A 56,108-nucleotide genomic window follows, 5' to 3' on the forward strand; every position below is an offset into this window, starting at 1 on the left:
TCGCCGGCCGCAGGGTGGTTCGAGGGGCGACCATCCGGCGATCATCGTGCTCGACGCTCCCCGGGCAGACACCGTGTTCACCTCCTCGGCCGGGGTTGGCGATCGCGCCCACCGCCGGCCCCGGCCGGCGAGACGAACCGTGACCCGACGCGAGTGCCGCCTGGCAAGCCAGCCCCGACCACCGAACACCGGAACCCCACCGGCTGGCTCCCAGGGGTGTGACCGGGCCGCGGAGACACCCCTGGAAACCAGCCGCCCGGGCCGCGCGCCGCCCGGGCCGCGCGCCGCCCGGGCCGCGTGCCGCGAGCCGTGCGCCGCGAGCTGCAAACCGCGCGAGCTGCGGACCTCCGGTCGTGCCGTGCCGCTGTCGCGCCGCGCTATTCCGCGCCGAACCGGGCCATGTCGAGCCCGGCCGGGTCTGGCTGGGTCAGGTCAGGTGGCGGGTGAAGAAGTGGGTGGCGTCCTCGGTCTCCGCGCGCGGAACCTCCCCGTGATCACCCGGGTTCGCGTGCAGGGTCTTCTCCGCAGAGCCCAGCGCGTCGAACAACGCCAGCGCCTCCTCCCGAGGCACCAACCGGTCATGCCACTGCACCAGGAACTGCACCGGCACAGCAACCCGCCCCGCCACCTCAGCCAACCCGCCCAAACCAGCCACCCCAGGCGCGCCACCCGCGCCCGGCGCGCCGACCGCTCCGGGCGCGCCACCCGCGCCACCCGCGCCACCCGCGCCGCCTGGGATCGGGACCCCGGCCAGGCCGAGGACCGCTGCCCGCACCCGGCTGTCGGCGGCCACGAACGGCAGGCCCAGACCGCACCCCATCGACACCCCGCGGTACCCGACCGGGCCTTCCCCGACGTACCGGAGAAGCTCGGTGACCACCGCCTGCCATTCCGGCACCGACTGTCGTGCCAGCTCGGCGTGCAGGGCCGCGAAGCGCGCCGCGACGTCCTCACCCGCCTGCATCGCGGCCCGGTTCTCCGCGGCGACCCGGACGAAGTCGGCGCTCTTCGGACGGTCGCCGTGATGCGGGGCGTCGACCGCGACCACCGCGAACCCGGCGGCCACGAACCGCCGCGCGGGACCGGTCACGCCCGGAGCCAGCTTGTGCTGGCCACCGCCGTGTCCGAGGACGATCAGCGGCCAGGGCCCGGGTACGTGCCCCGGAGTCCACAGCACACCGGGGATGTCGTAGAGAGTGAACGATGCGCCGTCGGCGGACATCGGGGAGGTGAAACGCATGGCTGAGCCTTTCGGGTGCCTTGCGAGCGCTCCCTAGGCCGTGCGGGAGAGGGAGGCCCGAGCAGTCACAACGTTGATCGGTCTCACCTCCTCGTTCCGCAGTGGTGCACAGCGCGCCGAAGTTATCACACCACAGGGCGGTCCTTCCTCGGGAGCGCGGCGACGATCGTGTCGTAGGAGGCGTCGACGGCTTCCAGGAGCTCGTCGTCCGGGATGGCGCCGGTCAGCCGCAGCGTGTTCCACCCGTGCCGGCCGATGTAGGCGCTCGCCGTGGCGTCCTCCGGGAACCGGGTCAGCCACTCGTCGGCCTGGTCGCGCCCCTTGCCGCACTTCACCCCGACGGTCGTGCCGGTGCTGCCGAGGAACGCGAAGATCTTCGGGCCGACCTTGACCACGGTGTCGTTCTCCCACGGCTGGTCCGGCCAGGCGCCGGGCTTGGCGAGACAGTGCTTCAGCAGTTCATCCCCGTCCATGGTTCCGGCTTACGCCATCCGGGCGGCCGAGGCAACCCGACCAACCTCGCAAAAGGTCGAAAACCTAACAAGAAATACTTTACCGTTGGTTTCATGAGCAGTGACCGCCCGATCTTCGTCGTCGGTTGCCCACGCTCCGGCACCACGATGCTGCAGCTCATGCTGCACGCGCACCCGCGGATCGCGTTGCCGCCGGAGAGCCGGTTCCTGCTCACCGCGTACCGGCGGCGGCACGAGTTCGGCGACCTGCGCGATCCGGCCCGGCACGCCGCCCTGGCGCGGTCGATCGTGAACTCGCCGCAGTTCGAGGACCTCGGCCTGGACCGGGCGGAGACGATCGCGGCGATCACCGCGGCGCCGCCGACGCTCGGGTCCGCGGTGGGCACGGTTTTTCAGCGGTACGCGGAGCGGTTCGGCAAACCGCGCTGGGGCGACAAACGTCCCGCCTACCTGCGGCACCTGCCGGTGATCCGGCGGCTCTTCCCGGACGCCCAGATCATCACGATCATGCGCGACGGCCGGGACTGTGTGGCCTCGCTGAAGGACACCCCGTGGCCGCCGCACGACCTGGCCACGATGATCGACCACTGGGCCCGGTCGGCCGACGCCGCGCTGACCGCCGCCCGCCGTTACCCGGCCGACGTGCACCACCAGATCCGGTACGAGGACCTGGTCGCCGACCCGGAGCACCACCTGCGCGCGATCTGCCGGTTCCTCGGCGAGGAGTACGACCCGGCCATGACCCACCCGTGCGAGCAGGCCCGCGAGGTGGTCCCGGAGTACAAGACCTGGCACAGCCTGACCCGCGAGCAGGTCACCGCGGCCCGGGTGAGCAGCTGGCAGACCCGGCTCGACGAGGCCGAGGTGCGCCGCTGCGAGGCGGTCTTCGGCGACCGGCTGGCCCGGTTCGGCTACCAGGCGAGTGCGGTCCCGCGATCCACCCCGGCGGTCCGCGCCACCCGGGCCTGGCTCGGGCTGCGGCACCGGCTGACCCCGGCCCGGATGGTCGCCGAGGACTGCTGGGGCGCGCTGCGGTCCGGCAGCCGCGGCCCGGCCCTGGCCGCCCGCCTCACCACCGCCGAACGCGCCTACGACCGATCCTGACCGCCGGTCGTCCGGCTCACCACTGCCGGACGCGCCCGCGTCCGATCCTGATCGCCGAGGCACCCGCCGAAATCCGGTTGCCGGGCGGGGCCGGGTCGTGGAGGGTCACCGGGTGACCGACGCGCCGGAAGTGTCCCGATCATCGCTGCCGATCCGCCCGCCGATCCCGGCCGAGCTGGTGGAACGGCTGATCGCCGAGCAGTTCCCGCGCTGGGCCGCGCTGCCGGTCCGCCCGATCGCGACGCCGGGCTGGGACAACCGGACGTTCCGGCTGGGCGACGACATGCTGGTGCGGCTGCCGAGCGCCGCCGAATACGCCGGCGCGGTCGCCAAGGAGCAGCGCTGGCTGCCGGTGCTCGCCGGACATCTGCCGCTGCCGATCCCGGTCCCCCTCGCCGAGGGTGCGCCGGGTGAGATCTTCGCGCACCCGTGGTCGGTCTACCGCTGGCTCGACGGTGAGCCGGCCACCACCGCGCCGATCGCGGATCCGGTCGCGTTCGCTGTCGCGCTCGCCGACTTCCTGCTGGCGCTGGCCGCCGTCGACCCGGCCGGTGGCCCGCCGCCGGGCCTGCACAACTGGTACCGCGGCGGTCCACTGTCGACCTACGACGGCCAGATGCGCGCGGCCGCCGCCGAGCTCCCGGACCGCGACGCGCTCCTGGCGATCTGGACCGAAGCCCGGGCTGCGGCGTGGTCCGGCAAGCCGGTCTGGTTTCATGGCGATGTCGCCTCGGGAAACCTTCTGGTACGCGGCGGAGCACTCGCGGCAGTGATCGATTTCGGTACGTGCGGCGTCGGCGACCCGGCGTGCGACCTCGCCGTGGCGTGGACGCTGCTCACCCCGCCCGCCCGCCGGGCGTTCCGCGCCCGCCTGGCCGTCGACGACGCCACGTGGTCCCGGGGCCGCGGCTGGGCCCTGTGGAAAGCAGCCATCCTGTGTGCCGACGGCGGCCCGGACGCCCCGGCGGCCCGCCAGGTCCTCACCCAGCTCCACGCCGAGAGCCGCTAGAGGCCGCCGGCGGCCAGGCCGGCTGTCAGGGGTGTCTCAAGGGCTCGGAGGCACCCCCGAGAGCCAGCCGGCGGCCGTTGGCCGCTCACGGTCCTGGCTGGTTGCCGGGGGTGTCTCAGCAGCTTGGAGGCACCCCTGAGAGCCAGCCGGCGGCCGTTGCCGCTGGCGGTCCTGGCTGGTTGTCAGGGGTGTCTCCGGGGGTTCGAGGCACCCCTGAGGGCCAGCCGAGGTCGGGGGGCGCGCTGCGGTCCGGAGTGGCAGCGGTCGTGCGCGGTGAGCCGCGCGGACCAGCGCGCGCGGCGGATGCCCCGGGTGCTGCGGTGTCGCGGTCGCCTCACGGGCGGGACTCGGCTCGTAGCCTGCGGACGGGCGCTGGAGTAGTCGTACCGGAAAAGGGTTAAGCGGCACCCGTGTAGGCGGCGAACGTGGCGGCGGCCCGCTTCTCGGCCGTGACGGGATCGGTGCCGGCGGCGACGTCGGCGGCCGCCCACGCGTCGCTGCTCTCCTTCATGAACCGCTTGCCGTCGGCGGAGGCCATCCAGGCCATGATCGCCTCGGTGTCGCGCGGCGCGTCCGGGGCGGCGAGGTGCAGGGCCAGGCCGAGCAGGCCGGAGTCCCAGCCGACGCCGACCGCGCCCGGGCCGAACTGGTCCCAGTGGTCGTCGACGTGCGCGGTGTGCTCGAGCTCGAAGCGGCTGCGGCCGTCGCCCTCCGCGGTCAGCCGGACCTCGACCCAGCTGACCTGGCCGCCGAACTCCCAGGTCGCGGCGAACGAGTGCGGCTGCTCGCAGCGGGTGATGGTGCCACCGGCGTTGCCCTCGAACTGGAACGTGCCGCCCTCGTGCAGCTCGCCGGAGATCGGCAGGAACCAGCGTGCGATCCGGTCGGCCCGGGTGACCACCTCCCACAGGTCGGCGAGGTCGGTGTCGTAGGCCTGGCTGATGGTCAGCACGCGGGCGTCGCCGGCCTCGAGGGTCCGGTCGCCGAGGGTGCGCCGGACGCTGCTGATCTGCTCGGTCACGTTGATCATCAAGTGCTCCTGAAATCGTCGGATGCGGCCAGGCGCCGCTCTCGCTTGCCGCGGGCCACCTCGGTGGCCATCGCGGCCAGGTGCGGCGCCCAGAAGCGGCGGAACCGGCTCAGCCACTCGTCGGCCTCGCGCAGCGCGGTGTCGTCGACGGCGTAGAGCCGGCGGGACCCGGAGGGTCGGACGGTGGCGAAGCCGTTGTCACGCAGCACCTTCAGGTGTTGCGAGACCGCCGGCTGGGAGATGCCGAACTCGGCGTGGATCACCGTGGTGATGGCGCCGGAGGACTGCTCGCCGTCGGCGAGCAGCTCCAGGATCCGGCGCCGGACCGGATCGCCGAGGACATCGAACGCGTGCACGAGGCCACCTTATCAGGAGCGGCTTATATAAGGGAAAGGTTAAAGCGGGCCGGGGGTAGGGCCCCGGCCCGCTTCAGATGACCCACACGCAGGGGAGCGCGGGTCAGAAGTCGTCGGCGGTGCGGATCCTCGACCGGATCAGCTGGCCCGACTCGGTCAGCACGCCGGTGCCGGAGAACGTCCCGGCCGAGCAGGCGCCCGGCTTGAGGATCGAGCTGCCCTCGCTCTTGTCGGCGAAGTTCCAGTTGGCGTAGCTGATCTTCAGCTTGTCCAGCAGGTCGATCCAGGTGTTGGTGCTGGCCGTGTCGACGGCGCCGTCACCGCTCGCGCTGACCGTGCCGAACTCGGTGACGAACAGCGGCAGCGACGCGGCCGCCTTGGTCACCTCGGCGCGGTAGTTGTCCTGGTGGGAGGCGGCGTAGAAGTGGAACGCGTACATGATGTTGGAGGCGTTCACCGGGTTGCTGACGATCTCGGCGGACGAGGCGCCGTCCGAGACGCCCAGCGAGGACCAGCCGCGGGTGCCGACCACCACGACGCCGTCCGGGTCGTTCGCCCGGATCACCGGGATGACCTGCTCGGCGTAGTTCTTGATGGTGGCCCAGCTGACGCCGTTCGGCTCGTTGGCGATCTCGTAGATCACGTTCTTCTTGCCGGCGTTGCGGGCGGCGACCTTGGCGAAGAACTCCTTGGCCCGGGTGAGGTTGAAGCTCGGGTCGCCGGGGTTGAGGATGTGGAAGTCGATCAGGGCGTACATGCCACGGGCCTCGGCCATGTCGACCAGGCTGTTCACCTTGGTGGTGAGGCCGGTCGGGTCGGACTCGTAGCCGCCCTCCTGGACGTACATGGCGATCCGGAACAGGTCGGCGTTCCAGTCGGTGGCCAGCGCGTCCAGGGCCGAGCCGGTGTAGCAGCTCGGGAACCAGTGGATGCCGTGGCTGCTCACGCCGCGCAGCTGGATCTTCTTGCCGGACTCGTTGCAGAGGTTCGTGCCGCAGACCTTGACCTGGCCGTTGAGGGCGAGCGGGGTGCTGCCCGCCTTCGTCGGCGTCGGTGATGCGGTGACGGTGGGGGAAGCCGTCGTCGGCTTGGGGGCGGCCGACGAGGTCGTCGGGGCCACGGTCGGAGCACTTGTCGTGGGTGCGGTGGTCGCTGCCTTGGTCGGCGAGCTGGTCGCCGACGGGGTGCCGGTCAGGCCGGTGCAGGCCTGGCCGTTGACCGTGCAGGAGGTCGGGCGGCCGGTGCCGTTGACGATGAAGCCGAAGCTGGTGGAGGCGCCGCCGGCGATCGAGGCGTTCCAACCGGCCGGAGTGAACGTGAACTTCTGGCCGGCAGCGGCTAGAGTCGCGTTCCAGGACTGGCCGACCGTCGACCCGGCCGGGAGCGTGAGCTCGACCTTCCAGGTGGAGATCTTCGCCGACGCCGGGTTGCTGACCGAGACCTCACCCTGGTACCCCGAGTTCCACGAGTTCGTCACCGTGAACGAGGCGGCCTCCGCGCTGGCCGGCAGCGCGAAGAACGCCACCGTCGACACGGTGGCCACGGCGAGAGCCGAGGCCAGGACGAGCTTGAGTGTGCGTTTCAACGCGGTGTCACCTTCGGGGGGAGGGGAGTTTGGGAGCGCTCCCATGGGGGTGACGACTGTAACCCGCCCCTAGGTCCGTGTAAACACCGGGTCAGGATCAATCACAACGCCATGGCCTGCGCGGCCGTGGCTGACGCGGTGCCGCGGGCACGGCCGCGGCCGCGTCGGCGAGCGCCGCCGCGGCCACCGTGGCGTCCTTCAGATCCGCCGGGTCCCGGCTCGCCTGATGGCGCAGCAGCAGCGCCTGCCACTGCCGCCGCCAGGCGCGTACGGCCAACTCGGTGCCGGGTTCGGCGACGAGCACCATGCAGCCGGCCGCGTCCACCAGTGCGTCCCAGTCATCCAGGTCTCCGGAGCCCTCGGCCCGCTCCTGGAGCAGGTCGAACAGCACTCCCCACCCGATGACGAGGTCGGGATGGCCCGCCGGGGCCCCGAACAGCAGCCGGTAGATCTCGTCAATGGCGTGCTGGAGGCCGCGGGGGTGACCCGCGTCCGCCGTGTACGCCACGACGAGGGCCGTGTGAATGAACTCCTCGTCGCCCATAGCCAAACGGTAGACGTGGATACGCCCGGGTCAAGCCCTATGTAGATTCATTCGGTGGCAACCGGAACCGGTCTCAGGGTGAGACGTACCGCGGTGCCGGGCGCCAGCGCGGGCAATTCCGCGCCGGACACCTGGGCCACCACCAGCAGATCACCGACGGTGACCGTGGCCCGGCTGGTCGGGCCGAGGAAGCTGGTCGTCAGCACCCGCCCGGACCCGTCCGGATCTGGGGTGACACCGATCGACTCGGGCCGGACCAGCGCCGTCGCGGCCCCGGCGGCCCGCGGCGCGACGAGCGGGAGCCGGTCGCCGAGCACCTCGATCACGTCACCCTCGACCACGCCGGGCAGCCGGTTGCTGAGCCCGACGAAATCGGCCACGAACGCCGTGGCCGGGCGCAGATAGACCTCGGCGGGTGGCGCCAACTGCTCCAACCGGCCGGCCTTCATCACGCCGACCCGGTCGGCGACCGCGAGGGCCTCCTCCTGGTCGTGGGTGACGAACAGCGTGGTGGTGCCGACCTCGGTCTGGATCCGGCGGATCTCGTCGCGCAGCTGCACCCGCACCTTGGCGTCCAGCGCGGAGAGCGGCTCGTCGAGCAGCAGCACCGTCGGCTCGATGGCCAGGGCCCGGGCCAGCGCGACCCGCTGCTGCTGGCCGCCGGAGAGCTGGTTCGGGAACCGGGTCGCGAACGAGCCGAGCCCGACCAGGTCGAGCATCTCGGCGGCCCGGCCGGCGGCCTTCTTCCGGCCGCGCAGGCGCAGCCCGAACTCGACGTTCTGCAGCGCGTCCAGGTGCGGGAACAGGCTGTACGCCTGGAACACCATGCCCATGTCGCGCCGGCTGGCCGGCAGCCGGGTGACGTCCTTGCCGTCGACCAGCACCTGACCGGCGTCGGCGTCCTCGAGGCCGGCCAGCACCCGCAGCGCGGTGGTCTTGCCGCACCCGGACGGGCCGAGCAGGGCGATGAACTCGCCCGGCGCGATCTCCAGGTCCAGGTCGTCGAGGGCGTGGATCGCGCCGAACGTGCGCCGCAGCCCCTTGAGATGTACGGCTACGCCGCTCATGTTTTCCTCTTCCGGGAATCGCCGAACAGGGAGAGCAGCAGGAGCAGCACGAACGCCAGCAGCAGCGCGGTCAGCGAGACCGCGACCGACATGGTGGCGCTGCTCTTGCCCAGGAACTCGATCGCCACCTGCAGGTTGGTGCGGTGCAGCAGCGAGGCGATGGTGAACTCGCCGAGCACCAGCGCCACGGTCAGGAACGCCGCCGAGAGCACCGCCGAGCGGATGTTCGGCAGCACCACCCGCCACATCACGGTGAACCAGCCCGCGCCCAGCCCGCGCGCGGCCTCGGCCAGGGTCTTCACGTCGATCGCGGACAGGCCGGCGTCGATCGCGCGGTACGCGTACGGCAGCACCAGCACGGTGTACGCGAAGACCAGGGTCAGCGACGAGCCACCGAGGAAGTAGGTGACCCACGCGTACACCGGGGCCAGCCCGACGACCAGCACGATGGCCGGGATGGTCAGCGGCAGCAGGCAGAGGAACTCGACGAGCGGGCGCAGCCGGGGCAGCCGCAGCCGGACCCAGATCGCGGTCGGCACCAGCAGCACCAGCATCAGCAGCGCGGTCAGCCCGGCCTGCTCCAGCGACGCGACGATGCCGGCCGCCAGGTCGGGGTACGTCTCGTTCAGCTTCGGCCAGTCCACCAGCAGCGACCAGGTGCCCGCCGTACGGGTGCTGAACTCCAGCATCGCGGCCATCGGCAGGAGGAAGAAGACGCCGAGCAGGATCAGCACGGTCCAGCGGAAGGCCCGCTGCTTGCGGGCGCGGCGGGCGATCACCCCAGCCATCGGGCCGTCCTTCTCTGCAGCAGGGAGTAGAGCGTCATCACCACGGCCACCACGACCACCATGCCGAGCGCCATGGCCTTGCCGAGGTTCGCCTGGCCCAGCACCACTTCGCTGGTCAGCGCGCCGCGGATCTGCAGCGGGATGATCGGGTTGCCCTGGCTGACCAGGGCGGCGGCGGTCGCGTACGCGGAGAAGGCGTTGGCGAACAGCAGCAGCGCCGAACCGAGGAAGGCCGGTGCGAGCAGCGGGCCGGCCACCCGGGTCCAGTACTGCCAGGTGGTGCCGCCGAGGTTCTCGGTCGCCTCGCGCCACTGCGGGCGGATGCCGTCCAGCGCGGGCAGGAACACGATCACCATGAGCGGGATCTGGAAGTACGTGTAGACCAGGGTCAGGCCGGGGAGCTCGAACAGCCACACCCCGTTCGCGTAGATGTCGACGCCGGCGTGCTCCTGCAGCCACACGGTGACGAAACCGGAGATGCCGATCGTCGCCAGGAACGCGAACGCCAGGGTCACGCCGCCGAACTGGGCGAGCACCCCGGACGCCGCGGTCACCGTCCGGCGCAGCAGGCCACCGGGCTTCGCCGTGCTCAGGGCGTACGCGAGAAGGGCGCCGAACACCGCGCCGAACAGTGCGCTGAGCGCGGACAGCAGCACGCTGCGGCCGAAGGCCGCGAGGATGTACTCGTCACCGAGTGCGCGGACGTTGTCCAGGGTGAAGCCGTGGCCCCCGTCGCCGGTGAACGCCCCGATCGCCACCACCAGGGTGGGGATGATCAGGAAGATCGCCACGTAGACGAGGAACGGGACGGCGCCCAGCAGGGCGGCGCCCCGCAGGCGTGGCCGGACGGCCACACGCTGCGGAACGGCTCCGGCTACCTCAGCCAATGGCCTTGGCCCAGTTCGCGGAGAGGTATTCCTTCGCCTTGGCGGTCTGCGTCTCGGTCGGGAAGACCGGGGTGCCGGTGACCTGCGGCAGCGCGGCGTACGCGGTCTTGTCGACGGTGCCGGCCTTCACCATGGCCTCGGCGCGCACCGGGCGGGCGCCGCCCTTGAGCCACAGGTTCTGGCCCTCGTCGGAGTAGAGGAACTCCTCCCACAGCCGCGCGGCGGCCGGGTGCGGGGCGTCCTTGCTGATCGCCTGCACGTAGTACGAGCCGAGCACCGCGTTGTCCGGGACGAACACCTTCCAGGTGGCCAGCTTCGGGGTCTCCGCGGCGTTCAGGTAGTCCCAGTCGAAGACCACGGGTGTCTGACCGGATTCGATCGTCGCCGAGGTCGGGTCGACCGGCAGGAAGTTGCCGGCCTTCTTGAGCTGGCCGAAGAAGTCCACGCCGGGCTTGATGTCCTCGGCGGTGCCGCCCTGCGCGATCGAGACCATCTGCACGCCACCGAACGCGGCGCCGGCCTGGGTCGGGTCGCCGTTCAGCGCGACCTTGCCCTTGTACTCGGCCTTGAGCAGGTCGGCGACGCTGGTCGGCGCGGGGACCTTGGCGCTGTCGTAACCGATCGACATGTACCCGCCGTAGTCGTTCACCCAGAGGCCGTTCGCCTCCTTCTGCGAGTCCGCGACGTCGGCGAACGTGCTCACCTTGTACGGGGCGAACTTGCCGGTGTTCGCGCCGGCCACCGCGCCGCCGAGGTCGAACACGTCGGGCGCGGTGTCCTGGCCCTTGAGCTGGTCGGCCGCGTTGATCTCGTCCTGGCTGTTGCCGTCCGGCTGCGCCGAGTTGACCTTGATGCCGTACTTGGTGCCGAACGCCTTGATGATCTCGCCGTAGTTCGCCCAGTTCGGCGGCAGCGCGATCACGTTCAGCGCGCCTTCCTTCTTGGCCGCGGTGACCAGGGCATCCATGCCGCCCAGGTCGGCCGCGCTGGTCGCGGTGCCCGCGCCGGCCTTGGTCTCGTCAGCCTTCTCGGGGGGAGAGCAGGCCGTGACCGCGGTTATCGTGACGGCCGCCAGCGTGACGGCGACCGAACGGTTGAGCGTGCGCACTGTAGTTCCTCCTTCTGCGGCGCCGTGACCGGCGCGCGCTGGTGGATCATGGAAGTGCTGGGTGGAGGCCAGGCGTACGGCAGGAGGACCGGCGGCGACATCTTCGCTGCTCCGAGGGTCTCCTTGACGGACCTCACACTCTCGATGGTGGTCTCTGCACCCTCGCACGTTGATGGGGTGATCGAAAGCGGTCTTTTGATTACGATTCCCGGGATCGATCGCCTTCGCCGCGGATGACACGGGGAAACATAGAGATGAACGAGCACGACGAGGTCGACCCCTTTGCCGAGTTGCGCGACTGGGGAAAGAAGACCGAACGCAAGGTCCGCCGGGAGCGCCAGGTCCGCGGTGCGGGCAAGAGCCTTCGGTACGTCGTGATGGCCGGTGTGGCCGGCGTGATGATCGCCGCGACGGTCCCGGTGGTGCGGGCGCTGTGGCCCGCCGTCTCCGCCTCCGCCGATGACACCCCGGCCGCGGCCGCGTCTTCGGACACTAGTCCTTTCACCGGCACCGCGGCCGCGAACTATCCGATCGGCGAGGCCGGGATCGTGCTCCCCGAGGTCAAGGCGGTCACCGGGTTCAGCGCCACCGAGGTGCGCACGGCGCTCAACACCGTGCGGGCCGCGCTGGTGGCCGGGCGGCTCGACGAGGACACCCTGGTCCGGCACCGCAAGGACGAGTTCCTCGGCCTGCTCGCCCCGAACGACCGGACCTCCGTCGCCAAGTGGTTCGGCAGCGCCTCGTTCGGCACCGTGGTGACCTGGATCGATCCCGCCGTCACGCTGGACCCGGCGAACCGGCCCCGGGTGAGCGGCCGGGTGACGTACAAGTCGGTGGTCGACGACGGCATCCGCACGATCCGGGTGACCACCAACTTCGTCTGGGTCTACGCGTTCCAGGGCGAGTTCGCGTTCCGGCCGCTCGCCGTCGAGCACGAGCAGGTCGACTGGGAGTTCCCCGACGAGGACAAGGTGCGGCCGGGTGACCGGGGGATGTGGATCGGGGCGAACACGTCGTACCACGCCTGGATCGACTTTGCCGCGGCGAAGAAGGGCCTGCTGGCGCCGACGCCGAAGGATGCGGGCGCGGGGCTGCCGAACGCCGAGGACCAGGAGTCGCTGGCGAAGCCGGAGCACCCGCTGGACATCCGTGACAACTGCACCTGACCGTTTCCGTCCGCGCTGCGGCAGAATGGTAAAGGTGAGTGACAGTGCAGAGTGGACGGACGTCCGGCGGGGCGACTCCGGTGACGTCCCGTCCGTGATGGCGCTGCTCGACGGTGCGGTCCGGTGGCTCGACGCCAACGGGCGGCCCGGCCAGTGGGGCACCGAGCCGCTCTCCGCGAGCGGCCGGCTGACCACGCTCATCGCCGGGATCGCCGCCGACGGCGGGCTGCACCTCGCGGTGCGCGGCGACCGGGTGGTCGGTGCGCTCGGGGTCGGTCAGCCGCCGGCGTACGTGGCCCCGGCAGCCGAGCCCGAGCTGTACATCGTGCTGCTCGTGACGGATCGGGAGGCCGCCGGTCAGGGGCTCGGGCGGCGGCTGCTGGCCTACGCCCGGCGGCTCGCGGTCGCGTCCGGGGCGGGTGTCATGCGGGTCGACTGTTACGCCGGGGACGACCGGGCGCTGGTCCGGTACTACGAGAGCCAGGGCTTCACGGCCACCCAGGAGTTCACCGTGCCGCAGGCCGGCGGCGACTCGTGGCCGGGTCAGGTGTTGGAGCAACAGCTCGGCTGAGGCTCTCAACCCTCCAGGATCTTCTTGAGTACGGACAGGTCCCTGGCGACCGCGGCGGCGTCCCGGTCGTACTCGTCGTCGGTCATGCCCGGTGCCCGGCGCACCGTGAACACGATCTCCGCGCGGTCGCCGTCGGCGATCACCCGGACCGGCATGTAGACGATCTCGCCGGTCGGCAGGTGCACCTCGTGGTCGAGCACCCCGAGGTCGTTGCGCGCGACGAAGACCACCTCGGCGGTGCCACCGCCGTCCGGGACGTCGACGAGCCAGCGACCCTCCGCACGGCGGATCGAGGCGCCCAGGCCGGCGGCCCAGTGCGCGAGGTTGGCGGGGTCGGCGGCGTACTCGTACACCACCCGGGCGGGGCGGTCGATGTGCTCGGTCACGTGTCGTGAGTCGATAGCCATCCCGCCATGGTGCCACTGACCAGGCGGCGCTTCGGAACCGATCACTACGGCATCACCGGCGCGCAGAACCCGCCCGGCGCGATCCCGGACGCCTGCGCGAAGAGATACGTGATCAGGTGCGGCCGCGGCGGCCGCGCCGGACCCCACGGGCTTCCGGCAGGGTGGCGACCAGGTGGTCCGGCCAGATCACCCGTACCGTGCCGGTGGCCTCCCACTCGACGCTCAGCTCGTCGAGCGTCCGGACCGCCTCGTGCACGTGATCGTCGCTCCACGGGAACGGCTCGGTGGCCAGATCGCGCCAGGCGGTGCGGACCAGGAGGTGGGCCTGCTCGGCGGCGTCCTCCTCGACCGCGCGATGCACGACACCGGCCAGCACCTCGGCCCTGGTCAGGGTCTCGCGGTGGGCGTCGAGCAGGAGCTTGCTGCGCGCCGCGGCGTCGTGCCGGGGCTTGCCGCCGATCACCCGCATATTGCCGAACACCCCGCCGGCCGCGATCGCGCCGAACACGCCACCGGACATCTCCAGGGCCCGCTCGGTGGCGAAGTGCGCCAGGTCGTGGGGGACGCGGTGCTTGCGGTCGTACCCGGGCAGCACCAACGACACGCCGTCGGCGCGATGCACGGTGACGACTGTCGATCCGGTGGGTCCGTGAACGAACACGACCTGCATAAGGTCATCCTCACACCGATACCGCCCGGAGGACAGCGACCAATGGTGATCGACATCCACCGGGTGGCCTAGATTGGCGGGCATGGTGAAGCAGTGTCCGCAGTGCGGACTCCCGGGTGTGCCACTGACGCGCGGGAAGCCGTCGCCGGCGGCGCTGGCCGCGAGTGAGGACGGCCGGCTGTCGCTCGGCGGCTGCCGGGTGGCACCAGGCCAGCCGAACTGGCGCTGCCCGTCCGATCACGAGTGGCGCGACGAGGACATGCCGGCGTGGAGCGCGGCGGTCGAGGAGGCGATCACCCCCTACCGCTGAGGCTCCCCCTCACCGGAGCGGCGCGGTGCCGACCGCCAGCAGATGCCCGCTGGCCGCGACGAGATCGGGCTCGGCACTGTAGACCCGCGCCACCTGCAACGCCGCCTCGAAGATCTTCTCGGCGTGCGGCCCGTGCTGCGCCGCCTCGGCCGCCGGCCACCCCGGCCCCTCGACACCGTGGATCACGACGTCCGCCAGCCCGGCCTCCCGGCACTCCGCGGTCAGCTCGGCGACCCGATGGAAATAGGCCTGAGTGAACCCGGTCGAGCCGTCGTTGACACCGTCAGTGAGGAGCCGCCGTGACTCCGCGACCATCCGCTCGTCGAACCGCGCGCTGGCCACGAAGTCGATCGGCCCCGCGAACCTGCTGATCACCGCGGCGGCGATCGGCCCGCCGGGCCGGGTGACCCGGATCGCCTCCCGGAGCGCCCGCACCCGATCACCGCGTTCCTGCAGGTGATAGAGGGGTCCGAGCAACAACGTGGCATCCTGCGAACCGTCCGCCTCGGGTAGTTCCCGCGCGTCCCCGACCACCGCGTCGATCGGCGGCTGGCCCTCCCGGGCCTGCTTCACGTGCAACGGCACCAGATCGACGAGCCGCACCTGATAACCGTCCGTGAGCAGCTCGCGGGCATAGGCCCCGGGCCCGCCGCCGACGTCGAGCACCCGCGCCGGCGCCGCGGGCAGCAGCTCGCGGAGCAGTTCGAGGGTCCGGATCCGCTCGAGCCGGCACTGCGGCCGCCGATCCAGCCGGGCCGCCTCGTCGTAGCGCTGCTCATAGAAGGTCACGATCTCACCGGTCACCTGGTCCATACCGGAATCCTCGTGCGCCCCGCCCCACCCGGCGACCGATTTTCACCCCGAAGATCAAGATCATGATGTCGTGCGTCCGCTGGTGTACAGACCGCCGCTCCCGCCGGGACCCTTCCGGTCTTTGCTGGCCGCTGGCGCGCCCAAAACGCAAACCCCTCCAGGGCGACGTCCGCCGCCGGTCCCGGCCACCCCAAACCCCACCCCCATGAGCGGCACCCCCGGGTGCCAGTTGGTGTGGCCCGGCTGGTCATGAGAGGTGCCTCCCACCCCCGAACACACCCCTGGCGACCAGCCGGTGTGCTCCGGCTGGTTGTGGGGGGTGTCTCGCGGCCCCGGACACACCGCTGGGGGCCAGCCGGACGGACGGGAGCGTGCCTGCCGTTCTGGCTGCGGGGCACGGCTGGTGGTGGCGGTTGTCTCGGGTCCGGGAGGCGGCTGTCAGCGCCAGCTGGGGCGAGGGCGTGCGCTGGGGTTCGGTTCGGGTGGTCGTGGGTTCGGCTGGTGCTGAGGGGTGTGTCGGGTGCTGGGAGGCACCCCTGAGAGGCAGCTGGGGTCCGGGGGTGCGGCGGCCGCGGTGGGCGCGGGGTGAAGGGGGTGCTGGGGGTGGGGGTCAGGCGGGCTGGGGGAGGGCCAGGCGGGCTTCGAGGTCGGCTTCGGCGGCTAGGAGGGTTCGGGGTGGGGTTGCGCCGAACGCGCCGCCGGGGCGGCGGTAGACCGGGCAGGGGATGACCTCGAAGGTCTTCTCGCCGGCGTGGATCCGGAGGAACCAGCGGTGGGCGGCGGCGTCCCGTTCCAGGCCGGTGATCTCGGCGAGCGGGATCCGGTAGGTGCGGGTGATCCAGTGCTGGGTGACCGCCTCGTCGTCGATCACCGTGCGCCAGCGGAAGCTCAGCAGCGGGAACGCGACCACGACCACGTAGAACAGCAGGGCGACCGCGGCCTTGCAGACCGTCGCGACGCTCAGCTCGTGGAGCAGGGTCACCAGGCCTGCGCCGACGGCGCCGGTCAGGGCCGCCACGATCAGCCCGGCGGCGAACAGCCACGGCACGTGCCGGTAGACCCGGGCTTCATTCATCGACATGCGCACATCCTGCCGCAGCCCCGCCGGCGCGGCGCCCCCGCCCACGCTCGCTGAGGAAAGCCACGAAGGGAAGGGCCCCCGCCCGCTAGGTGAGCGGGCGGGGGCCGGGGAGGAACGGGTCAGCGGACCAGGTGGTCGCCTCGGTAGGGGAGAGCGGGCCGGGCCGGGGCGCGGAGGCTGCCGTCCGGGTAGAAGCCGGTCTTGGTGCGGGCCAGGGTCAGGACCGCGTGGGCCGCGCCGTCGCCCAACTCGGACAACGCCTTGGCGTTCAGGTTGTTGATGTCGTCGCAGGCCTGGTGGTAGCAGGCGTCGTACGGCGCACCAGCGGTGCCGCCGTAGACAGCGGCCTGCTCCGGGGTCTTGACGCCCTCGGCGCCGCTGAACAGGCCACCGGCCGGGATGCCGGCGTCGATGAACGGGCCGTAGTCGCTGCGGCCGTCGAACGCGGTCGGGTCGGTGGCCAGGCCCTGCGCGGTGAAGTAGTTCGTGAACAGCGACTCGATCTGGTCGGAACCGGTCGGGCCGGACGTCCCGGTGGCCGAGCCGTCGCCGTCGTAGACGAAGCGGACGTAGTTCGGCGAGCCGACCATGTCGAAGTTCAGGTTGGCGAAGATGTGGGTCAGGTCGGTGTCGCTGAGGTTGGCCACGTAGTGGGTGGAACCGAGCAGCCCGCCCTCCTCGGCGCCCCAGAACGCGAAGCGCACCTGCTGCCGCGGCGTGATCTTCAGCTTGGCCAGCTGGACGGCGATCTCCAGGATGGTGGCCGAGCCGCTGCCGTTGTCGTTGATGCCCGGTCCGGGCACCACCGAGTCGAGGTGGGCGCCGACCACCAGGACGCGGTCCGGGTTGCCCGCGGGGCTGTCCGCGATGATGTTGCTGGTGGTGGCGTTCGGGTTGACCTCGGTGCTGGTCACCACCCGGAGCGTGACGTCGCCGGCCGACGCGGCGGCGTCGAGCGCGCTGCCGTCGGCGAACGACAGCCCGACCACCGGGATGGCGGCCGGCCCGCCGAGCGTGCCGTGGAACAGCTCGGTCCGGCCCTCCTGGCCCTCGTTGAAGATGATCGCCGCGTCGTACCCGGCGGCCGCCGCGTTCGCGGCCTTCACCGCGAAGTCGCAGCCACCACGCTGGATCAGCGCGATCTCCGGCGCGGTCGCCGACGCCGGGGTGAAGTCGGTCGCCGAGCAGCCGGCGGTGGAGCTGGGCGTGGCGGTCGGCGGCAGCACGTTGTCCAGCGCCGGCACCACCCGCCCGGTGATGTCACCGCTGGCCGAGTAGTCGTACGTGGTGGTCGCGTAGGCGGGTCCGGCCGGCGACACGCGGAGCAGCTGGGCGGGCGCGAGTTCCCGGTAGAACGCGAAGGTGAACTTCTGCTCCTTGACCTTGTACCCGGCGCTCTTCAGCACCCCGGTGACGTACGCGGCGCTGGCCGCGAAGCCCGGCGTGCCGGAGGCCCGGGTCCCGCCGTTCTGGGTGGCGATCCGCTGGAGCACACGTTCGTGTCCGAGGATGCCGGCGACGGTGACCGCGTCCCGCAACTTCTTGGTGCTGATCTCGTCCACCGCGGACGCCGGCTGCGGAGCCAGCGCCACGATCAGGGCGGCGACAAGGGGAACGGCGAGTGTGCGTGTACGCAACGAACTTCCTCCTCCGTGAGACCGGCGGGCCGGCCAGGACGAGGCGGCGCGCCGGGTGCGACGGCCGTGCGCCGCAGCCGGGGCACCGGCCGCCTGCCCACGACATCGAGGGTGATCAGCGTCCGCAGATTAACCGAGATGAATACGCTCGGGGAAGCATGGTCGTGTCACTCTGGGGAAAGTCGGATAGCGGAGGAAACACCATGTCTGAGGCGAACACCCCGCGTCCGCGCGGCGAGATCTTCGAGTACGCGGGAGCCACCGTCGAGCTCGTCGACGCGAACACCGTCCTGGCCGCGGCCCGGGTCAACCCGGTCGAGCTGGCCCGCCGAGGTGACTGGCCGGCCCCGGTGCAGCGCGTCGACGTGACGGTGTCGAGCGTGGACGTCACCAGAGGCGTGGACGTCACCGAGGGCGCGGACAGCACCGGAGGCGCGGGCGAGAAAGCGCACGTGTTCGTCGCGCGGATCCGGGCCGGCGCCGAGGAGATGACCACCGAGCGGATGCGCCGGATGGTGCTCGGCAACGACCCGATCGGCCTGCTGCTGTCCAAGCGGATCGCCGACGGGGACCCGATGGCCACCCGTTTCGTGGATGGCGTGGGGACGGCCGCTGCCGCGGCGTACAAGAAACTGGGTTTTGACCGGACCGCGAACCCGGCGGCGAACCGCGGATCGGGAGTCTTCGCGGACGCCGGGGTGGGTCTGGTGGCCGAGGTGGCCTACGAGGCGGACGGCGACGTGGTCCGGCTGCGGGCCGAGGTGCCGCGCGACGAGGTGACCGCGACCCACCTGCGGGCCTTCGTGACGCTGACCCTGCAGGCGGTGACCGAGCTGGCCGGTCCGGACGCGCTGCGCGGCAGACGGTACGTGTTCAGCCGGGAGGCCACCCCGGCGCCGGCCCCGGTCACCACCCAGCAGGTCACCCTGGACATGGTCGGCGGGCTCGCGGACGTGGTCGGCGAGCTGCGGCAGATCGCGGTGTCGTTCCGGCACCCGGAGGCGATGGCCCGCTGGGGCGCGCGCCGTCCGCAGGGCCTGCTGATGTACGGACCGCCCGGCACCGGCAAGACCATGCTCTCGCGCGCCCTGGCCAACGAGATCGGCGCCGACTTCCGGGAGATCCGCACCCCGGAGATCCTGGACAAGTGGCTCGGCGGCTCGGAGCGCAACATCAAGCAGATCTTCCGGGACGCCCGGCGCTACCGGGTGCCGACGCTGATGCTGTTCGACGAGTTCGACTCGATCGTGAGCTACGCCGGTGGCGGCGGGGACGCGGCCAGTCAGGCGCTCAACGCGGTCGCCGGGATCTTCAAGCAGGAGATGAACGACCTGATCGAGGCGAACCCGAACGTGATCGTGGTGGCCACCACGAACTTCCCGGAGCGGGTCGACGAATCACTGATCCGTTCCGGTCGCTTCGACATCAAGATCAGCGTGCCGAGGCCGGACGAGGTGAGCCGCACCGAGATCTTCCGGAAGATGATCCAGGGCCTGGTCGCGGCGCACGAGACCGAGGGGTTCCGGATGTTCGCCGACGATCTCGACCTGCCCGCGCTCGGCGTGGCCAGCACCGGGATGACCGGCGCGGACATCAAGGAGGTGCTGCGCCGGGTGCAGATGACCAAGGCGATGCAGGACGCCCGCACCGGCGGCCGGGCCGACCCGATCACCCAGGCCGAGCTGCTCGGCGCGGTCCGGGCGCTACGCGGCCGAGGATAAAGGGCGCTACGCGGCAGATGACAGAGCGGCGGGCGCGAACGGGTCGACCACGGGGCGGCCGAAGTGGTAGCCCTGCGCCCGCCGATACCCGAGCCGGTACAGCTCCGCGGCCTGCTCGGGCGTCTCCACGCCCTCGGCCACGGCGATCAGCCCGAGGCCGCCGGTCAGCTGGATCAGCGACGCGGCGATCACCGCGTGCCGGTCCGAAACGGTCACGTTCTCCACGAACGACTTGTCCACCTTGAGGATCTTCACCGGTACGGCCTGCAGGATGCCGAGCGACGAGTGCCCGGTCCCGAAGTCGTCGAGCGCGATCGCGATCCCGAGCGCGTTCAGCTCGTGCACCGCTCGCACCGCGACCCCGCCGCCGAACACCGCGGTCTCGGTGATCTCGACGACCAGGTGGTGCGGGTCCATCCCGGTCTCGGCGAGCACCGCCGCGACCGCGTCGACGAAGCCCGGCTCGGCCAGCTGCCGGGCCGACACGTTCACCCCGATGTGCTCGGGCGCGACGCCCCGGGCCTGCCAGGTGCGGTACTGCTCGCAGGCGGTGCGCAGGATCCACATGCCGAGCTCGATGATCAGGCCGTTGCGTTCGGCGACCGGGATGAACTCGACCGGGCTGACGAACCCGCGTTCCGGGTGCTGCCAGCGGATCAGGCTCTCCACCGCCTGCGGGGCGCCGCCGGGCAGCTCGACGATCGGCTGGTAGACCAGGTGGAGCTGGCCGGCGTCCATCCCGACCCGCAGGTCGGCGCCGAGCCGGGCCTCCTCGCCGGCCTGGGTGTCCAGCTCGAGGACGTACCAGCGGTGGTGCCGGCCACCGGCCGCCTTGGCGGCGTACATGGCCAGGTCGGCGCGGCGCAGCACCTCGACCGGGTCGATCAGGAAGTCCGCGTCGGCGATCCCGATGCTCGCGCCGACCAGCAGGTCCTGGCCGCCGACGTGGATCGGCAGGCGGATCACCGTGTGCAGGCGTTCGGCCAGCTCGTCGCAGGACTGCGTGGCGCAGCCCGGCAGCAGGACGGCGAACTCGTCGCCGCCCATCCGTGCCACCATGGCGCCGTCCGGCATCGCGTCGGACAGCCGGTGTGCGATCACCACGAGCAGGTCGTCGCCGACCGCGTGCCCGAACCGGTCGTTCACCGACTTGAACCCGTTCAGGTCGAGCAGCAGCACGTGCGGTGAGCCGGCCGCGAGCGCGGTGCTCAGGCTCCGCTCGAACCCGCGCCGGTTGGACAGCCCGGTCAGCTCGTCGTGCATGGCCAGGTCCTCGAGCTTGCCGGCCTGCCGCTGCACCTGCTTCACGAAACCCCAGTTGCGCGCGATCACCAGCAGGAACAGGGTGACCGCGCCGACGCCGATGCCGCCCCAGGCGATGTTGCCCGGGTCCTTGACGCCCTGCAGGAAGAGCAGGCCGGGCGCGAGCAGCGAGCACGCGGCCAGCACGGCGAGCCGGCGGCCGCCGATGCCGTACGGGTCGATCCCGGCGGCGGTCGGGCGCTGGCGCATGCTCGGGTGCAGCGCGGCGGCGCCCCAGCAGGCGTACGCGAGAAGGAACCCGGAGTCCACGAACCCGCCGGTGTACTCGGCGGTCGTCGACATCGTGGTGTAGAACAGGTCCCCGGTCAGCATCAGGATCGTGCCGATGCCCAGCAGCCGCAGGCTCGGGGTGCGGTTCTCCGGCCGGGTGAACATCCGGGCCACCGCGGCGGTGAGCATCACGTCGCACATCGGGTACCCGATGGTGACCATCCGCTCCAGGGCCGGGGTGCTGCTCTCGGCGAGGGTCGGCCCGACCACGAAGACCCAGTAGATCAGCCCGATCCCTGTGGAGATCACGGCCGCGTCGATCAGCCCGCCGCGGTCCCGGTCGCCGTTGCCGCGGCTGAGCCGGATCATGCCCGGGACCAGCAGGAACGGGTACGCGCACAGGTAGAGCAGGTCGGCCCAGGACGGGTACGGGTACTCGCCGAGGCGCAGCTCGGTCACGTCGTACGTGATGTCGCCGGAGACCAGCATCGCCATCCCGGCGGCGAACATCAGCCACGGGCCGCGGTGCTCCGGCCGGTTCCGCAGGATCCCTACGACCATCATCAGCACCGACGTGGTGCCGACCGTGTTGACGTAGATCTTGGTCGGCAGGGTGTCGTCGGGCAGCAGCGGGAAACACAGAGCGGCGACGGCCGCCAGCATCAGCCACCCCGCCCAGAGCTGCACCCGTCCGTTACGCACATCCTCCGATCGGCCCGCGCGCCGCCGGGTTGAGGCCGGGCCGGTTGTCAGGCGGGAGCGGCCCGGTCGACGATCGCCGCGGTGTCCGTTCCGGCGGGCAGGGTGCCGAACGTGTGACCCCAGTCCCCGCCCAGGCGGCTGGCGCAGAACGCGTCCGCGACCGGGGCCGGTGCGTGCCGGACCAGCAGGGAACCCTGCAGGACCAGGGCCATCCGCTCGACGAGCCGTCTCGCCCGTACCTCTAGATCTTGGTGATCCGCGAGGTGACCGCGCAGCTCGCGCACCGCATGGTCGAGGCGCCGATCGGCGCCCGCCGCGGCGTCGGTCTCGGCGAAGAACGCCGCCAGGCTCTCCGGCGACCGGGCCATCCCGCGCAGCACGTCGAGGGCCTGCACGTTCCCGGAACCTTCCCAGATCGAGTTGAGCGGGGCGTCGCGGTAGAGCCGGGGCAGGCCGGAGTCCTCGACGTAGCCGTTGCCGCCCAGGCACTCGAGGGCCTCACCGACCACGGCCGGCTGCCGCTTGCACACCCAGAACTTGCCGACCGGGATGGCCAGCCGGCGGAACGCCTGCTCACCCCGGTCGCCGCGGACCGCCCGGTCGAGCGACCCGGCCAGCCGCACGGCCAGCGCGGTCGCCGCCTCCGACTCGATGGCCAGGTCGGCGAGCACGTTGCGCATGGCCGGCTTGCCGATCAGCGGGCCGCCGAACGCGGACCGGTGCTTCGCGTGGTGGATCGCCTGGGACACCGCGGCGCGCATGCCGGACGCGGAACCGATCACGCAGTCCAGCCGGGTCGTCGACACCATCTCGAGGATCGTGCGGACGCCCTGGCCCTCGTCGCCGACCAGCCAGGCGACGGTGCCGTCGAACTCCGGCTCGCTGGAGGCGTTGCTGCGGTTGCCGAGCTTGTCCTTGAGCCGCTGGATGCGGAACACGTTGCGGGTGCCGTCCGGGAGGACCCGGGGGACCAGGAAGCAGGACAGGCCGCCCGGGGCCTGGGCGAGGACCAGGAACAGGTCGCACATCGGTGCGCTGGTGAACCACTTGTGGCCGGTGAGGCGCCATTGATTTTCTTTGAGAACCGCGGTCGTGGTGTTCGCCCGGACGTCCGAGCCGCCCTGCTTCTCCGTCATGCCCATGCCGGCGAGCAGGCCGCGCTTCCCCGCCGGGGTGCGCAGCCCCGGGTCGTAGGAGCGGCTGGTCAGCAGCGGCTCATAGATCGCTTGCAGAGCCGGGTTGTTCCGGAGGGCCGGGATCACCGCGTACGTCATCGAGATCGGGCAGCCGTGCCCGGCCTCCGGCTGGGTCCAGACGTAGAATCCGGCCGCGCGGGCCACGTGCGCGCCCGGCCGCGGGTCGGCCCACGCGGCGCCGGCCAGTCCCTCGGCCACCGCGACGTCCATCAGCCGGTGCCAGGACGGGTGGAACTCGACCTCGTCGGTGCGGTGGCCGTACCGGTCGTGGGTGAGCAGGCGTGGCTCGTGCCGGTTCGCCTCGTCAGCCCAGCGCCGGGTTTCCTCGCTGCCCGCGCGCAGGCCGAGTTTGTGCAGGTCCGCGGCGTACCAGTCGGCACCCTCGCGGGTCAGCGCCTCGGTGAGGGCGGCGTCGGCGGCGACGTCGTGGCCGACGAGCGGCGGCGGCTGATTGAACACCTCGTGGGTCACGTCCGCACCCTACTACTCGGTAACCGCAAACCTCGGGGCCCGGAATTGCCTACCGTGGTCTCGTGGCCCCCTTCCAGCAGTTCGTCGGCTGGTGGCGCGTACCCGGGCGGCTGCCGATGTTCGGCCTGGTGGTGCTGATCCTGGTGTGCACGTACCCGCCGCTCTGGATCATCACGCTGCGGGCGTTCGACAACCTGGAGCAGCGGGAGAACATCAGCGAGGCCGAGGAGCTGCGGGTCTCGCTCGGCGCGCAGCTGCAGCGGCTCAGCGACTTCGGGATGACCAACGCGATCTGGACCGGCTCCCGCGACGACATCCGCGCCGGGGACCAGGCGAGCTTCCGGGCGCACCTGCCGGCCGAGGTGCTCGGCCGGAACTACGGGATCACCGCGGTCGCCGGGGTCGATGCCGCGGGCCGGGTCCGGGTGGGTGGCAGCATCTCCGGTACGACCTACCAGCCGCTCCCGGCCGCCCTGCGGGACCCGGCGACGATGCTCGGGCTGTTCACCGCCGGGGCCGGCCCGGGTGACGCCAAGTGCGGCCTGACCAGCGCCACCGGCACCCCCACCGAGTTCTGCGGCTTCGTCTCCTACCCCGACCAGGGCGCCGGCGGCACGTCGGCCGGCGCGCTGCTGCTGTTCCGGGCGCTGGACGCGGCCGGGCTGGCCGAGCTCTCCGCGCAGACCGCCGACGTCCTGCGCCTGCGGGCCGCGCCGCGCGAGGGCCGGGACCACCCGTCGCTGCCCGGCCGGTGGGGCGAGATCGCGGTGCGCACCGCGGTGGCCGGCGACAAGGTGGCGGTGGACTGCACCATCGTCGGCGTGGACGGTGTGCCGATCACCCTCGAGGTGCTCGTCGACCGGCCGATCCGCGCCCTCGCCGAGCAGACCCTGCTGCTGATCGGGCTGATCCTGGTGTCCGCCATGGTGATCCTCAAACTGGCCGCCGAGTTCACCGTCCGCAACGGGATCGGCGTGCACGTCCGCCCGCTGCAGCGCGCCGTCGAGCGGATCATGAAGTCCCGGGACCTGGAGGTCCGGGTGCCGCCGTCGGAGAACCGGGACATCGGGGCACTCAGCGACTCGATCAACGACATGCTCGCGGCGCTGGAACGCGGGGAGCGTGAGCTGGCCGAGTCACAGGCGCGCCAGGGGCGGGAGCGGGCCGAGCAGCGCGCCGCCCAGGAGCAGGAGCGCGAGGAGACGCTGCGGCAGGCGCAATCCGATGCGGACCAGGTGATCGGGAGTGTGGCGGAGCAGCTCACCACCGCGGTGCGGGAGGTGGACGCGGTGCGGGCCTCGGTGCACGACATCAACGCCGGGGCGGCCACCGCGTACACCGCCACCGAGCAGATGGCCGAGCACGCCACCCACGCCGACACGGCGGCCGAGGCGCTCAGCGTCAGCCTGCCGGCGACCAGCGAGATGGTGAAGCTGATCGCGTCGATCGCCGGGGAGACCCGGATGCTGGCGCTGAACGCCACGATCGAGGCGGCCCGGGCCGGCGAGGCGGGTCAGGGGTTCGCGGTGGTCGCCGAGGAGGTGCGCAAGCTCGCCGACAACACCGCGGAGAGCACCGAGCGGATCACCGCCACGCTGGGCGCGCTCACCGCGTCGGCCACCGAGGTGTCCCTGGCCGTCGCCACCATGACCGACACGATCGAGAGTGTGCGGTCGGCGATCGGGCAGGTCCGTACGGTCGCCGACGGCCAGCAGCACACCATCAGCGGCCTGGTCGACCAGGTGCAGCACGCGATCGGCCAGATCGAGAACCTTCAGCAGGGCTGATTGTTGTTCACGCCCAGGCACGGGCTGTGCCCGATGGCGTCGTTGACCCGCTCGCTGATCTGCCGCAGTTGCTTGTACTGCGCCTGGGTGAGCGGGTCGATCAGCACCCGGCGGACGTCGGCGACGTGCCCGGGTGCGGTGGCCACCACCTTGTCCCAGCCGGCGTCGGTGAGCACGGCCAGGGTGTAGCGGCCGTCGGTCGGGTCGGGGATGCGGTAGAGCCAGCCCTTGGACTCCAGCCGGCGGGCGGTGTGCGAGAGCCGGGACAGCGAGCACGCGCTGAACTCGGCCAGGTCGCTCATCCTGGTCCGCCGGTCCGGCCGCATCGAGAGGCCGGCGAGCACCTGGTATTCGAAGAAGGAGACGCCGGCCTTGTGCTGCAGGTCGGCGTCGAGCGACGCCTGGAGCCGGGTGATCATCTTGATCATGGCGAGCCAGGTGGCCTGTTCGTCGGCCTCCAGCCAGCGCGGCTCCTCGGTGTTCATGAGGGAAACCTTAGCCTGCGCACCCCGCCGGGCCAGTGATCTGAACGACTTGAATCGTCAACCCATTCGACTTGACGCTTCAAGTCATGACGGCCTACCTTGAGTTGACGGTTCAAGTCCGACAGCTACGGGAGCAGTACCGATGAGCATTCTTCGTATCGACGCCAGCATCCTCGGCCCGAACTCCGCGAGCAGCGCGCTCGCCGACATCGCCGAGGCAGCCTGGCTCGAGACCGCGCCGGACGCCAAGTTCGTGCGCCGCCACATCGGCAACGAGCCGGTCCCGGCGACCGCGTGGCAGCTCGCCGTGTCGTCCGGCTACGTCGCCGAGGCCGACCGCCCCGACGCCATGAACGAGGCCGTGGCCCTGGCCCAGTCCCTCGCCGCCGAGCTGCGTGACGCCGACGGCGCCATCCTGGCCCTGCCGTTCTACAACTTCGGTGTCTCCCAGCACGTCAAGGCGTGGTTCGACCTGGCCATCGCCGGTGGCGAGCAGGGCGAGAAGCTGCTCGACGGCAAGCCGGTCATCGTGATCACCACCCGCGGCGGCGCGTACGGCCCGGGCACCCCGCGTGAGGGCTGGGACCACAACACCGACTTCCTGAAGCGCATCGTCGGCGACATCTGGGGCGCCGACCTCGTCGTGATCGAGCGCGAGTTCACCCTGGTCGGGGTCAACCCGGCGCTGGACGCGTTCACCGAGACCGCGACCGCCATGAAGGAGGCCGCGCACACCGCCGCCGCCGAGGCCGGCCGCACGCTCGCCGCTCGCTGACCTTCCTCACGGGCCGGCGGCTCATACCCGCGCATCACGGCGCGATTCGTGGGTATAAGCCGCCGATGCCACGTGAACGCGAGATCGCCCTCGGAGTACGGACGACAGCGGCGGCCGGCGCGGCGGTGGCGCTGCTCGTCCCGTTCGGCGGGCTCGCGGCGCTGGTCGCGGGCCGGGCCGACGAGCTGCACGGCCTCGACGCCCGGGTCACCGACCGGCTGCACGACCTGGCGCTGGGTCACCCGGACTGGGTCGACCCGATGGTCTGGTGGAGCCTGATCTTCCACCCGAACACCTGGCGGATCGCGGCCGTGGTGCTCGCCGTCTGGCTGTTCCGCCGCCGGGAGACCGCGCTCGCCTGGTGGGTGGCGGCGAGCGTGGCCGCCGGGGGAGCGCTCGGCGGCGTCCTCAAGCTGCTCTTCGGACGGCACCGGCCCGACCTGCTCGAGCCGGTCGCCCGGGCCACCGGGTACTCCTTCCCGTCCGGGCACGCGCTCACCAACGCGCTCGGCGCCGCGGTGTTGCTGCTGGTCCTGCTGCCCCGGGTGCGCGGGCGCGGGAAGCGGGCCGCGCTGTGGGTGGCGGCGGCCGGGATCCCGGTGGTCACGGCGTACACCCGGGTGGCGCTCGGGGTGCACTGGACCAGTGACGTGCTGGCCGGGCTGCTGCTCGGGGTGGCGGTGCCGGCGATCACCGTGGCCGTGTTCCAGGGCAGGCGTGTCCCGGATCGCTCGACGGGGTAGAAAGCGGCCGTGTCCACATTCGTCGTGCAAGCGTTCAAGCGGATCGTGCTGCCGGTCGCGGCGATCCTGGTCCTGATGATCGGGCTGGGACTGCTGCTCACCCACGTACTCCCGCACACCTGGCCGTTCACGGTCGAGGACGGTGTCAACCGGTCGTTCGAGGCCGGTCGGACCCACGTCCGTACCCAGATCTCCGCGGTCTTCAGCGGTGTCGGCAACACCTCGTCGGTGATCGCGATGACCGCGCTGATGGCGCTGGTGTTCCGCCTGACCCTGCACCGCTGGCGGGAATCGATCTTCCTGTGTCTCGCGGTGACCGCGCAGGCGCTGGTCTTCTTCTTCACCACCCTCGCGATCGACCGTCCGCGCCCGGACGTCGAGCGCCTCGACCCGTCCCCGCCGACCTCGAGCTTCCCGTCCGGGCACACCTCGGCGTCGTTCGCGCTCTACGTCGGACTCGCGATCGTGCTGGCCTCCCTCGCCCGCCCGAGCTGGCTGAAAGCCCTGTGCTGGCTGCTCGTGCTGATGCCGGTCGCGGTCGCGACGGCCCGGATGTACCGCGGCATGCACCACCCCAGCGACGTGATCTCCGCGTTCCTGAACGCGTCCCTGTGCCTGCTCGTGATGAGCCGCGCGGTGCTGTCCCCCCGCGAACCCTGGAAGATCTCTAAAGTGTCCTCATGGTCCCCTTCGACTTCCCGGGCGAACCGTCACCCCACGGGTACAGCAACGTCGTGACCATCGGCGCGGGCAGCCGCCTGGTCTGGACGTCAGGCCAGGTGGCAGCCGGCCCGGACGGCACGATCCCGACCGGCTGGGCCGAACAGACCCGCCAGGTGTTCCGCAACCTCGGCACCGCCCTGGAGTCCGCCGGCGCCACCTGGCCGGACGTGGTCAAACTGACCTTCTACGTGGTCGGCACCGACGAACTCCCCACCGTCCGCACCGTCCGCGACGAATTCGTCACCGTCACGTCCCCGCCCACCAGCACGCTGATCCGCGTCGCCGGCCTGGCCCGCCCCGAGTTTCTGATCGAGGTCGAGGCGGTCGCCGCTCTGTGACACCCCATTTTGTACGCATACCGAGCGCCCCGCCGCAGGCTACTAGCCACGCCCCGGGCTGATCCCGCGCCACGCCCGCCCTGCTCCCGGCCGCCCCGCGCCCCAGCTCGCTGGCTGGTTTCGCGATGCCCGCCGCACTCCCGGCCGCGGCGCGCCCCAGGCTTCGGCTGGTGCTGAGGGGTGCCTCCGCGGCGCGGAGGCACCCCTCAGCACCAGCCGGTCTCGCTCGCCCGTTCGCTTCCGGCCGGTGGGTGGCCGGGGGTGGCCGCCCAGCAGGGCGGGCGGTGGGTTGCGGTCCGCCGCGCCGACTGATGCCGCTGCGGCGCACGACCGTCCCGCAGCGTGGTCAGTCGTCCCGGTGCATCGTCGACCTCCCGCTCGGCTGGTGCCGGCGGTCCTCAAGGCGGGTGCATAAGGGCGCTGAGGGCCAGCCGGGGCCTGGAGTCGCGGACGGTCGATAGGGGAGGGAGCTGGGGGCGATCTCTTCCCGACGGGCGCGGCTCGGCGGGCTGTTCGTGGGGTCGGTGGGCCCACGGTTTGCCGCATCGTCTCCTGATGGTGCTTCGGCGCGCGCCGACGCTATCTGTCGGATCGAGGGGAGTGGAGGGCTGTCCCGTGGGCTGGCGGGAAGAGGACGGTGACCAGGGCGGCCAGGGCGAGGAGCAGCAGCGCCGCGGTGAAGGCGGCGGTCTGCCGCTCGGTGTCGACCTCGAGGGTGGAGGGATCCCAGGGCGGTTCCCAGGCCCGGGTCCAGGCCGGCCCCCGGAACGGATCCCAGGACGGCCAGCCGCGGAGCGCCGGCTGATCCGCGGTGCTGGTCGCGGACAGTTCGACCACCAGCTCGTCGCCGGCGGTCTGCGCGGAGAAGGTGCTGGTGGTCTGCGCGGCGACGGCGCTGGTGGTCCGTGTGTAGAGGTCGCCGGGGATCTGTGCGGAGAGGTCGCCGGGGGTCTGCGTGGAGAAGATGACGTAGGCGCGCTCGGCCGGGTCGCTGTAGTAGAGGTCCGAGGAGAGGGCCCGGACCTCCGCCGGTCGGCTGATGGTGGTCATGAACCAGGTGCTTCCCGTGGCGACGACGGCGAGCACCGCCGCGCCGGCCAGCAGCCAGCGGGCCGCGCGGGTCGCGCTGAACAGCAGCGCGACGGCCAGCGCGAAACCACCCGCGGTGAGCAGCCAATCCCGTAGTGGGGCGAGCGGCCCGTCGCCGCCCAGGATGTCCGCCGGCCAGCCGCGGCCGCCGCTGTCCGCGTCGACCAGCGAGGCGTCCAGGGTGAGAAGGGCGAGACCGCTGATCGCCCACTGTTGCGGCCGGGTCCAGGTCGTCTGACCGATGGCGTACGCCAGGAGCACCGCGACCGCGAGCGTCCCGCAGTACCGGAACGGCGCCCGCCCGAGCAGCAGCAGCCCGGCGACCAGCACCCCGGTGAGGGCCACCAGCCAGCGCGCCGCCCAGTTCTGTGTCCGCATCCCGGGCATTCTGCCTAAATCGGGCCGGGTGTGGCACCAGCCGATCAGCCGGAAGCGACGGCGAAACTGGCCGTCAGGCTCGGCACACTCGTGGAGGCGGCCGGGCTGACCGGAACCGACGGGCTGGCCGACGCCGACGCCGACGCCGACACCGACGCCGACACCGAGGGCGAGGGCGACGGGGAGGGCGAGGGGGACGTGGTGAACTGGATCGGGGACATCCCCGGCACCCCGCCCGGAATAGTCGTCGGGCCGGTCGAGACGGCCGCGGGCTCGGTGGTCTCCGGGTCGGGGTCCGGGCCGGTGGCGCGGTGGGCGGTGACCCCGCACCCGGCCGTGGCCAGCACGGCGCCGGCGACGGCGGCCAGGACGATCCGGCGATGTCTCATGCGGTGAGCCTTCCAGCGGGGGACGGCCTGTCAGGTCGGCCGGTGCGCGCCGGGGCTGAGACAACGCCCGGGTGCGGTGCGGGAGCATGGACGGATGACGAAGCTGAGTGGGCGGGAGATCGCCGAGCGGGCCCCGGACGGCTGGGTCTTCCTGCTGGGCGGGTTGCAGACGCGGCTGCGGACCGGTGACTTCGCGACCGGGCTGGCGCTGGTCACCGCGATCGGCGCGGCCGCCGAGGCGATGGATCACCACCCCGACCTCGACCTGCGGTACGGTCACGTCGACGTCCGCACCTGGAGTCACGACGTGGGGGCGGTGACCGTACGGGATCTGCGCCTCGCCCGTACCATCTCGGATCTGGCGGAAGAAGCCGGAGTGGCAGCGGACCGCACCGGGATCGCCCGCCTGGAGATGGGCCTGGACACACCGGCGGCCGCCGGGATCATCGGGTTCTGGGCGGCCGTGCTCGGTACGGAGCACCGGGACCACGACCGGGCCGACGAGGTGCGCGACCCGGCCGGGCTGGTGCCGGCGATCTGGTTCCAGCGGTCCGGGAGCGAGGAACCGCGGCAGCGCTGGCACCCGGACCTGTGGGTCGACCCGGCCGAGGTGCAGCCGCGGATCGACGCGGCGCTCGCGGCCGGCGGGACGCTGGTCAGTGACGCGGAGGCGCCGAGTTTCTGGGTGCTCGCCGACCCCGAGGGCAACCGGGTCTGCCTCTGCACCTGGCAGGACCGGGACTGAGCCGCGGCGGTCTCCGGACCGCGCCGGCCGTCAGCCATGACGTGCCGGCTCAGGAGGCGCTGGACCGCGCCAGTTCCGGCTCGGCGAGCCGGCCGCGGGCGTGCCGGCCGGTGACCTCCGCGACCCGGCGGCCCAGTGCCTCGGCGGTGCGCAGGTCGCTGGTGTGCGGCCCGAACTCGGGGCCCTGATCGTTGTTGGACTGCGCCATCGCACCGAGCCAGCTGCCGAGCCGGTTGATGTCGTCGATCGAGCCGGCCGACGTGTTCCAGCCGGAGAACGCGGCCAGACCGACCCAGACCATGCCGTGCTGGGCGGCGAACAGGGCGATCTCGGTGAGGGTGTTCAGCTTGTCGCCGCTCATCGAACCGCTGTTGGTGAAGCCTGCCGCGATCTTGTCGCGCCACCGCAGGTTGTCCGCCCAGCGGGCGCTGGTGGCCTCGACGAAGCCGCGGAACACCGAGCTCGCGCCGCTCATGTAGGTCGGCGACCCGAAGATGATCGCGTCCGCGGCGTCGAGGGTCAGCCACGTCTCGTCGGTCAGATCCGGGATGGAGATCAGGTCCACCTGGGTGCCGGCAACTTCCTGAGCACCGGCGGCGACCGCCTCGGCCTGCTTCGCCGTGTGCCCGTAGCCGCTGTGGAAGAGGACCGCGACTCGAACCTGCATGTGAACTCCCAGTTGATCTCTTTTGCAAAAGCTTTTGAGAATGCTTTCCGGAAAGAGACCCTAGCGAGTCGGGTCCGCCGCCGCAATCCCGTGGCGCGATCGGAGCGGCGGGGACACGTAGTGTCACCTTGTTAACGAATGGTTACGAATTGCCCGGGGCCTCGATGCCGGCCGAGGATTCATGACGGTCCAGTCCAGGGCGCTTATGGCGTACTGCCATAGACTGTGAGGGCGGAAGGGCCGAACGCCGGTCAGGCAAATCGCCTCTGCTGTGAATCACGCAGAGTGCGCAGCCGATGCTGATTCGGCAGTGTGGAAGGTGGGCGATGAAGCGCGATGAGGTCGACGACATCCTCGACGCCTGGCGCGTGGAGCTGCCCGACCTCCCCAGCGAGCCGTTGGAAATCGTGAAGCGGATCGCCCGGCTGTCCGGAGTTCTGGACGCGGCCACGGCCGACGAGTTGCAACTGCTCGGACTCACCCGCGCGGAGTACGACGTGCTGGCGACCCTGCGCCGTTCCGGGCCGCCGTTCCGGATGCGTCCCGGCACGCTGACCAGCTCTTTACTGCTCTCGTCCGGCGGGACCAGCAACGTCATCCGCCGACTCGCCGAGGCCGGTTACGTGGCCCGCCGCGCCGCCGAGCAGGATGGCCGCGGCGCGCTGGTGGAGCTCACCGACGAGGGCGTGCGGATCGCCGAGAAGGCGGTGCGGGCGGCGACCGGCGCCCAGGCCGCCGTCCTGGACCGGATTCCGGCCGAGGTCTCCGCGGTGCTGGTCCAGACTCTGCGGACCTCGCTCGACGCGATCCGGGGCGAGGCGCCCCGGCGGGCCCTGCGCTGACGCGACGCCGGTGCCGGGGCGGAACGTGATCGAGCCGGCGTCCCGTTCCCGGGGCGCCGGCTCGATGCCGTCATGACTCGATGTTGCGGTGAAGCGGGGCAGGTCGGAGGGCTGCCCCGCTTCACCTCACCGCTCAGGCCGCGACAGTGGCCTGAGCGACGACCGGGGTGACCGATCCCGCCGACAGGTGCCGTAGGTATGCCGGCAGGGTCAGGAACTCCGGGCACGTCCTCTCGGTGAGCAGCACCGTGAGCAGCGTCCGGGCCTGGCCGAAGCGCCGGGCGGCGTCCTCGTCCAGGGCGCCGGTCTCGCTGAGCACGGTCAGCTCCTCCCGCAACATCCGGGTGACCAGGGTGGCCGTGACCGGCACGCCGTAGTCGGTGGGGGTGCCCGTCGAGATCCACTGCCAGAGCTGGGTCCGGCAGATCTCGGCGGTGGCGGCGTCCTCCATCAGGCCGCCGAGCGCGACCGCGCCGCGCCCGTCCAGCCAGGAGGCGATGTAGCGGAGCGCGACGCTGACGTTGGTCCGCAGCGCCACCTCGCTGACCGTCACGCCGATCGACTTGATGTCGAGCAGCTCGGCCGCGCCGACCTTCACGTCGTCGCGCTTGCGCACGATCTGGTGCGGCTCGGCGCCGAGCCACTGGTCGAACACCTCACGGCACGTCTCGACCAGGCCCGGGTGCGCCACCCAGGAGCCGTCGAAGCCGTCGCCGACCTCACGACGCTTGTCCTGGCGCACCTGGTTGAGGGCCCGCTTCGCGGCGACCGGGTCCCGGCTGGGCACGACTGCGGCCATCCCGCCGATCGCGTGGGCGCCGCGCCGGTGGCACGTCTTGACCAGCAGCTCGGTGTAGGCCCGCATGAACGGCGCGGTCATGGTGACCTGGGACCGCTCGGGCAGGACCACGTCCGGCCGGTTCTTGATCATGCTGAACAGGTAGTCCCAGCGGCCGGCGTTGAGACCCGCCGAGTGCTCGCGCAGCTCGTACAGGATCTCGTCCATCTCGAACGCCGCGTTGATCGTCTCGATCAGGACGGTGGCCCGGATCGTGCCGCGCGGGATGCCGAGCAGGTCCTGGGCGAAGACGAAGACGTCGTTCCAGAGGCGGGCCTCCAGGTGCGACTCCAGCTTCGGCAGGTAGAAGTACGGCCCGCTGCCCCGGTCGATCTGCTTGCGCCCGCAGTGGAACAGGTACAGGCCGAAGTCGAACAGCGACGCGGAGACCGCGCGGCCGCCGATCCGCAGGTGACACTCCGGCAGGTGCCAGCCGCGCGGCCGGACCATGACGGTCGGCAGGTGCGCACCGACCTGGTAGAGCCGGCCGTCCGGCGCGGTGTAGCTGAGCCGGGAGTCCAGCGCGTCCTTCAGGTTGACCTGGCCGAGGATGACGTTCTCCCAGGTGGGGGACGTCGAGTCCTCGAAGTCGGCCATCCAGACCTTGGCGCCGGAGTTGAGCGCGTTGATGGTCATCTTGCGCTCGGGCGGGCCGGTGATCTCGACGCGCCGGTCGCGCAGGTCGGCGGCCGGCGCCGCGACCTGCCAGGACGTGTCGTCCCGGATGTGCTGAGTCGAGGGCAGGAAGTCCAGGTCGGTGGTGCGGGTGGCCCGGCGGCGCCGGCGGCGCTCCAGCAGCTGCACCCGGCGGGCGCCGAACTCGCGGTCCAGCGCCACCACGAACGCGATCGCCTCGGGGGTCAGAATCTCGGAGTATCGGTCTGCGGTGGTTCCGGTGATGGTGATTTCTTCGGCACCCATGATCAGATCTCCCTGCCCTACTCGTTAAATCAGAACTGCTCGGCCTCGGTGGAACCGGACAGGGCGGTGGTGGACGACTCGGGGTTCAGGGCGGTGGAGACGGCGTCGAAGTAGCCGGTGCCGACCTCGGCCTGGTGCTTGGTCGCGGTGTAGCCGTCGGACTCGGCCGCGAACTCGGCCTCCTGCAGCTTCACGTACGCGGTCATGCCGGTCTGGGCGTAGCCGCGGGCCAGCTCGTACATCGAGTGGTTCAGCGCGTGGAACCCGGCCAGGGTGACGAACTGGAACTTGTAGCCCATCGCGCCGAGCTCCTTCTGGAAGCGCGCGATGGTGTCGTCGTCCAGGTTCTTCTTCCAGTTGAACGACGGCGAGCAGTTGTACGAGAGCAGCTTGCCCGGGTGCTTGGCGTGCACGGCCTCGGCGAACTTGCGGGCGAAGTCGAGGTCCGGCTTCCCGGTCTCGACCCACAGCATGTCGGCGTAGTCGGCGTAGGCCACACCGCGGGCGATCGCGGCGTCGTCGCCCGGGTTGACCCGGAAGAAGCCCTCGGCGGTGCGCTCACCGGTCAGGAACGGCTGGTCGCGCTCGTCCACGTCGGTGGTGAGCAGGTCCGCCGCGAGGGCGTCGGTACGGGCGATGACCAGCGTCGGCACGCCGGCCACGTCGGCCGCGAGGCGGGCCGCGTTGAGCGTGCGGATGTGCTGCTGGGTCGGGATGAGCACCTTGCCGCCCAGGTGGCCGCACTTCTTCTCGCTGGCCAGCTGGTCCTCCCAGTGCACACCCGCGGCGCCGGCCGCGATCATGCCCTTCATCAGCTCGAACGCGTTGAGCGGCCCGCCGAAGCCGGCCTCCGCGTCGGCGACGATCGGGGCGAACCAGTCACGCTCGTACTTGCCGTTCGAGGTGTCGATCTGGTCGGCGCGGATCAGCGCGTTGTTGATCCGGCGGACCACCGCGGGCACCGAGTTCGCCGGGTAGAGCGACTGGTCCGGGTAGGTGTGGCCGGACAGGTTCGCGTCCGCCGCGACCTGCCAGCCGGACAGGTAGATCGCCTTCAGGCCGGCGCGCACCATCTGGGTCGCCTGGCCGCCGCTCAGCGCGCCGAGCGCGTTGATGTAGTCCTCGGTGTTGAGCAGCTCCCAGAGCTTCTCGGCGCCCCGCTCGGCGAGCGTGTGCCGCTCCTGGAGGGTTCCCCGCAGCTTCACGACGTCCTGCGCGGTGTAGTCGCGCTTCACGCCGGCCCATCGGGGGTCGCTGGCCCATGCCTGTGTGAGGTCCGCTGCGGTACCGCCGCCGGCAAAGTCAGTCATTGGAAAATCCCTTTCGTGCCCTGTCGCGTTCTTCCTCGTGGAAGAACTTCACTCTCAGGGATCGCACCAGCCCCTCAGAAGGGCTTTGTGAGAAGAAGAAACGCAGAAATTCCGTTAAGGTGAAACACGTGACCGCTTCACCTTCACCTGACTCCTCCGTCGACCTGGTGACCCTCGGCCAGCGTCTCCGGCACCTGCGACGCACCCGGGGCATGACCCTCGACCAGCTCAGCGAGGCGGTGGGCCGCGCGCCGTCCCAGCTCTCGCTGATCGAGAACGGGAAACGGGAGCCGAAACTCTCCGTCCTGCAGGCGATCGCCGCGGCACTGGGCGTACCCATGCAGGATCTTCTGCGACCGGAGGCGCCGAGCCGGCGCGCGGGCCTGGAGATCGAGTTGACCCACCTGCAGAAGAACGCCGCTTATGCCGCGCTCGGCCTGCCGGTGGTGAAGGGCGGCCGGCGGCTGCCGCCGGACGCCCTGGAGTCGCTGATCGGCCTGCACCGCGAGCTCAACCGGGTGCTCACCGAGCAGAGCGCCACCCCGGAGGTCGCCCGCCGCGCCAACGCGCAGCTGCGGGTGGAGATGCGGCAGCGCAACAACTACTTCGCCGAGATCGAGGAAGCCGCCAACAAGATCCTTCTATCGGTACGGCACACCACCGGGCCGCTCTCCCAGCGCGGGATCCTGGACGTCGCCGCACAGGTCGGGTTCTCCCTGCACTACGTGAACGACCTGCCCAGCTCGACCCGCTCGGTGACCGACCTGAAGAACCGCCGTATCTATCTGCCGCAGGTGGCGAGCGGGAAGGGCCACGACCCGCGGGGGGTGGTGCTGCAGACGCTCGGGCACTTCGTGCTGGGGCACAACGACCCGGCCGACTACGGCGACTTCCTGCGCCAGCGGGTCGAGGTCAACTACTTCGCGGCGGCGCTGCTGATGCCGGAGAGGTTCGCGGTCGACTTCCTCACCGAGGCGAAGGCCGACCGGGCCCTGGCGATCGACGACTTCCGCGACGCGTTCGGGGTGTCCTACGAGACCGCGGCCCACCGGTTCACCAACCTGGCCACTCAGCACTTCGGGATCCCGGTGCACTTCGCGCGGGTGCACGAGAGCGGGATCGTCTACAAGGCGTACGAGAACGACAACGTGCGCTTCCCGTCCGACGTGACCGGGGCGATCGAGGGCCAGCCGGTGTGCCGCAAGTGGGCGTCCCGGACGGTGTTCGAGGCCGAGGACCCGTATTCGTCGTTCTACCAGTTCACCGACACCACGGCCGGGACGTACTGGTGCACGGTGCACGTGGAGTCGACCCGGTCCGGCGAGTTCTCGGTGACGGTGGGGACGCCGTACGAGCACGCGCGGTGGTTCCGGGGTGGGGACACGGCCTCGCGTACCGTCTCGAACTGCCCGGACCCGGACTGCTGCCGGCGCCCGCCGAGCGATCTGGTGGGCCGGTGGTCCGGCAACGCGTGGCCCAGCGCCCGGGTGCACTCGCACCTGCTGGCCGCGCTGCCCCCGGGCACGTTCCCGGGTGTCGACAACCGCGACGTCTACGACTTCCTCGAGCGCCGCTCCTGACCGCCGGTGGCCCCGCCATACCGCCGGTCGGCAGGCCCGCGGCGCGCGTCGGGGCCCCGGCTGGTCCCCAGGGGTGCCTCCCGGCTCTCGAGGCACCCCTGGGAGCCAGCCGGCTTCCGGGAGGCGCGCTGCGGCCGTGCCGATCGGCGGTGTCGCGCTCGCCTCACGGGCGGGACTCGGCTCGTGGCCTACGGGCGAGCGCACGGTCATGCGTACCGAAAAAGGACGGTCGGGAGTGGGGTCGGCCGGGACCTTGGGGGAGGTTGAGGGATCGGCGTGTGCGGATACCCTAAAGAATCCTTAACACTGTTTACTGTTAAGTCGAATTAATTTACGTTGGTGAACACGTCGTCCCTCACTCTCACCCGAGGAGTACCTGATGAGACGCCGATTCACCCTGCCAGTCCTGACCGTCGGCGCGGTCGCCGGTTCGCTGTTCGTGGCCGCTACCCCGGCGTTCGCGCACGGCTACATCTCCTCCCCGCCCAGCCGTCAGGCCAACTGCGCCAGCGGCGCGGTCTCCGGCTGCGGCGACATCGTCTACGAGCCGCAGAGCGTCGAGGCGCCGAAGGGTTCGACACAGTGCAACGGCGGCGGCAGCCGTTTCACCGTGCTGAACGACAACGGCAAGAGCTGGCCGGCCGCGACGGTCGGTCAGTCGGTCACCTTCAACTGGGTGCTCACCGCCCGGCACTCGACCTCGACCTGGGAATACTTCATCGGCAACACCCAGCTGGCGTCGTTCAACGACGGCGGCGCGCAGCCCGGGGCGACCAAGTCGCACACGGTCAGCATGAAGGGCTTCACCGGCCGGCAGACCGTGCTGGCCCGGTGGAACATCGCCGACACGGTGAACGCGTTCTACTCCTGTGTGGACGTGAACATCGGCGGCGGTGGGTCGACCCCGACACCCACCCCGACGGTGAGCCCCACGGTGAGCCCCACCCCGACGCCGACCCCGACGGTGACGGCGAGCCCCACGCCGACGCCGACCTCGGGCACCACCACCTGGGCGGCGGGGGTCGCCTACAAGGTGGGCGACAAGGTCACCTACGCCGGTAGGTCGTACCAGTGCCGGCAGCCGCACACCGCGCTCAACGGCTGGGAGCCGCCGAACGTCCCGGCCCTGTGGACCGCGCTGTAAGCGATGTCCGCGACGAAGAGGAAACCGAGCGGCCCGGTTCGCCGGGCCGCCTCGGCCGTGATCATTCTGTTGATGACCGGATGCGGCAGCCCGGAGAGCCCCCCGGCGACGCCGATCAACGACGTCGACGTGATGTTCCTCCAGATGGGTCTGGCGCAGATCGCCGAGGGCGACAAGGTCCTCACTCTGGCGGAGCAGCGCGCCGCGAACCCCGCACTCCGCGCGATCGCCACCGAGCTGCGCGGCCAGTGGCACAGCGAGAGCGGCACCATGGAACGCTGGCTGCTGGGCTGGTCGAAACCGGTCACCGTCGATCCGTCGGCCGAGGCTCATGCCGGTCACGGCGACCTGCACGCGCTGCGGGACGCGGACTTCGGTGAGCTGGCCGCGGCGCAGGGCGCCGGCTTCGACCGGACGGCGGTGAGCCTGCTGCTCGGCACCCTGCACAACGGCATGGAGACCCTGCTGATGGAGTCGTCGGGCGGCGCCTACCCACCGGCGAAGGACCTGGCCACCCGGATGACCGTCACCCGGCAGGCCCAGATCCAGCGGCTGCTGAAAATCGCTGCCGCCGGAGGCTGACCGGACGGTACGGTCCCCGGCATGCCTGAGTTGATCGTGCCCACCGCCCGGCTGCGGGACAGCTGGCTGGAGTCCCGCGACGAGTTCGGAAGGGACACCCACCAGGACGGCACCGGCGTGCGCCTCGGCCCCGACCCGGACACCCCGGCCGGGTTCGCCGCGTGGGTGGACGGCCTGCTCGCCCTGGCGGACCCGGAACGGCCGGTGCCGGAGGGATGGGTGCACTGCACGTTCCGCTGGATCGTCGAGGGGGACCGCTACCTCGGGGCGATCGCGCTGCGGCACGAGCTGACCGACTTCCTGCTGGACGCGGGCGGGCACATCGGCTACAGCGTCCGTCCGTCGGCCCGCCGCCGGGGCCTGGCCTCGTGGGCGCTGGGCGAGATGCTCGTCGAGGCGCGGAACCGGGGCCTGGACCGCGTGCTGATCACCTGCAACGTGGCCAACGTGGCGTCGGCGCGGACCATCGAGGGCGGCGGCGGGGTCCTCGAGGACATCCGGGAGACCGAGATCGGCACGATCAAGCGTTACTGGGTACGGGTCAGCGCGTTCTCCGGCAGCGAGCCCAGCGCCTCCTGAAGCGCGCGCACCAGGGCGACCGCGAGCGGGGCCGGACGCCGGCGGGGCAGCGCCACCCCGACGTACCGGCACGGGCCGGGCCCGGCCAGGGGCACCGCGACCAGGCCGGCCGGGTCGGTGGTCAGCGCGACCTCCGGGATCATGCTGACGCCCACCCCGGCCCGCACCAGCGACTGCGCGAACTGGTAGTCCGTGCCCCGGCAGGCGACCCGCACCTCGAAACCGCCGAGGGCCGCGTAGTGGTCGAGCAGGTCGCTCTGCCCGACGCAGCCCTGCACCCAGCGCTCGGCGGCCAGGTCGGCGAGGGCCAGCTCGGACCGCCCGGCGAGCGGGTGACCGGCCGGCAGCACGATCCACATCGGGTCCTCGAGCACCGGGGTCCAGGACAGCCCGGACCGGTCCCCGTCGGCGATCGGCGGCGGGCCGTTGAAGTGGTACGCCAGCGCCAGATCGGCGGCACCCGATCGGAGCAGCGGCAGGCTGTCCTCCGGCTCGCTCTCGATCACGGTCAGCTCGACGGCCGGGTGCGCCGCGGTGAACCGGGTCAGCGCGGCCGGCAACAACCGCTGCCCGCCGCTGGTGAACGTGGCCACGGTGAGCCGCTCGACGCGCACGCTGGCCAGCCGGTCGATCTCCCGCTGCGCGGTGAGCAGCTCGGCGGTGATCGCCTCGGCGGCGTCGATCAGGACCAGGCCGGCCTGGGTCAGCTCGACCCCGCGGGTGCTGCGCCGCACCACCGGGGTGCCGAGGGTGCGTTCCAGCGCGCTGATCTGCTGGGACACCGCGGACGGGGTGAGCCGCAGCTCGGCGGCGGCGCGGTTGAAGCTGCCCTGCCGGGCGACCTCGGCGAGGACCTGGAGCCGCCGGGAATCGATCATCAGCTTGATCCTCTATTAAGAAACGCTTACGACGGCATCAGCAGGTCAGCACTACCGCTTACTACCGTACGCGGGAAGTCTGAAGGGGTGAATCGTCGTGCCTGGCTCCTCTTCGTTCTCGTCTCGGTGTTGTGGGGCATCCCGTATTTCCTGATCAAGGTGGCCCTCGTCGACCTGTCGCCGATGGTCGTCGTCGCCGGGCGCTGTGCCATCGCCGCCGCGGTGCTGCTGCCGATCGCCGCGCTGCGCGGCTCCCTGGACGCGCTCCGGGGCCGGCTGCGGACGGTGCTGGCGCTCGCCGCGGTGCACGTGATCGGGCCGTTCCTGCTGATCGCGTACGGCGAGACGCACATCAGCTCGTCGCTGACCGGCATCCTGATCGCGATCGAGCCGGTGGTCATCGCGCTGCTGATGTCGCGCTCCGAGCCGATCACCGGGCTGCGGACGGCAGGCCTGGTCACCGGGTTCGCCGGGGTGGTGGTGCTGGTCGGGCTGGACGTGTCCGGCGACCGCTGGGGGCTGCTCGGCGCGGCCATGGTGCTGCTCGCGGCGCTCAGTTACGCGTTCGCCACCAAGCTGGTCCAGCAGCATCTCGCGGACGTCCCGCCGGACGCGCTGACCGCCGGCACCACCACGATCAGCACCCTGGTGCTGGTCCCGTTCGCGCTGTTCCGGCTGCCGGCCGTGCCCGGCGACGTCGGCGCGAACGCCTGGCTGGCGCTGGCCGGGCTCGGCCTGCTCTGCACGGCCCTGGCGATGCTGGCGTTCTACCAGCTGATCGCGCTGGCCGGCTCGAACCGGGCCGGTCTGGTCACCTACGCGAACCCGGTGGTCGCGGCGCTGCTCGGGGTGGCGCTGCTGCACGAGTCGATCGGCGCCGGCACGGTCGCCGGCTTCCTGTTGATCGTGGCCGGCTGCTGGCTGTCCACCCGGCCAGTCCGGACAAATGCTGACATTATGGTGAGTACGGGTTAGTATTTCCGCCCTGATCCGACGATGCCCGGTTCCCCGCACAGTGGGGGAGCCGGGCATCGATGCCGTGCCAGGGGTCTTTCACAGGTTCCGCACAGCACGGGTCGACCGTCGTCACAGGATCATTGCGGAATCTTTGCGAAGTCTTCAAGATCACGGGGTGGGGAGAGGAGCGACATGTTGTTGATGTGCGGTGGCCGGCGTGTCCAGTGACCGGCCGATCTTCGTGGTCGGATGTCCGCGCTCCGGCACCACGATGCTGCAGCTCATGCTGCACGCGCATCCACGGATCGCGCTGCCGCCGGAGACCCGGTTCCTGCTCGAGGCGTACACCGAGCGCAGGACGTTCGGCGACCTGAACGACGCCGCGAACCGCCGGGCGCTCGGCGCGTTCATCAGCGAGTCCCATCAGTTCGAGGACCTGGGCCTGGACCGCGAGCAGGCGGTCGAGGCGGTGGTCGCCGCGCCGCCCACGCTGGGCTCGGCGATCGGCACGGTGTTCAAGATGTACTCGGAACGGTTCGGCAAGCCCCGCTGGGGCGACAAGCGCCCGCTCTACCTGCGGCACCTGCCGGCCATTCTGCGGCTCTTCCCGGACGCGCAGATCATCAACATCATGCGCGACGGCCGGGACTGCGTGGCCTCCCTCAAGGAGACCCCGTGGAGCGGCAACGAGTTCGACAAGCTGATCGGGTACTGGACCCAGTCCGCCGACGCCTCGCTGCTCGCCACCCGCCGCTACCCGAAGGACGTCTATCACCAGGTCCGCTACGAGGACCTGGTCGCCGACCCGGAACCGCACCTGCGCGGCATCTGCGACTTCCTCGAGGAGGACTTCGACCCGGCGATGACCAAGCCGTCCCAGCTGGCCTCGGTCGCCGTCCCGGAGTACAAGACCTGGCACAAGCTGACCCACCAGGACGTCACCACCGAGCGGGTGCAGAGCTGGCGTTCCCGGCTCACCGAGGACGAGGTGCGCCAGTGCGAGGCCGAGTTCGGCGACCGGCTGACCTACTTCGGCTACCAGCCGTCGACGCCGGTGCCGCGCAGCGCCCGGATGCGGATCGGCGCGCGGCTGATCCGGCACCGGCTGCATCCGGCCCGGGCGGCGGCCCGCCAGATCGTCTCGCAGATGCGCCCGGCCGACCCGGAGCCGTCGGTGGCGGCGTTGCTGACCAGCCGCCAGCGGATCGCCTCAAGATCAAATTCTTGACGATCATGTCGTGCGTCCGCTGTGGTGCGGATCGTCGCTCCCGCCGGGACCCCTGCGGGCTTCGCTGGCCGCTGGCGCGTCCAGAACGCGAAGCCCTCCGGGGCGACGTCCGCGGGTGGTCCCGGAAACCCTGTGTGTGAACTTTCGGTGCGCAGCGCGCCGAAAGTCCCCACACAGCGGCCGAAGCCGTTGTGTGTGTGAAGTGGGGGTGCGGAGCGCGCCGAAAGTCCCCACGCAGCGCCCGAAGCCGTTGGGTGTGTGAAGTTGGGGTGCGGAGCGCGCCGAAAGTTCACACGCACGACTGGGGGTCAGCTGACCAGGCGGCGTTCCCAGACCCAGGCGGCGATCTCGACCCGGTTCCGGGTGCCGAGCTTGGCGTGCACGCTGCCCAGGTGGGTCTTCACGGTGCCGACCGAGATGAACAGCTCGGCGGCGATCTCCGCGTTGGTCCGTCCCCGCGCGATCAGCCGCACCACGTCCAGCTCGCGCGGGGAGAGCCCGCCGTCGTCGCCCTGCGGCACCGGGTGCGACAGGTGCTCCAGCAGTCGCACGGTGATCGACGGGCTGATCAGCGCGTCACCGGACATCGCCGCCCGCACCGCCTCGACCAGCAGCGCCGGCCCGGAGTCCTTGAGCAGGAAACCGGCCGCGCCGTTGCGCAGCGCCTGGTGCACGTACTCGTCCAGGTCGAAGGTGGTGACCATGACGACCTTGATCGGGTCGGCCACGCCCGGCCCGGCGAGCAGCCGCAGCGCCTGCAGGCCGTCCATCCGCGGCATCCGGATGTCGAAGAGCGCCACGTCCGGCCGCAGCCGCCGGGCCATCTCGACCGCCTCGACGCCGTCGGCCGCCTCGCCGACCACCTCCATGTCCGGCTGCGCACCGATGATCATGCCGAATCCGGTCCGGACCAGCGCTTGATCATCAGCGACGAGTACGCGTATCAACGATCACTCCAGGAAGAGGGGCTCACAGGGGGAACACCGCGTCGACGACCCAGCCGCCGTCGACGCCCGGCCCGGACACGATCTGCCCGCCCGCCGCGCGGACCCGCTCGGTCAGGCCGACCAGACCGTACCCCGGCCGGTCGAGGGAGGGGCGTGGCGCCGGGCCGTCGTTCGCCACCCGGATCAGCAGCTGGTCGGTGGCCCGCCGCACCCAGACGTCCACCGCGTTCGCCTGCGGCGCGTGCTGCCGCACGTTGGTCAGCGCCTCCATCACCACCCGGTACGCCGACGTGGACACCTCGACCGGCAGCCCGTACGGGTCGCCCTCCAGGTGCAGCCGGGCCGGCGGGCCACCGGCCGCGGTGAACTGCTCGGCGAGCGGGGCCAGCTCGGGCACCCCGGCGACCGGGGCGAGCGGCGCGTCCGGTTTCGACTCCGGGTCGCGCAGCACACCCACCATCCGGCGCATCGAGGCCATCGTCTCGGTGCCGGCCTGTTCGATCTGTTCGAGGGCGAGCATCACCCGCTGCGGGTCCTGCTCGGCGATGAACCGGGCGCCCTGTGCCTGCACCACGATGCCGGTGACGTGGTGGGCGATGAAGTCGTGCAGGTCGCGGGCGAACTCGGCGCGCTGCTCCGACCGTACCGAATCCAGGGCCCGCTGCCGGTTGCCGGCCATCGTCCGCAAGGCGACGCCGACCCCGATGGCGCCGGCCGCGCCGAGCGCCTGGATCAGGCAGAACGTGGCGTAGATGGCGCTGTCACCGGCCCGCAGCGGCATCACGCTGACCGCCGCACCGGTGATCACCAGCGCGAGCACGGCCGGGCCGGTCCGGACGTGGCGGGTCACCACGGCGAGCACCACCAGCAGCGCGGCCGACTCGGCCAGCCCCCACAGCCCCTCGTACGGGTCGGCGACCCAGATCAGCGCGGTGACGAGCAGCGAGGCGGTGGAGACCACGATCGCGGCGGCCGGCAGCAACCGCGACCCGGGCCGGTAGTGCGGCAGCCAGACCGCGGCGGCCGCCATCGCGAGCAGCACCTGGACGCCGAGGAGCGGGCTCTGTGCCATGCCGGCGCTGACGTCGATCAGGCCGAGCAACGCCATCGCGCCCAGCCCGGCGACCTGCATCGCGCCTACGAGAATGCGGTTCATCGTCACCCAGAGTAGGTGGCCGGGAGGGGTGGACCATCGGCCGAAAGGCAGATCCGTGGCCGCCGGGACCCTGCCCGCGAGCCGATGTGCGCCCGGACGGGATCGATCAGGATCGTCCCGTCCGGTTCACAGCTTTCTTGGAGCATTCATGCAGACGCATTCCGCACCCCCGACCGGCCGGGACGCCCTGGCGGCGGTCGCGGCCGTCGACCTGGTGAAGGTGTACGGCGCCGGCGACACCGCGGTCCGCGCCCTGGACGGGGTGACGGTCGGCTTCGAGCGCGCCCGGTTCACCGCCATCATGGGCCCGTCCGGGTCCGGCAAGTCCACCCTGATGCACTGCCTGGCCGGGCTGGACACCGCGACCTCCGGTCAGGTGCTGCTCGGCGGCAGCGACCTGACCAAGCAGTCCGACAAGGTGCTCACCAAGGTGCGCCGGGAGCGGATCGGCTTCGTCTTCCAGTCGTTCAACCTGCTCCCGCAGCTCACCGCGGAACGCAACATCACCCTGCCGCTCGACCTCGGCGGCCGCAAGCCGGACGCCGAGCTGCTGGACCGGCTGGTCACCACGCTCGGGCTGGGCGGCCGGCTCGGCCACCTGCCCAGCGAGCTCTCCGGCGGCCAGCAGCAGCGGGTCGCGCTGGCCCGGGCCCTGGTGTCGCGGCCCGAGGTGCTCTTCGCCGACGAGCCGACCGGCAACCTGGACTCCCGGTCCGGCGCCGAGGTGCTCGGCCTGCTGCGCACCTCGGCCCGGGAGCTGGGCCAGACCGTGGTGATGGTGACCCACGACGCCGGCGCGGCCGCGTACGCCGACCGGGTCGTGCTGCTCGCCGACGGGCAGCTGGCCGGCGAGATCCACCAGCCGTCGATCGCCTCGGTGACCGACGCCCTGCAGTCGCTGGCGGCCGCCCGGTGAACACGGTCCTGCGTACCCAGCTCGCCGGCGTCTCCCGGCGCCCGGCCCGGATGCTGCTGACCGGCCTGGCCGTCCTGGTCGCCTCGTTCGTCGTCTACGCCACCGTGCTGGCCCAGCAGATCACCGAGCGCAGTGTGCTCGACGGGCTCAGCGGCACCCCGGCGGCCGTCGACCTGGTGGTCCGCGAGGGGACCATCACCGCCAAGGACCTCGCCGCGGTCACCGCGGTGCCGGGCGTCTCCCGCACCTCGGCCCTGGCCCAGATCGGCGTCCAGTACGGCGGGCAGTACCTGAACGTCACCGCGGATCCGGGCAGCGGGCCACTCTCGCTGGTCACGGTCACGTCGGGGCGGTACCCGAGCGCGGCCGACGAGATCGCGGTGACCCCCCGGACCGTGCAGCTGCTCGGCCTGAACGTCGGCTCCACCGCCGCGGTCGACCCGGGGAGCGAGACCGGGAAGCCCGGGAAGAAGGTCACCCTCAGGGTGGTCGGTGTGGTCGCGCCGCCGCAGGACTTCGGCTACGACACGTACGCGCCGAGCGCCACCGTCTTCGCGCTCAGCGGTCAGCCGTACATCCAGCAGATCGACATCGACCTGGACGCCGGCGCGGACGGTGACCAGGCACGGACCCGGATCGACCAGATCTTCGCGCCGGTGAAGGCCGACGAGCGACCGCACGTGGCCACGGGGGCCGACGTGCGGCTCGAGGAGGCGCGGTCCTCCGCCGACCAGATCGACCAGGTGTTCGCCGTGGTCGCGATGTTCGTCGCGATCGCCGTCGCGGCGGCCGGCCTGATCGCCGCCAGCACGTTCCGGATCGTCTTCGCCCAGCGGATGCGCCAGCTGGCCCTGCTCCGCGCGGTCGGCGCCGGCCGGGGTGCGATGTTCCGTGCGCTGGCCACCGAGGGCGCGCTGACCGGACTGGTCACCGGCACGGTCGGGGTGCTCGCCGCCCTCGCCGCCGGGCAGCTGGTCCCGCTGGCGCTGCGCGGGCTCGGCTGGAAGGTGCTGTCGCCGGGCGTGCCGGTGCTCCCGGCGCTCGGCACCGTCCTGCTGGCCGTGGTGATGACCGTGCTGTCGGTGCTCGCCCCGGCGGTCTCCGCGTCCCGGGTCGCACCCCTGGAGGCGTTGCGGGCCGCGGCCGGCACCGGCGCGCGGACCGGGATCGGCGCGCTGCGCTGGGTCGCCGGGCTGCTGCCGCTGGCCGCCGCGCTGCTGCTGGCCGGGTACGTCTACACCAACCTGCCCGGCCCGGACGAGCAGAACTACGACGCGCAGACGATGCTGCTGGCCGTGGTCGCCTCCGGCGCGCTGGCGTTCGTCGCCCTGATCGCGCTCGGCCCGGTGCTGGTCCGGCCGGTCCTGGCGGTCTTCGGCTGGCCGCTGCGCCGGCTCGGCCCGGTCGGCCGGCTGGCGATCGGCGGGGTGGGTGGCAGTGCCCGCCGGGCCGCGGCGGTGTCGGTGGTGGTCGCGCTGGGTGTGACGCTGGTGGCCGGTGTGCTGGTCGGCGGCGCCTCGATCCGGGTGCTCGGCGACCGGGAGCTGGCCGCGTCCGCCCCGGCCGACTTCGAGCTGACCGGCGGTCAGGGCAGCACCCTGCCGGCCGGCTTCCTGGACCGGGCGAAGGCCGCGAAGGAGCTGACCCGGGTCACGCCGTACCGGCGGATCGAGGCGAAGATCCCGGACTTCGACGGGGTGCCGGTGACCGATCTGGACATGGCCGCTCTGCCCCGGCTGGTCGATCTGGACTTCCGGACCGGCTCGCTGGCCGACCTCGGCCCGGGCAAGGTGGTGGTCGCCGGCTGGATCTCGGAGATGGCCGGCCTCGGCGTCGGTGACACCGTCCAGGTGGACAACAAGGGCAAGAAGGTCACGCTCACCGTGGCCGCGGTGCTCGGCGACGACGGGCCGCTGCACAGCGGGTTGCTGGTCACCCCGGCCGACCTGACCGCGTTGGGGGCCGGCACCGCGTACTCCGGTCTGCTCGCCGACGCGGCGACCGACGGGGACACCGGGCGTACCGAGGGGCTGCGGGCGATGCGCGCGGTCGGTGGCGGGCAGTCCGACTACACCGTGGACGTGCTGGCCGACCAGCGTGACCAGGTCGCCTCGTCGCTGACCGCGTTGCTCGGCATCGCGCTCGGGCTGATCGGCCTGACCGTGCTGATCGCCGTGGTCGGGGTGGGCGCCACCACCGCCCTGTCGGTGGTCGAGCGGGTCCGCGAGTCGGGGCTGCTCCGGGCGATCGGGATGTCCCGCGGTGGCCTGCGCGCCATGCTCACCGCCGAGTCCGCCCTGTACGGCGTGATCGGCGCGGTGCTCGGCCTGCTGCTCGGCGTCCCGTACGCCTGGTTGGCCCTGCAGGCGATCGGCGTGAACGCGCCGCTCGCGGTGCCGGTGTGGCAGCTGGCCGCGGCGTTCCTGATCCTGGTCGGACTGACCGCCCTGGCCGGTGTCCTGCCGGCCCGGCGGGCGGCCCGGGTCAGCCCGGTGACGGCACTGGGCACCGAGTGACAAACCCGGACCCCGCCGCGCGGCGGGGTCCGGTACATTCACCGCCGCAAGATTCTTTGAACATGCGGGGGCGTGGATGAAACGGCGTGCAACGATCGGGATCGGCGCGGCGGTGGCGGTCCTCGCCGCCGCCGGTGGGGTCGCGGCGCTGACCCTGCCGTCCGGCCCGGCCACCGGCAGCAGCTCCGGCGAGGACGTCACGATCGCCGCCGGCAGCATCCCGCCGGACCCGGCCGCGACGCCACCCGACGTGCACGCCGAGATCGACTCGCTGGACCTGGCCGCGTCCGGCGGCGCCGCCGAGCTGCCGCAGCGCTCCACCCGCCGGTTCAGCATGGTCAGCGTGTCCTGGGACGACCCGGCCGACGCGCCGCAGGGCCGGATCGAGGTCCGCGCCCGCAGTGCCAAGAGCGGGAAGTGGTCCGGCTGGCAGGCCCTCGGCGTGGCCGAGGCGGCCGCGGACCGGCCGGACGAGGCGGCCCGCGCCCACGGCGCCACCGATCCGATCTGGACCGGCCGCTCCGACGGGGTGGCCGCCCGGATCGCCGGCGGTCGCCTCCCGGCCGCCCTCAAGGTCAACCTGATCGACCCGGACGCCCGCAGCGGCGGTCAGGGCGGCGGCGCAGAGGACCCGAGCGCGTCGCCGAGCGCGCCGGAGCCGTCGGACCCGGTGGAGGAGGAGAGCCCGGAGCCGACCAATCCGCCGGTCTCCGAGCTGCCCACCGCACCGACCACCGCGCCGGTGCCGAGCGACACCCCGGACGCACCGCAGACCACCCAGCCGGTGACCACCACGCCGTCGGCGGTGCCGTCGGTCACCACGAAGCCTCCGACCAGCAGCACCACCGCGCCGTCGACCGTGCCGACCTCCGCGGTCCCGGTGCCGACCTCCACGGTCCCGGTCAAGGCGCAGCTGCCGCCGTACGTCTCCCGGGCCGGCTGGAAGGCGAACGAGGCCCTGGTCACCTACGCCATGGACGTGGCCAGCCAGGCGAAGCTGGTCTGGGTGCACCACACCGGTTTCGGCAACTCCTACACCTGTGCCGACTCGGCGTCGGTGATCCGCGGCATCCAGGTCAACGACATCAAGGTCAAGGAGCTGTCCGACCTGGGGTACAACTTCGTGGTCGACCAGTGCGGCACGCTCTTCGAGGGTCGCAAGGGCGGTGTCACCAAGGCGGTGATCGGCGCGCACGCGGTCGGGTTCAACACCGGCTCGATCGGGATCGCGCTGCTCGGCGACTACACCACGGCCAAGCCCAGCACCGCGGCGCTGACCACGATCGCGCAGGTCGCGGCGGCCCGGCTGGGGGCGTACGGCTACAACCCGGCCAGCACCACGACGATGACCGAGGGTGTCGACGGCCGGATCTGGCCGGCCGGTACGAGCGTCACGTTCCCGCGGATCGCCGGTCACCAGGACGGCCAGAAGGCCTGGACCGATCAGAAGGCCGGCAAGTGGGGCTACCTGACCGAGTGCCCCGGCGTGAACCTCTCCCCGCAGCTGGACACCATCCGGATCCTCTCGCAGCGGATGATCACCGGGCTGACCGCGACCTCGCTGGCCGGCGGGATCTCGGTGGGCGGCGTCTTCTACGTCCGCACCGCCGCGACGATCAACTGGTCGGTCGCCACGGCGTCCGCGTCGATCGCGACGTTCGAGGTGCTGCGGGACGGCAAGGTGGCAGCCACCCTGCCCGGCACCGCCCGCACCGCGAAACTCACGCTCACCCCGGGCACGCACACCGTCCAGGTGCGCGCCACGCACACCTCCGGCGCGACCGGGGTGACCGGGGCGTACAAGATCGTCGCGGACGTGACCGCGCCCGGGCTCAGCGGGCCGTCGCCCTACCTGCGCGCCGGCACCTACTCGACCACGTCCGTACCGGTCACCGTGCTCTACAAGGCGACCGACAACGCCAGGGTCTACACGGTCACCGCGGCCAAGCCGTCGAAGGCGAACCTGGCGCCGGCCGGGACCAGCTGGTACACCAGCGTGCGGCCGGGCGTGACCACCGCCTACGCGCTGACCGTGCGGGACGTGGCCGGCAACACCCGGACCACCAGCGTCACCCGTAAGGTCACCGTGCTGCCGGAGACCAAGGCCAAGCGCGGCGGCACCTGGGCCACGCGGTCGTCGGGCAGTCACCTCAGCGGCAAGGCGCTCGCCGCGACGAAGAAGAACGCCAAGCTGACGTACGCCTTCACCGGCCGGTCGGCGGCGCTGCTCTTCTCCCGCGGCTCACAGACCGGCAAGGCGTACGTCTACCTGGACGGCAAGAAGATCGCCACCATCGACACCAAGGCGAGCGGCACCAAGTATCGCCAGGCGGTGTGGGTCAAGGCGCTGACCCCGGGCAAGCACACCGTGGCGGTCGTCGTCGCGGGCACCAGCGGCCGCCCGGCCGTGGTCTCCGACGGCCTGGCGTACGTGAACTGAGCGCTCACCCGGAGCGGCGCGCGGCGTCGCGTCGCTCCGGTCCCTTGTGCGTCTCGGACGGTGGCAGGCTGAACCAGAACGTGGCGCCCTGACCCTCCTCGCCCTCGGCCCGGATCTCGCCGCCGTGCCGTTCCACCGCCCGGTGCACGGTGGTCAGCCCGATCCCGGTGCCCGGGAAGTCCCGGGCGTCGTGCAGCCGGGCGAACGGCCGGAACAGCTCGCCGGCCTTGCCCGCCGGGAATCCGGCGCCGTTGTCGCGCACGAAGAAGCCGCCGTTCTCCCGGCCCACCCGGATCACCGGCTTCTCGACCTTGCGGGTGAACTTGACCGCGTTGTTGATCAGGTTCTCCAGGATCACCCGGACCAGGCCCTCGTCGGCGTCCGCGGACAGGCCGTCCTGCACCACGAACTCGACCCGGTGCGCCGGGTCCCGGGCGGCCACCTCGGCACACACCTGGTGGATCGTCTCTGTCAGGTCGAAGGTGCCGCGGCGCAGCTCACCACGGCTGGCCTGTGCCAGGATCAGCAGTGACTCGACCAGGTCGGCCATCCGCAGCGCGGCCGCGTGGATCCGGGTCAGCCGGTGCCGGGTCTGGCCGCCGAGCGGCTCGTCGTCGGACTCCTCCAGCATGTGCTCGGCGAAACTGCTGATCACCTGCAGCGGGCCGCGCAGGTCGTGCGAGACCGAGCCGGAGAACGCCTCCAGCTCCCGGTTGCGCCACTCCAGCTCCTCGACCATCGCGGCCCGGGTCTCGGCCAGCTGGCGGGCCGCCCGTTCCCCGGCGGCGTCCAGCTCGCGGCGCATCAGCTCCTCGCGGATCCGGCGCGCCTCGTCGTGCGACTGCTTGCGGCGGATCTGGGCGCGCACGTGCACCCGCAGGCCGTCGGTGATGTCGACCTGACGCACGTAGTCGTCCGCACCGGCCGCCAGGCAGGCGACCATGGCGTCCTCGCCGCCGGCCATGATCAGGGGGAGGTCGCCGATCACCGGCACCTCCCGGATCCGCTGGCAGGCGTCCTTGGCCCGGTCCAGGTCGCTGTCGACACCCAGCACGATGCAGTCGGCGGTCTGCTCGGCGAGCAGGTCCAGGGCGTCCTCGACGCCGGTGCAGGCGATCACGTCGTACCCCTCGGCGCGCAGCGCCTCGGCCCAGTCGTCCAGGTCGTCGCGGTCCGGGCTGACGGTCAGCACCTTGCCGGGCCCGTGCAGGCTGCCGATCGCCTCGATCGGGAGCTGTTCGGCGGCCTGCCGCAGCACCGCGGCCAGCTTCGCCAGCACCACCGCCAGGTCCTGCTGCTTGCGGACGAACGCGTCGGCGCCGGCGTCCAGCATCTGCATCTCGGTGGCGTAGTCGTCGGCGGCGGTCATCAGCAGGCACGGGGTGTCGCGCAGGGCCGGGTCGAGCCGGATCCGGCGGATCACGGTGGCGCCGTCGATGCCCGGCATCACCCCGTCGACGATCACCGCGTTCGGGCGGCGGTCGGCGGCCATCCGCAGGCCCTCCTCGCCGCTGTTCGCGGTCAGCACCGCGTACCCCTCCGGTTCGAGCAGCTCGCGCAGCTTCTCCCGGAACGTCACGCTGTCGTCGATGACCAGCACGATCGGTATCCCGTCGGCGGTGCGCACCGGCGCCTCGCCGAGCAGTTGCCGGGTGCGGGCGACCACGTAGCCGGCGTCGTACGGCTTGCCGACGTACTCGTCCGCCCCGATCCGCAGCCCGGCCAGCCGGTCGGTGACCTCGCTCTCCACCGAGAGCAGCATCGTCACCACCTCGGCGTGCGCCGGGGAGCCGCGCAGCTCGGTGAGCAGCTCCAGGCCGTCCGCGTCGGGCAGCAGCACGTCCAGCACCGCGGCGTCGAACTGCGCACCGGCGAACGCGTCCCGGGCCTCGGCGCCGGTGGCACACAGGATGGTGACGAAGCCGTCGTCGGAGAACGCGTCGTGCAGGTCCATCCGTACGGTCAGGCTGTCGTCGACGATCAGCACGGTCGGTGTCATCGGCGGTTCACCGCAGGGTGCAGCTCCGCCAGCCGAGCCGAGATCCGGGCCGGGGGCAGGATGTGCACGGCCGCGCCGAGCAGGGCGGCTTCCCGGGGCATGCCGTAGACCGTGCAGCTCATCTCGTCCTGGGCGAACGTGATCGCGCCCCGGTTGCGCATCGCCAGCAGCCCGGCCGCGCCGTCCCGGCCCATCCCGGTCAGCAGGCAGCCGGCCGCCGCCTGGCCGTACTCGGTGGCCACCGACTCGAAGAGCACGTCGACCGACGGCCGGCAGGAATGCCGCGGCGGGCCGTCGGAGAGGTGCAGCACGTGGTCACGGACGTAGAGGTGCCGGTCCGGCGGGGCGAGCAGGACCTGGTTGGTGAGGGCGCGCACCGGTTCGCCGTCCTGGGCGTACCGGACCCGTCGGCCGGTCTGCCCGGCCAGCCAGTCGGAGAACGCCACCGCGAACTGCTCGCTGGCCGCGATGTGCTGCACGCACAGCACCGGGGTACGGAAGTCGGCCGGCAGCCCCCGGATCAGCTCGGTGAGCGCACCCGGCCCGCCGGTCGACGCGCCGACCGCGACCAGCGACAGCGAGCCCGCCAGGGGACGGGTGGCGGCGGCCACCGCGGGGACGGGCGTCGCCACCGTGGCCGCGTCGACCCGGCCGTCCAGCCGGGCCCGCGGATGGGTGATCACCCGGATCCGGGACACCACCCGCAGGGTACGGCGCAGCCGCGGCGACCAGTCCCCGTCCGACTCGTCGCCACGCGGCTTCTCCATCACGTCCACCGCACCCGCGGCGAGCGCGTTGTACGTGCTGAACAGCTCCCGCCGATCGGCCGAGGAGACCACCAGGATCGGGGTGGGGTGCTCGGCCATGATGTGCTCGGTCGCCTGCAGCCCGCTGATCCCGGGCAGCATCATGTCCATCGTGATCACATCGGGGCGCAGCCGGCCGGTCATCTCGACGGCCTGCTCACCGGTCGACGCCTCGCCGACCACCTGGATCTCCGGGTCCTCGGCCAGGGCTTCGCGCAGGTGATGGCGCATGGTCAGGGAATCCTCGACGACCAGCACCCGGATCACGCGCGCACCACCAGGCGGCGGATGTGTGCGAGCAGCTCCTCCTGGTCGAACTCGCCCTTGACCACGTAGGCGCTGGCACCGGCCCGCATGCCGCGGTCCCGGTCCTCGGCGCTGGCCCGGGAACTGACCAGGATGGCCGGCACCCCGGCCAGCTCCGGATCGGCGCGGGTGCGTTCGACGAAGGTGAACCCGTCGATGCCGGGCATGTCGATGTCGGTGAGGAACAGGCCGTACTGCCGGGAGCGGGCCTGGTCCAGGCCCTCCTCGCCGGAGGCGGCCAGGTCGACCTGGTACCCGGCCGACTCGAGGATGCTGCGTTCCAGCATCCGGGTGGTCAGCGAGTCGTCGACCACCAGGATCGGCAGCGGGGGAGCGGAGGTCACGGTCGTCGTGCGGTGCCCGCCGCCGTCGCCGCGCAGCATCTCGCCGACCAGCCCCAGCGGGTCGAGGACCAGCCGGGGGTTACCGTCGGCGTCGACCGAGACGCTGCCGACCACCGCGGTGGACGGGGCCAGGTCCGGCAGCGGGCGGGCGACCAGCGCGTGGGTGCCGCAGAGCCGGTCCACGCCGATCGCCACGGTGCCCTCGCCGGCGTGCACCATGACGGCCACGCCCGGCCCGGCCGCGTCCGGCACCGCCCGCCCGGTGTAGAGCGTCTCGACCAGCGGCCGGAACGGCGCCGCGGCGCCCTGGTAGACCAGTTTGCCGGTGGCCGCGGCGGTGGCCGCCTCCATCGCCGACAGCCGTACGCAGGCGCGGACCGCGTCCAGCGGCAGCGACGCCATCGAGCCGCCGGCCTCGACCAGCAGCCCGGCCATGCTCAGCAGCGCGAGCGGTACGACCAGCTCGACGGTGGCGCCGGCACCGGGCTTGCTGCGGATCTTCACATCGCCGTGCAGCTGCGCCGCGGTGTCGCGCAGCACGTCCATCCCGATCGCCCGGCCGGACACCTCGGTCACCGCCGCGGAGGTGCTGATCCCGCCGTGCATCACCAGCTCGAGCACCTCGCTCTCGCCGGCGCCGCCGCCGACCGCGAGCAGGCCCCGCGCCTGCGCCTTCTGCCGCAACGCGGTCACGTCGAACCCGCGCCCGTCGTCGACGCAGCGGAACGCCGCGAACCGGCCCCGCCGCTCCACCTCGAAGGTCACCGTCCCGTCGGCGGGTTTGCCGGCCGCCACCCGCTCGTCCGGCGGTTCCAGGCCGTGCACCACGGCGTTGCGCACCACGTGCAGGAACGCCGCGTTGATCGGGCCGAGCAGGTGCGAGCCCATCTTCACCTCGGCGCCGTGCGCGACGAACCGCACCCGCTTGTCCTCGTCGTCGGCCGCGTCCCGGACCGCCCGGCGCAGCGCGGTGAAGATGCTGCCGGCCGGCACCAGCCGCAGCGCCTCGGCCTTGGCCCGGACGTCGTCGAGTTCCCGTTCCACCTGGTCGACCGCGTCGATCAGCCGGCGCCCGGCGCTGCCCAGCTCGGCGGCCAGCCGCTGCGCCGAGGTCCGGGTCAGGCTGGTCGAGGCCCGGCCGCCGCGCAGCTGATCGAGCAGCGTCTCGGCGGTCCGGTGCAGTTTGTCCAGGGTGTGGCAGCCGGCCCGCAGTGGCGCCATCCGCGAGTTGGTCTCCCCGATCGCGTCCAGCAGCTCGTCCAGGTCCTCGGTGGAGGCCCGGGACGCGACGAACTCCTCCTCGGCGACGTCGGCGGTGCCCTCCGCCACCTCCGGCAGTGTCGCCGTGGTGGCCGGTGGATCCACCGGGGCGGCGGGGTGGGAGAGCGCCGCCACCCGCGCGCTGATCTCGTCGTTGAGCCGCAGCAGCTCGCGCATGTCGGCCACCGCCAGCCCGGCCGGGTCGTCCCGGTACGGGACCAGGATCTCCTCGAACTCGTGCGTCCGGTCGGCGATCTCCTTCTGTTTCACCACCCGGGCGGCGCCCTTGAGGGTGTGCGCCACCCGCAGCAGTTTGGCCACCGGTTCCGGACCGGGCCGCTGGTCCAGGTCGAGCACGCCGGAGCTGATCTGCTCGACCAGTTCCTGCGCCTCGATCCGGAAATAGCGCAGCGGATCCCGGTTCTCCGGCATCTCAGTGGCCCCGGTTCCCGACCAGTTCCAGCAGGTCGCCGGAGAGCGTGCTCAGGTGCGCGGCGGTCTGCTTGGTCTGCACCGCGCTGGACTCGGTCTCCCGTGACACCCGGGCGGTGTCCGACGCGGCCACGTTCACCTGCTCGACGGCGGTGGTCTGCTGCTTGGTGGAGAGCTCGATCTCCCGGGTGGCGTCGTTGGTGGTGGACACGAGCTGGGCGATGTCCCGGAACGCGTTCGTGGCGTCGTCGAACTGCCGGGAGCCGGCGTCGACCGCCTTGGCGCCGATCTCGGTGGCCATCACCGTGGTGTTCACCGCGCCGCGGACGTCCTCGATCATCGTCCGGATCTCCTTGGCCGAGGCCGCGGTCCGGTCGGCGAGCTTGCGGATCTCCTCGGCCACCACGGCGAACCGGCGGCCCCACTCGCCGGCCCCGCTCGCCTCGATGGTGGCGTTGATGGCCAGGATGTTGGTCTGCTCGGCCAGCTCCGAGACCAGGTCGACGACGCCGCCGATCTGCTGCGACTTCTCGCCGAGC

At 71.9% G+C, this 56,108-nt stretch carries 52 protein-coding genes (1 of these 52 running past the window's edge); 23 read left to right on the forward strand and 29 right to left on the reverse strand.

Annotated features, from left to right (window positions below):
- Positions 1-427: 427 nt before the first annotated feature.
- Together Apa02nite_RS21930 and Apa02nite_RS21935 are read right to left on the reverse strand one after the other, a co-directional pair.
- A complete protein-coding gene (locus Apa02nite_RS21930) occupies positions 428-1,240 on the reverse strand; it encodes a dienelactone hydrolase family protein (RefSeq protein WP_203826658.1) in 813 nt (270 codons plus the stop codon).
- A gap of 125 nt (positions 1,241-1,365) precedes the next feature.
- Positions 1,366-1,713: an MmcQ/YjbR family DNA-binding protein gene (locus tag Apa02nite_RS21935; protein ID WP_067706475.1), complete on the reverse strand. Its 348-nt coding sequence runs from the start codon at positions 1,711-1,713 to the stop codon at positions 1,366-1,368.
- Between the two features lie 93 nt (positions 1,714-1,806).
- On the opposite strand from Apa02nite_RS21935, the gene Apa02nite_RS21940 reads away from it, so the two are divergent.
- Complete coding sequence (locus Apa02nite_RS21940) at positions 1,807-2,817, forward strand: sulfotransferase (RefSeq protein WP_203826659.1); 1,011 nt, start codon at positions 1,807-1,809, stop codon at positions 2,815-2,817.
- A gap of 112 nt (positions 2,818-2,929) precedes the next feature.
- Positions 2,930-3,826: an aminoglycoside phosphotransferase family protein gene (locus tag Apa02nite_RS21945; protein ID WP_239164465.1), complete on the forward strand. Its 897-nt coding sequence runs from the start codon at positions 2,930-2,932 to the stop codon at positions 3,824-3,826.
- Between the two features lie 397 nt (positions 3,827-4,223).
- Here Apa02nite_RS21945 and Apa02nite_RS21950 read toward each other — a convergent pair whose 3' ends face one another.
- The 8 genes from Apa02nite_RS21950 to Apa02nite_RS21985 all read right to left on the reverse strand — a co-directional run bounded on the left by Apa02nite_RS21950 (position 4,224) and on the right by Apa02nite_RS21985 (position 11,191).
- Positions 4,224-4,856: an SRPBCC family protein gene (locus Apa02nite_RS21950; protein ID WP_203826660.1), complete on the reverse strand. Its 633-nt coding sequence runs from the start codon at positions 4,854-4,856 to the stop codon at positions 4,224-4,226.
- Positions 4,856-5,212, reverse strand: coding sequence for an ArsR/SmtB family transcription factor (locus Apa02nite_RS21955; protein WP_067706485.1), 357 nt, complete (start codon positions 5,210-5,212; stop codon positions 4,856-4,858). Before Apa02nite_RS21955 ends, Apa02nite_RS21950 begins: the two co-directional genes overlap by 1 nt.
- 103 nt (positions 5,213-5,315) lie before the next feature.
- Entirely contained in the window at positions 5,316-6,797 is a 1,482-nt protein-coding gene (locus tag Apa02nite_RS21960) for a cellulase family glycosylhydrolase (RefSeq protein ID WP_239164466.1), read from the reverse strand.
- A 97-nt stretch (positions 6,798-6,894) separates the two neighbouring features.
- Positions 6,895-7,341 carry a hypothetical protein gene (locus Apa02nite_RS21965; RefSeq protein ID WP_067706491.1) on the reverse strand — a complete coding sequence of 149 codons (447 nt, stop codon included), beginning with the start codon at positions 7,339-7,341 and terminating at the stop codon, positions 6,895-6,897.
- Between the two features lie 47 nt (positions 7,342-7,388).
- Entirely contained in the window at positions 7,389-8,408 is a 1,020-nt protein-coding gene (locus Apa02nite_RS21970) for an ABC transporter ATP-binding protein (RefSeq protein WP_067706493.1), read from the reverse strand.
- Positions 8,405-9,196, reverse strand: a complete 792-nt coding sequence (locus Apa02nite_RS21975) for an ABC transporter permease (protein ID WP_203826662.1) — start codon at positions 9,194-9,196, stop codon at positions 8,405-8,407. Before Apa02nite_RS21975 ends, Apa02nite_RS21970 begins: the two co-directional genes overlap by 4 nt.
- On the reverse strand, positions 9,184-10,050 hold the full coding sequence (locus Apa02nite_RS21980) for an ABC transporter permease (RefSeq protein ID WP_239164467.1): 867 nt from the start codon (positions 10,048-10,050) through the stop codon (positions 9,184-9,186). The genes Apa02nite_RS21975 and Apa02nite_RS21980 overlap by 13 nt, the downstream gene beginning before the upstream one ends.
- 25 nt (positions 10,051-10,075) lie before the next feature.
- On the reverse strand, positions 10,076-11,191 hold the full coding sequence (locus Apa02nite_RS21985; RefSeq protein WP_203826664.1) for an ABC transporter substrate-binding protein: 1,116 nt from the start codon (positions 11,189-11,191) through the stop codon (positions 10,076-10,078).
- 254 nt (positions 11,192-11,445) lie between these two features.
- On the opposite strand from Apa02nite_RS21985, the gene Apa02nite_RS21990 reads away from it, so the two are divergent.
- On the forward strand, positions 11,446-12,357 hold the full coding sequence (locus tag Apa02nite_RS21990; RefSeq protein ID WP_203826665.1) for a hypothetical protein: 912 nt from the start codon (positions 11,446-11,448) through the stop codon (positions 12,355-12,357).
- A 25-nt stretch (positions 12,358-12,382) separates the two neighbouring features.
- Entirely contained in the window at positions 12,383-12,928 is a 546-nt protein-coding gene (locus Apa02nite_RS21995; RefSeq protein ID WP_203826666.1) for a GNAT family N-acetyltransferase, read from the forward strand.
- Positions 12,929-12,933: 5 nt separating this feature from the next.
- Here Apa02nite_RS21995 and Apa02nite_RS22000 read toward each other — a convergent pair whose 3' ends face one another.
- Positions 12,934-13,335, reverse strand: coding sequence for an SRPBCC family protein (locus Apa02nite_RS22000; RefSeq protein WP_203826667.1), 402 nt, complete (start codon positions 13,333-13,335; stop codon positions 12,934-12,936).
- Between the two features lie 112 nt (positions 13,336-13,447).
- Positions 13,448-13,957 (reverse strand): hypothetical protein, encoded by a 510-nt coding sequence (locus Apa02nite_RS22005; RefSeq protein WP_239164469.1) that lies wholly within the window; start codon positions 13,955-13,957, stop codon positions 13,448-13,450.
- A gap of 130 nt (positions 13,958-14,087) precedes the next feature.
- Here Apa02nite_RS22005 and Apa02nite_RS22010 point away from each other — a divergent pair, with 130 nt between their 5' ends.
- Complete coding sequence (locus tag Apa02nite_RS22010; RefSeq protein WP_203826669.1) at positions 14,088-14,315, forward strand: hypothetical protein; 228 nt, start codon at positions 14,088-14,090, stop codon at positions 14,313-14,315.
- A 9-nt stretch (positions 14,316-14,324) separates the two neighbouring features.
- Here the strand turns inward: Apa02nite_RS22010 and Apa02nite_RS22015 are convergent, their stop codons facing one another.
- From Apa02nite_RS22015 to Apa02nite_RS22025, 3 genes are all read right to left on the reverse strand, one after another.
- On the reverse strand, positions 14,325-15,128 hold the full coding sequence (locus Apa02nite_RS22015; protein ID WP_203826670.1) for a class I SAM-dependent methyltransferase: 804 nt from the start codon (positions 15,126-15,128) through the stop codon (positions 14,325-14,327).
- 610 nt (positions 15,129-15,738) lie between these two features.
- Complete coding sequence (locus Apa02nite_RS22020) at positions 15,739-16,209, reverse strand: hypothetical protein (protein WP_203826671.1); 471 nt, start codon at positions 16,207-16,209, stop codon at positions 15,739-15,741.
- 119 nt (positions 16,210-16,328) lie between these two features.
- Positions 16,329-17,846 (reverse strand): M28 family metallopeptidase, encoded by a 1,518-nt coding sequence (locus Apa02nite_RS22025; RefSeq protein WP_203826672.1) that lies wholly within the window; start codon positions 17,844-17,846, stop codon positions 16,329-16,331.
- A gap of 203 nt (positions 17,847-18,049) precedes the next feature.
- Here Apa02nite_RS22025 and Apa02nite_RS22030 point away from each other — a divergent pair, with 203 nt between their 5' ends.
- Positions 18,050-19,567 (forward strand): ATP-binding protein, encoded by a 1,518-nt coding sequence (locus tag Apa02nite_RS22030; RefSeq protein WP_203826673.1) that lies wholly within the window; start codon positions 18,050-18,052, stop codon positions 19,565-19,567.
- A 6-nt stretch (positions 19,568-19,573) separates the two neighbouring features.
- Here Apa02nite_RS22030 and Apa02nite_RS22035 read toward each other — a convergent pair whose 3' ends face one another.
- Together Apa02nite_RS22035 and Apa02nite_RS22040 are read right to left on the reverse strand one after the other, a co-directional pair.
- Positions 19,574-21,802, reverse strand: coding sequence for a putative bifunctional diguanylate cyclase/phosphodiesterase (locus Apa02nite_RS22035; protein ID WP_239164470.1), 2,229 nt, complete (start codon positions 21,800-21,802; stop codon positions 19,574-19,576).
- A 47-nt stretch (positions 21,803-21,849) separates the two neighbouring features.
- Positions 21,850-23,469 carry an acyl-CoA dehydrogenase family protein gene (locus tag Apa02nite_RS22040; protein WP_203826674.1) on the reverse strand — a complete coding sequence of 540 codons (1,620 nt, stop codon included), beginning with the start codon at positions 23,467-23,469 and terminating at the stop codon, positions 21,850-21,852.
- Positions 23,470-23,531: 62 nt separating this feature from the next.
- Between Apa02nite_RS22040 and Apa02nite_RS22045 the strand changes: the two genes are divergently transcribed.
- A complete protein-coding gene (locus Apa02nite_RS22045) occupies positions 23,532-25,256 on the forward strand; it encodes a methyl-accepting chemotaxis protein (RefSeq protein ID WP_203826675.1) in 1,725 nt (574 codons plus the stop codon).
- Here the strand turns inward: Apa02nite_RS22045 and Apa02nite_RS22050 are convergent.
- Positions 25,244-25,741 (reverse strand): MarR family winged helix-turn-helix transcriptional regulator, encoded by a 498-nt coding sequence (locus Apa02nite_RS22050; protein WP_067688018.1) that lies wholly within the window; start codon positions 25,739-25,741, stop codon positions 25,244-25,246. The two genes, Apa02nite_RS22045 and Apa02nite_RS22050, sit on opposite strands and share 13 nt — an antisense overlap.
- Positions 25,742-25,883: 142 nt before the next feature.
- On the opposite strand from Apa02nite_RS22050, the gene Apa02nite_RS22055 reads away from it, so the two are divergent.
- The 4 genes from Apa02nite_RS22055 to Apa02nite_RS22070 all read left to right on the forward strand — a co-directional run bounded on the left by Apa02nite_RS22055 (position 25,884) and on the right by Apa02nite_RS22070 (position 28,320).
- On the forward strand, positions 25,884-26,516 hold the full coding sequence (locus Apa02nite_RS22055; protein ID WP_067688021.1) for an FMN-dependent NADH-azoreductase: 633 nt from the start codon (positions 25,884-25,886) through the stop codon (positions 26,514-26,516).
- A 65-nt stretch (positions 26,517-26,581) separates the two neighbouring features.
- Positions 26,582-27,259 carry a phosphatase PAP2 family protein gene (locus Apa02nite_RS22060; RefSeq protein ID WP_203826676.1) on the forward strand — a complete coding sequence of 226 codons (678 nt, stop codon included), beginning with the start codon at positions 26,582-26,584 and terminating at the stop codon, positions 27,257-27,259.
- Between the two features lie 9 nt (positions 27,260-27,268).
- Positions 27,269-27,997 (forward strand): phosphatase PAP2 family protein, encoded by a 729-nt coding sequence (locus Apa02nite_RS22065; protein WP_203826677.1) that lies wholly within the window; start codon positions 27,269-27,271, stop codon positions 27,995-27,997.
- A complete protein-coding gene (locus Apa02nite_RS22070) occupies positions 27,994-28,320 on the forward strand; it encodes a RidA family protein (protein WP_239164471.1) in 327 nt (108 codons plus the stop codon). The genes Apa02nite_RS22065 and Apa02nite_RS22070 overlap by 4 nt, the downstream gene beginning before the upstream one ends.
- A gap of 579 nt (positions 28,321-28,899) precedes the next feature.
- On the opposite strand, the gene Apa02nite_RS22075 is transcribed toward Apa02nite_RS22070, so the two are convergent.
- Entirely contained in the window at positions 28,900-29,787 is an 888-nt protein-coding gene (locus Apa02nite_RS22075; RefSeq protein WP_203826679.1) for a hypothetical protein, read from the reverse strand.
- A gap of 30 nt (positions 29,788-29,817) precedes the next feature.
- Here Apa02nite_RS22075 and Apa02nite_RS22080 point away from each other — a divergent pair, with 30 nt between their 5' ends.
- Together Apa02nite_RS22080 and Apa02nite_RS22085 are read left to right on the forward strand one after the other, a co-directional pair.
- Complete coding sequence (locus Apa02nite_RS22080; RefSeq protein WP_203826680.1) at positions 29,818-30,183, forward strand: hypothetical protein; 366 nt, start codon at positions 29,818-29,820, stop codon at positions 30,181-30,183.
- Between the two features lie 87 nt (positions 30,184-30,270).
- A complete protein-coding gene (locus tag Apa02nite_RS22085; RefSeq protein WP_203826681.1) occupies positions 30,271-30,921 on the forward strand; it encodes a 4a-hydroxytetrahydrobiopterin dehydratase in 651 nt (216 codons plus the stop codon).
- Positions 30,922-30,970: 49 nt separating this feature from the next.
- Here Apa02nite_RS22085 and Apa02nite_RS22090 read toward each other — a convergent pair whose 3' ends face one another.
- On the reverse strand, positions 30,971-31,588 hold the full coding sequence (locus Apa02nite_RS22090; protein ID WP_203826682.1) for a flavodoxin family protein: 618 nt from the start codon (positions 31,586-31,588) through the stop codon (positions 30,971-30,973).
- A gap of 326 nt (positions 31,589-31,914) precedes the next feature.
- On the opposite strand from Apa02nite_RS22090, the gene Apa02nite_RS22095 reads away from it, so the two are divergent.
- Positions 31,915-32,430, forward strand: coding sequence for a MarR family winged helix-turn-helix transcriptional regulator (locus Apa02nite_RS22095; RefSeq protein ID WP_203826683.1), 516 nt, complete (start codon positions 31,915-31,917; stop codon positions 32,428-32,430).
- Between the two features lie 133 nt (positions 32,431-32,563).
- Here Apa02nite_RS22095 and aceB read toward each other — a convergent pair whose 3' ends face one another.
- Both aceB and aceA read right to left on the reverse strand, forming a co-directional pair.
- Positions 32,564-34,189 (reverse strand): malate synthase A, encoded by a 1,626-nt coding sequence (gene aceB, locus Apa02nite_RS22100; RefSeq protein ID WP_203826684.1) that lies wholly within the window; start codon positions 34,187-34,189, stop codon positions 32,564-32,566.
- Between the two features lie 29 nt (positions 34,190-34,218).
- On the reverse strand, positions 34,219-35,499 hold the full coding sequence (aceA, locus tag Apa02nite_RS22105) for an isocitrate lyase (RefSeq protein ID WP_067688042.1): 1,281 nt from the start codon (positions 35,497-35,499) through the stop codon (positions 34,219-34,221).
- Between the two features lie 128 nt (positions 35,500-35,627).
- Between aceA and Apa02nite_RS22110 the strand changes: the two genes are divergently transcribed.
- The 4 genes from Apa02nite_RS22110 to Apa02nite_RS22125 all read left to right on the forward strand — a co-directional run bounded on the left by Apa02nite_RS22110 (position 35,628) and on the right by Apa02nite_RS22125 (position 39,384).
- Positions 35,628-37,079: an XRE family transcriptional regulator gene (locus Apa02nite_RS22110; protein ID WP_203826685.1), complete on the forward strand. Its 1,452-nt coding sequence runs from the start codon at positions 35,628-35,630 to the stop codon at positions 37,077-37,079.
- Positions 37,080-37,458: 379 nt separating this feature from the next.
- Positions 37,459-38,223: a lytic polysaccharide monooxygenase gene (locus Apa02nite_RS22115; protein ID WP_203826686.1), complete on the forward strand. Its 765-nt coding sequence runs from the start codon at positions 37,459-37,461 to the stop codon at positions 38,221-38,223.
- A 72-nt stretch (positions 38,224-38,295) separates the two neighbouring features.
- A complete protein-coding gene (locus Apa02nite_RS22120; protein WP_239164472.1) occupies positions 38,296-38,805 on the forward strand; it encodes a DUF305 domain-containing protein in 510 nt (169 codons plus the stop codon).
- A gap of 21 nt (positions 38,806-38,826) precedes the next feature.
- Positions 38,827-39,384: a GNAT family N-acetyltransferase gene (locus tag Apa02nite_RS22125; protein WP_203826688.1), complete on the forward strand. Its 558-nt coding sequence runs from the start codon at positions 38,827-38,829 to the stop codon at positions 39,382-39,384.
- On the opposite strand, the gene Apa02nite_RS22130 is transcribed toward Apa02nite_RS22125, so the two are convergent.
- Complete coding sequence (locus tag Apa02nite_RS22130) at positions 39,333-40,262, reverse strand: LysR family transcriptional regulator (protein WP_067688057.1); 930 nt, start codon at positions 40,260-40,262, stop codon at positions 39,333-39,335. The two genes, Apa02nite_RS22125 and Apa02nite_RS22130, sit on opposite strands and share 52 nt — an antisense overlap.
- A gap of 87 nt (positions 40,263-40,349) precedes the next feature.
- Between Apa02nite_RS22130 and Apa02nite_RS22135 the strand changes: the two genes are divergently transcribed.
- Positions 40,350-41,237, forward strand: coding sequence for a DMT family transporter (locus Apa02nite_RS22135; protein ID WP_203826689.1), 888 nt, complete (start codon positions 40,350-40,352; stop codon positions 41,235-41,237).
- 199 nt (positions 41,238-41,436) lie between these two features.
- On the forward strand, positions 41,437-42,447 hold the full coding sequence (locus Apa02nite_RS22140) for a sulfotransferase family protein (RefSeq protein WP_203826690.1): 1,011 nt from the start codon (positions 41,437-41,439) through the stop codon (positions 42,445-42,447).
- Positions 42,448-42,755: 308 nt separating this feature from the next.
- On the opposite strand, the gene Apa02nite_RS22145 is transcribed toward Apa02nite_RS22140, so the two are convergent.
- Both Apa02nite_RS22145 and Apa02nite_RS22150 read right to left on the reverse strand, forming a co-directional pair.
- Positions 42,756-43,394 carry a response regulator gene (locus Apa02nite_RS22145; protein ID WP_067688063.1) on the reverse strand — a complete coding sequence of 213 codons (639 nt, stop codon included), beginning with the start codon at positions 43,392-43,394 and terminating at the stop codon, positions 42,756-42,758.
- A gap of 22 nt (positions 43,395-43,416) precedes the next feature.
- The gene (locus Apa02nite_RS22150; RefSeq protein ID WP_203826691.1) at positions 43,417-44,550 is read right to left on the reverse strand and encodes a sensor histidine kinase; all 1,134 of its coding nucleotides are present in this window, start codon (positions 44,548-44,550) and stop codon (positions 43,417-43,419) included.
- A gap of 148 nt (positions 44,551-44,698) precedes the next feature.
- Between Apa02nite_RS22150 and Apa02nite_RS22155 the strand changes: the two genes are divergently transcribed.
- The 3 genes from Apa02nite_RS22155 (at position 44,699) to Apa02nite_RS22165 (ending at position 50,422) form a co-directional block, all read left to right on the forward strand.
- The gene (locus tag Apa02nite_RS22155) at positions 44,699-45,466 is read left to right on the forward strand and encodes an ABC transporter ATP-binding protein (protein ID WP_203826692.1); all 768 of its coding nucleotides are present in this window, start codon (positions 44,699-44,701) and stop codon (positions 45,464-45,466) included.
- Complete coding sequence (locus tag Apa02nite_RS22160) at positions 45,463-47,982, forward strand: ABC transporter permease (protein WP_203826693.1); 2,520 nt, start codon at positions 45,463-45,465, stop codon at positions 47,980-47,982. The genes Apa02nite_RS22155 and Apa02nite_RS22160 overlap by 4 nt, the downstream gene beginning before the upstream one ends.
- A gap of 76 nt (positions 47,983-48,058) precedes the next feature.
- A complete protein-coding gene (locus Apa02nite_RS22165) occupies positions 48,059-50,422 on the forward strand; it encodes an N-acetylmuramoyl-L-alanine amidase (protein ID WP_203826694.1) in 2,364 nt (787 codons plus the stop codon).
- Positions 50,423-50,426: 4 nt separating this feature from the next.
- Here the strand turns inward: Apa02nite_RS22165 and Apa02nite_RS22170 are convergent, their stop codons facing one another.
- The 4 genes in view from Apa02nite_RS22170 to Apa02nite_RS22185 are tightly spaced (at most 1 nt apart) and all read right to left on the reverse strand, a layout consistent with a single transcriptional unit that may run on beyond the window.
- A complete protein-coding gene (locus tag Apa02nite_RS22170) occupies positions 50,427-52,421 on the reverse strand; it encodes a response regulator (protein WP_203826695.1) in 1,995 nt (664 codons plus the stop codon).
- Positions 52,418-53,494 (reverse strand): chemotaxis-specific protein-glutamate methyltransferase CheB, encoded by a 1,077-nt coding sequence (cheB, locus tag Apa02nite_RS22175; protein ID WP_203826696.1) that lies wholly within the window; start codon positions 53,492-53,494, stop codon positions 52,418-52,420. The genes Apa02nite_RS22170 and cheB overlap by 4 nt, the downstream gene beginning before the upstream one ends.
- Complete coding sequence (locus tag Apa02nite_RS22180) at positions 53,491-55,569, reverse strand: hybrid sensor histidine kinase/response regulator (RefSeq protein ID WP_203826697.1); 2,079 nt, start codon at positions 55,567-55,569, stop codon at positions 53,491-53,493. The genes cheB and Apa02nite_RS22180 overlap by 4 nt, the downstream gene beginning before the upstream one ends.
- A 1-nt stretch (position 55,570) precedes the next feature.
- Positions 55,571-56,108 carry the 3' end of a methyl-accepting chemotaxis protein gene (locus Apa02nite_RS22185; RefSeq protein ID WP_203826698.1) on the reverse strand. Its footprint extends 926 nt past the window's final position, so 538 of the gene's 1,464 nt are visible here — the last part of the coding sequence; its start codon lies off the right edge, out of view; its stop codon occupies positions 55,571-55,573.

Source organism: Actinoplanes palleronii (genome assembly GCF_016862315.1).
Classification (GTDB): Bacteria; Actinomycetota; Actinomycetes; order Mycobacteriales; family Micromonosporaceae; genus Actinoplanes; species Actinoplanes palleronii.

What these genes read in the sequence shown, in the direction of transcription:
- Apa02nite_RS21930 (WP_203826658.1), bottom strand. Translation starts at nt 1,240, where the DNA reads ATGCGTTTCACCTCCCCGATGTCCGCCGACGGCGCATCGTTCACTCTC.
- Apa02nite_RS21935 (WP_067706475.1), bottom strand. Translation starts at nt 1,713, where the DNA reads ATGGACGGGGATGAACTGCTGAAGCACTGTCTCGCCAAGCCCGGCGCC.
- Apa02nite_RS21940 (WP_203826659.1), top strand. Translation starts at nt 1,807, where the DNA reads ATGAGCAGTGACCGCCCGATCTTCGTCGTCGGTTGCCCACGCTCCGGC.
- Apa02nite_RS21950 (WP_203826660.1), bottom strand. Translation starts at nt 4,856, where the DNA reads ATGATCAACGTGACCGAGCAGATCAGCAGCGTCCGGCGCACCCTCGGC.
- Apa02nite_RS21965 (WP_067706491.1), bottom strand. Translation starts at nt 7,341, where the DNA reads ATGGGCGACGAGGAGTTCATTCACACGGCCCTCGTCGTGGCGTACACG.
- Apa02nite_RS21970 (WP_067706493.1), bottom strand. Translation starts at nt 8,408, where the DNA reads ATGAGCGGCGTAGCCGTACATCTCAAGGGGCTGCGGCGCACGTTCGGC.
- Apa02nite_RS21975 (WP_203826662.1), bottom strand. Translation starts at nt 9,196, where the DNA reads ATGGCTGGGGTGATCGCCCGCCGCGCCCGCAAGCAGCGGGCCTTCCGC.
- Apa02nite_RS21990 (WP_203826665.1), top strand. Translation starts at nt 11,446, where the DNA reads ATGAACGAGCACGACGAGGTCGACCCCTTTGCCGAGTTGCGCGACTGG.
- Apa02nite_RS21995 (WP_203826666.1), top strand. Translation starts at nt 12,383, where the DNA reads ATGGTAAAGGTGAGTGACAGTGCAGAGTGGACGGACGTCCGGCGGGGC.
- Apa02nite_RS22000 (WP_203826667.1), bottom strand. Translation starts at nt 13,335, where the DNA reads ATGGCTATCGACTCACGACACGTGACCGAGCACATCGACCGCCCCGCC.
- Apa02nite_RS22010 (WP_203826669.1), top strand. Translation starts at nt 14,088, where the DNA reads ATGGTGAAGCAGTGTCCGCAGTGCGGACTCCCGGGTGTGCCACTGACG.
- Apa02nite_RS22015 (WP_203826670.1), bottom strand. Translation starts at nt 15,128, where the DNA reads ATGGACCAGGTGACCGGTGAGATCGTGACCTTCTATGAGCAGCGCTAC.
- Apa02nite_RS22020 (WP_203826671.1), bottom strand. Translation starts at nt 16,209, where the DNA reads ATGTCGATGAATGAAGCCCGGGTCTACCGGCACGTGCCGTGGCTGTTC.
- Apa02nite_RS22030 (WP_203826673.1), top strand. Translation starts at nt 18,050, where the DNA reads ATGTCTGAGGCGAACACCCCGCGTCCGCGCGGCGAGATCTTCGAGTAC.
- Apa02nite_RS22050 (WP_067688018.1), bottom strand. Translation starts at nt 25,741, where the DNA reads ATGAACACCGAGGAGCCGCGCTGGCTGGAGGCCGACGAACAGGCCACC.
- Apa02nite_RS22055 (WP_067688021.1), top strand. Translation starts at nt 25,884, where the DNA reads ATGAGCATTCTTCGTATCGACGCCAGCATCCTCGGCCCGAACTCCGCG.
- Apa02nite_RS22060 (WP_203826676.1), top strand. Translation starts at nt 26,582, where the DNA reads ATGCCACGTGAACGCGAGATCGCCCTCGGAGTACGGACGACAGCGGCG.
- Apa02nite_RS22075 (WP_203826679.1), bottom strand. Translation starts at nt 29,787, where the DNA reads ATGCGGACACAGAACTGGGCGGCGCGCTGGCTGGTGGCCCTCACCGGG.
- Apa02nite_RS22085 (WP_203826681.1), top strand. Translation starts at nt 30,271, where the DNA reads ATGACGAAGCTGAGTGGGCGGGAGATCGCCGAGCGGGCCCCGGACGGC.
- Apa02nite_RS22090 (WP_203826682.1), bottom strand. Translation starts at nt 31,588, where the DNA reads ATGCAGGTTCGAGTCGCGGTCCTCTTCCACAGCGGCTACGGGCACACG.
- Apa02nite_RS22095 (WP_203826683.1), top strand. Translation starts at nt 31,915, where the DNA reads ATGAAGCGCGATGAGGTCGACGACATCCTCGACGCCTGGCGCGTGGAG.
- aceB (WP_203826684.1), bottom strand. Translation starts at nt 34,189, where the DNA reads ATGGGTGCCGAAGAAATCACCATCACCGGAACCACCGCAGACCGATAC.
- aceA (WP_067688042.1), bottom strand. Translation starts at nt 35,499, where the DNA reads ATGACTGACTTTGCCGGCGGCGGTACCGCAGCGGACCTCACACAGGCA.
- Apa02nite_RS22115 (WP_203826686.1), top strand. Translation starts at nt 37,459, where the DNA reads ATGAGACGCCGATTCACCCTGCCAGTCCTGACCGTCGGCGCGGTCGCC.
- Apa02nite_RS22120 (WP_239164472.1), top strand. Translation starts at nt 38,296, where the DNA reads ATGACCGGATGCGGCAGCCCGGAGAGCCCCCCGGCGACGCCGATCAAC.
- Apa02nite_RS22125 (WP_203826688.1), top strand. Translation starts at nt 38,827, where the DNA reads ATGCCTGAGTTGATCGTGCCCACCGCCCGGCTGCGGGACAGCTGGCTG.
- Apa02nite_RS22130 (WP_067688057.1), bottom strand. Translation starts at nt 40,262, where the DNA reads ATGATCGATTCCCGGCGGCTCCAGGTCCTCGCCGAGGTCGCCCGGCAG.
- Apa02nite_RS22150 (WP_203826691.1), bottom strand. Translation starts at nt 44,550, where the DNA reads ATGAACCGCATTCTCGTAGGCGCGATGCAGGTCGCCGGGCTGGGCGCG.
- Apa02nite_RS22155 (WP_203826692.1), top strand. Translation starts at nt 44,699, where the DNA reads ATGCAGACGCATTCCGCACCCCCGACCGGCCGGGACGCCCTGGCGGCG.
- Apa02nite_RS22165 (WP_203826694.1), top strand. Translation starts at nt 48,059, where the DNA reads ATGAAACGGCGTGCAACGATCGGGATCGGCGCGGCGGTGGCGGTCCTC.
- Apa02nite_RS22170 (WP_203826695.1), bottom strand. Translation starts at nt 52,421, where the DNA reads ATGACACCGACCGTGCTGATCGTCGACGACAGCCTGACCGTACGGATG.
- Apa02nite_RS22180 (WP_203826697.1), bottom strand. Translation starts at nt 55,569, where the DNA reads ATGCCGGAGAACCGGGATCCGCTGCGCTATTTCCGGATCGAGGCGCAG.